Annotated in this window: 44 protein-coding genes and 1 tRNA gene (2 of these 45 running past the window's edge); 31 read left to right on the top strand and 14 right to left on the bottom strand. The window is 53.1% G+C overall.

What is annotated here, in order from left to right; translation table 11 throughout:
• The 4 genes from BOC67_RS17500 to BOC67_RS17485 form a co-directional block, all read right to left on the bottom strand.
• On the bottom strand, positions 1-396 hold the 5' portion of the coding sequence (locus BOC67_RS17500) for a cbb3-type cytochrome c oxidase subunit I (RefSeq protein WP_291911945.1). The gene continues 1,284 nt to the left of window position 1, outside the view; the window shows 396 of its 1,680 coding nt (coding positions 1-396); the start codon lies at positions 394-396; the stop codon falls past the left edge of the window.
• A 6-nt stretch (positions 397-402) separates the two neighbouring features.
• The gene (locus tag BOC67_RS17495) at positions 403-855 is read right to left on the bottom strand and encodes a hypothetical protein (RefSeq protein WP_291911944.1); all 453 of its coding nucleotides are present in this window, start codon (positions 853-855) and stop codon (positions 403-405) included.
• A gap of 13 nt (positions 856-868) precedes the next feature.
• Positions 869-994: a cytochrome c oxidase subunit 2A gene (locus BOC67_RS17490; protein WP_291911942.1), complete on the bottom strand. Its 126-nt coding sequence runs from the start codon at positions 992-994 to the stop codon at positions 869-871.
• 220 nt (positions 995-1,214) lie between these two features.
• Positions 1,215-1,739: a hypothetical protein gene (locus BOC67_RS17485; protein WP_291911941.1), complete on the bottom strand. Its 525-nt coding sequence runs from the start codon at positions 1,737-1,739 to the stop codon at positions 1,215-1,217.
• A 133-nt stretch (positions 1,740-1,872) separates the two neighbouring features.
• Between BOC67_RS17485 and BOC67_RS17480 the strand changes: the two genes are divergently transcribed.
• Together BOC67_RS17480 and BOC67_RS17475 are read left to right on the top strand one after the other, a co-directional pair.
• On the top strand, positions 1,873-4,308 hold the full coding sequence (locus BOC67_RS17480; RefSeq protein ID WP_291911940.1) for a DUF4965 domain-containing protein: 2,436 nt from the start codon (positions 1,873-1,875) through the stop codon (positions 4,306-4,308).
• Positions 4,309-4,373: 65 nt separating this feature from the next.
• Positions 4,374-4,446, top strand: a tRNA-Lys gene (locus BOC67_RS17475).
• 302 nt (positions 4,447-4,748) lie between these two features.
• On the opposite strand, the gene BOC67_RS17470 is transcribed toward BOC67_RS17475, so the two are convergent.
• The 4 genes from BOC67_RS17470 to BOC67_RS17455 all read right to left on the bottom strand — a co-directional run bounded on the left by BOC67_RS17470 (position 4,749) and on the right by BOC67_RS17455 (position 8,598).
• The gene (locus tag BOC67_RS17470; RefSeq protein WP_291911939.1) at positions 4,749-5,660 is read right to left on the bottom strand and encodes an AraC family transcriptional regulator; all 912 of its coding nucleotides are present in this window, start codon (positions 5,658-5,660) and stop codon (positions 4,749-4,751) included.
• A 1-nt stretch (position 5,661) separates the two neighbouring features.
• Positions 5,662-6,630 (bottom strand): NADP-dependent oxidoreductase, encoded by a 969-nt coding sequence (locus tag BOC67_RS17465; protein WP_291911938.1) that lies wholly within the window; start codon positions 6,628-6,630, stop codon positions 5,662-5,664.
• Positions 6,631-6,781: 151 nt separating this feature from the next.
• Positions 6,782-7,708, bottom strand: coding sequence for a helix-turn-helix transcriptional regulator (locus tag BOC67_RS17460; RefSeq protein ID WP_291911937.1), 927 nt, complete (start codon positions 7,706-7,708; stop codon positions 6,782-6,784).
• A 62-nt stretch (positions 7,709-7,770) separates the two neighbouring features.
• Positions 7,771-8,598, bottom strand: a complete 828-nt coding sequence (locus tag BOC67_RS17455; RefSeq protein ID WP_291911936.1) for an SDR family NAD(P)-dependent oxidoreductase — start codon at positions 8,596-8,598, stop codon at positions 7,771-7,773.
• Between the two features lie 159 nt (positions 8,599-8,757).
• Between BOC67_RS17455 and BOC67_RS17450 the strand changes: the two genes are divergently transcribed.
• The 4 genes from BOC67_RS17450 to BOC67_RS17435 all read left to right on the top strand — a co-directional run bounded on the left by BOC67_RS17450 (position 8,758) and on the right by BOC67_RS17435 (position 14,157).
• Positions 8,758-9,606: a helix-turn-helix transcriptional regulator gene (locus tag BOC67_RS17450; RefSeq protein WP_291911934.1), complete on the top strand. Its 849-nt coding sequence runs from the start codon at positions 8,758-8,760 to the stop codon at positions 9,604-9,606.
• 51 nt (positions 9,607-9,657) lie between these two features.
• Positions 9,658-10,170 (top strand): DinB family protein, encoded by a 513-nt coding sequence (locus tag BOC67_RS17445; protein WP_291911933.1) that lies wholly within the window; start codon positions 9,658-9,660, stop codon positions 10,168-10,170.
• 117 nt (positions 10,171-10,287) lie between these two features.
• Entirely contained in the window at positions 10,288-10,698 is a 411-nt protein-coding gene (locus BOC67_RS17440; protein ID WP_291911932.1) for a VOC family protein, read from the top strand.
• Positions 10,699-11,175: 477 nt separating this feature from the next.
• Positions 11,176-14,157, top strand: a complete 2,982-nt coding sequence (locus tag BOC67_RS17435; RefSeq protein ID WP_291911931.1) for an RICIN domain-containing protein — start codon at positions 11,176-11,178, stop codon at positions 14,155-14,157.
• A gap of 64 nt (positions 14,158-14,221) precedes the next feature.
• On the opposite strand, the gene BOC67_RS17430 is transcribed toward BOC67_RS17435, so the two are convergent.
• Together BOC67_RS17430 and BOC67_RS17425 are read right to left on the bottom strand one after the other, a co-directional pair.
• Positions 14,222-14,758 carry a hypothetical protein gene (locus tag BOC67_RS17430; RefSeq protein ID WP_291911930.1) on the bottom strand — a complete coding sequence of 179 codons (537 nt, stop codon included), beginning with the start codon at positions 14,756-14,758 and terminating at the stop codon, positions 14,222-14,224.
• Positions 14,759-14,926: 168 nt separating this feature from the next.
• Positions 14,927-15,316 carry a nuclear transport factor 2 family protein gene (locus BOC67_RS17425; RefSeq protein ID WP_291911929.1) on the bottom strand — a complete coding sequence of 130 codons (390 nt, stop codon included), beginning with the start codon at positions 15,314-15,316 and terminating at the stop codon, positions 14,927-14,929.
• 256 nt (positions 15,317-15,572) lie between these two features.
• On the opposite strand from BOC67_RS17425, the gene BOC67_RS17420 reads away from it, so the two are divergent.
• Both BOC67_RS17420 and BOC67_RS17415 read left to right on the top strand, forming a co-directional pair.
• Positions 15,573-17,246 carry a lectin gene (locus tag BOC67_RS17420; RefSeq protein ID WP_291911928.1) on the top strand — a complete coding sequence of 558 codons (1,674 nt, stop codon included), beginning with the start codon at positions 15,573-15,575 and terminating at the stop codon, positions 17,244-17,246.
• Positions 17,247-17,345: 99 nt separating this feature from the next.
• A complete protein-coding gene (locus BOC67_RS17415) occupies positions 17,346-18,539 on the top strand; it encodes a DUF1343 domain-containing protein (RefSeq protein ID WP_291911927.1) in 1,194 nt (397 codons plus the stop codon).
• A 254-nt stretch (positions 18,540-18,793) separates the two neighbouring features.
• Here the strand turns inward: BOC67_RS17415 and BOC67_RS17410 are convergent, their stop codons facing one another.
• Together BOC67_RS17410 and BOC67_RS17405 are read right to left on the bottom strand one after the other, a co-directional pair.
• Positions 18,794-19,276 (bottom strand): SRPBCC domain-containing protein, encoded by a 483-nt coding sequence (locus BOC67_RS17410; RefSeq protein WP_291911926.1) that lies wholly within the window; start codon positions 19,274-19,276, stop codon positions 18,794-18,796.
• A 3-nt stretch (positions 19,277-19,279) separates the two neighbouring features.
• On the bottom strand, positions 19,280-19,633 hold the full coding sequence (locus BOC67_RS17405; RefSeq protein ID WP_291911925.1) for a helix-turn-helix transcriptional regulator: 354 nt from the start codon (positions 19,631-19,633) through the stop codon (positions 19,280-19,282).
• Positions 19,634-19,898: 265 nt separating this feature from the next.
• On the opposite strand from BOC67_RS17405, the gene BOC67_RS17400 reads away from it, so the two are divergent.
• From BOC67_RS17400 to BOC67_RS17330, 15 genes are all read left to right on the top strand, one after another.
• On the top strand, positions 19,899-20,171 hold the full coding sequence (locus BOC67_RS17400) for a hypothetical protein (RefSeq protein WP_291911924.1): 273 nt from the start codon (positions 19,899-19,901) through the stop codon (positions 20,169-20,171).
• A 4-nt stretch (positions 20,172-20,175) separates the two neighbouring features.
• Entirely contained in the window at positions 20,176-20,682 is a 507-nt protein-coding gene (locus BOC67_RS17395) for a DinB family protein (protein ID WP_291911923.1), read from the top strand.
• Between the two features lie 184 nt (positions 20,683-20,866).
• Complete coding sequence (locus BOC67_RS17390; protein WP_291911922.1) at positions 20,867-23,962, top strand: TonB-dependent receptor; 3,096 nt, start codon at positions 20,867-20,869, stop codon at positions 23,960-23,962.
• Positions 23,963-23,974: 12 nt separating this feature from the next.
• The gene (locus tag BOC67_RS17385) at positions 23,975-25,480 is read left to right on the top strand and encodes a RagB/SusD family nutrient uptake outer membrane protein (protein WP_291911921.1); all 1,506 of its coding nucleotides are present in this window, start codon (positions 23,975-23,977) and stop codon (positions 25,478-25,480) included.
• A gap of 203 nt (positions 25,481-25,683) precedes the next feature.
• Positions 25,684-26,991, top strand: a complete 1,308-nt coding sequence (locus BOC67_RS17380; protein ID WP_291911920.1) for a glucoamylase family protein — start codon at positions 25,684-25,686, stop codon at positions 26,989-26,991.
• Positions 26,992-27,123: 132 nt separating this feature from the next.
• Positions 27,124-28,422 carry a hypothetical protein gene (locus BOC67_RS17375; RefSeq protein ID WP_291911919.1) on the top strand — a complete coding sequence of 433 codons (1,299 nt, stop codon included), beginning with the start codon at positions 27,124-27,126 and terminating at the stop codon, positions 28,420-28,422.
• A 72-nt stretch (positions 28,423-28,494) separates the two neighbouring features.
• The gene (locus tag BOC67_RS17370) at positions 28,495-29,175 is read left to right on the top strand and encodes a GntR family transcriptional regulator (RefSeq protein WP_291911918.1); all 681 of its coding nucleotides are present in this window, start codon (positions 28,495-28,497) and stop codon (positions 29,173-29,175) included.
• 112 nt (positions 29,176-29,287) lie between these two features.
• Positions 29,288-29,554, top strand: coding sequence for a hypothetical protein (locus BOC67_RS17365; RefSeq protein ID WP_291911917.1), 267 nt, complete (start codon positions 29,288-29,290; stop codon positions 29,552-29,554).
• Between the two features lie 163 nt (positions 29,555-29,717).
• The gene (locus tag BOC67_RS17360; RefSeq protein ID WP_291911916.1) at positions 29,718-33,068 is read left to right on the top strand and encodes a SusC/RagA family TonB-linked outer membrane protein; all 3,351 of its coding nucleotides are present in this window, start codon (positions 29,718-29,720) and stop codon (positions 33,066-33,068) included.
• 30 nt (positions 33,069-33,098) lie between these two features.
• Positions 33,099-34,559, top strand: coding sequence for a RagB/SusD family nutrient uptake outer membrane protein (locus BOC67_RS17355; RefSeq protein ID WP_291911915.1), 1,461 nt, complete (start codon positions 33,099-33,101; stop codon positions 34,557-34,559).
• A 99-nt stretch (positions 34,560-34,658) separates the two neighbouring features.
• Positions 34,659-35,831: an exo-alpha-sialidase gene (locus BOC67_RS17350; RefSeq protein ID WP_291911914.1), complete on the top strand. Its 1,173-nt coding sequence runs from the start codon at positions 34,659-34,661 to the stop codon at positions 35,829-35,831.
• On the top strand, positions 35,831-36,763 hold the full coding sequence (locus BOC67_RS17345; RefSeq protein ID WP_291911913.1) for a dihydrodipicolinate synthase family protein: 933 nt from the start codon (positions 35,831-35,833) through the stop codon (positions 36,761-36,763). The genes BOC67_RS17350 and BOC67_RS17345 overlap by 1 nt, the downstream gene beginning before the upstream one ends.
• 59 nt (positions 36,764-36,822) lie before the next feature.
• The gene (locus BOC67_RS17340) at positions 36,823-37,038 is read left to right on the top strand and encodes a hypothetical protein (RefSeq protein WP_291911912.1); all 216 of its coding nucleotides are present in this window, start codon (positions 36,823-36,825) and stop codon (positions 37,036-37,038) included.
• A gap of 57 nt (positions 37,039-37,095) precedes the next feature.
• Positions 37,096-37,866, top strand: a complete 771-nt coding sequence (locus BOC67_RS17335) for a galactose oxidase (RefSeq protein WP_291911911.1) — start codon at positions 37,096-37,098, stop codon at positions 37,864-37,866.
• 19 nt (positions 37,867-37,885) lie between these two features.
• Complete coding sequence (locus BOC67_RS17330; protein WP_291911910.1) at positions 37,886-39,133, top strand: MFS transporter; 1,248 nt, start codon at positions 37,886-37,888, stop codon at positions 39,131-39,133.
• A gap of 125 nt (positions 39,134-39,258) precedes the next feature.
• Here the strand turns inward: BOC67_RS17330 and BOC67_RS17325 are convergent, their stop codons facing one another.
• Positions 39,259-42,153, bottom strand: a complete 2,895-nt coding sequence (locus tag BOC67_RS17325) for a polysaccharide lyase family 8 super-sandwich domain-containing protein (RefSeq protein WP_291911909.1) — start codon at positions 42,151-42,153, stop codon at positions 39,259-39,261.
• Positions 42,154-42,230: 77 nt separating this feature from the next.
• Complete coding sequence (locus BOC67_RS17320) at positions 42,231-46,211, bottom strand: two-component regulator propeller domain-containing protein (protein WP_291911908.1); 3,981 nt, start codon at positions 46,209-46,211, stop codon at positions 42,231-42,233.
• A 178-nt stretch (positions 46,212-46,389) separates the two neighbouring features.
• On the opposite strand from BOC67_RS17320, the gene BOC67_RS17315 reads away from it, so the two are divergent.
• From BOC67_RS17315 to BOC67_RS17280, 8 genes are all read left to right on the top strand, one after another.
• Entirely contained in the window at positions 46,390-49,596 is a 3,207-nt protein-coding gene (locus BOC67_RS17315) for a TonB-dependent receptor (protein WP_291911907.1), read from the top strand.
• A gap of 10 nt (positions 49,597-49,606) precedes the next feature.
• Positions 49,607-51,640, top strand: a complete 2,034-nt coding sequence (locus BOC67_RS17310; RefSeq protein ID WP_291911906.1) for a RagB/SusD family nutrient uptake outer membrane protein — start codon at positions 49,607-49,609, stop codon at positions 51,638-51,640.
• A gap of 15 nt (positions 51,641-51,655) precedes the next feature.
• Positions 51,656-52,570 carry a DUF5017 domain-containing protein gene (locus BOC67_RS17305; RefSeq protein ID WP_291911905.1) on the top strand — a complete coding sequence of 305 codons (915 nt, stop codon included), beginning with the start codon at positions 51,656-51,658 and terminating at the stop codon, positions 52,568-52,570.
• Positions 52,571-52,574: 4 nt separating this feature from the next.
• Complete coding sequence (locus BOC67_RS17300) at positions 52,575-53,813, top strand: glycoside hydrolase family 88 protein (RefSeq protein ID WP_291911904.1); 1,239 nt, start codon at positions 52,575-52,577, stop codon at positions 53,811-53,813.
• Between the two features lie 170 nt (positions 53,814-53,983).
• Positions 53,984-55,375: an amidohydrolase family protein gene (locus BOC67_RS17295; protein WP_291911903.1), complete on the top strand. Its 1,392-nt coding sequence runs from the start codon at positions 53,984-53,986 to the stop codon at positions 55,373-55,375.
• A 99-nt stretch (positions 55,376-55,474) separates the two neighbouring features.
• Positions 55,475-56,326 (top strand): AraC family transcriptional regulator, encoded by an 852-nt coding sequence (locus BOC67_RS17290; RefSeq protein ID WP_291911901.1) that lies wholly within the window; start codon positions 55,475-55,477, stop codon positions 56,324-56,326.
• Between the two features lie 353 nt (positions 56,327-56,679).
• Positions 56,680-57,276 (top strand): DUF4255 domain-containing protein, encoded by a 597-nt coding sequence (locus BOC67_RS17285; RefSeq protein WP_291911900.1) that lies wholly within the window; start codon positions 56,680-56,682, stop codon positions 57,274-57,276.
• Positions 57,277-57,399: 123 nt separating this feature from the next.
• A protein-coding gene (locus BOC67_RS17280) for a phage tail sheath C-terminal domain-containing protein (protein ID WP_291911899.1) crosses the window boundary here: on the top strand, positions 57,400-57,671 show its start. It continues 1,783 nt past the right edge of the window; 272 of the gene's 2,055 nt are visible here — the first part of the coding sequence; the start codon lies at positions 57,400-57,402; its stop codon lies off the right edge, out of view.

Raw genomic sequence — 57,671 nt, 5'->3', positions numbered from 1 at the left:
GATGTAGAAGGCAGGGTGAGCTTTCAGCGGTGGGTAGAAGGTGTACAGGACGGATGCTTTCCCGGCCAGCATGGCGGCTGCGGCCAGCAGCGTGCCGATGACCATGAGCCACATGGACAGGGCCGTGGCTTTCTTATTCGGTTCCCGTTTGAGGTAAAAGGCGATGGTGGCATGGCCGAATGCCACGGCAAAAAAGGTGGTGAGAACAACGGCATTGATCACACCGTGCAGGGTGAGGCCCTGGTAGTAGTCGAGTTTGGCTACGGAGGCCTGGTGGATCACGCCGGCGCGGTAAATCACCTGCATGAGGCCATGGTAGATGCCTACCGTCAGTAATAAAATGGGGACGAACAGTTCAACGAGGATGGTATTGCGTAGAAACCTGCTTACCTGCATATGGTATTATTTTTTGGGATAGTTTACGATAATTTCCGCCTGCATGTTTTGGTGGCCGGCGCCGCAGTACTCGTGGCAAACCACTTTGTACACGCCGGGCTCGTCGAATTTGACGGTGGTTTTGGTGACGCCTCCCGGAACAGCCATGAGGTTCACGTTCTTGTTATAGATGTTAAAACCATGCACCACATCGTTGGAGGTAACGAAGAGGTCTACCTCGCTGCCAACGGGAATATAGGCTACGGAAGGCTCGAAGTTCCACATCCGCGCGACGTAGAATATCTGGTAGGTGGATTTATCCAACTGTTCCACGCGGGCCGTTTCGTAGGTTTTATCGTAGGGGAGGCATTCCGTCACATCGGCTTTGCGGGCGCCCATGGCGTAGAAGATGGCGAGGATGAACAGTCCCATTACGAGGATGGCTGTGACGATCACTCTTTTTTCAAAAACGTCGATCATAATACCCCCGTTTTTAAACCCTGTCGAGCATGAGGAAATAAATGCCAAACCAAATAATGAGGCCGAGGGCAATCAGAAATGCGAAGAAGGCGATGGCGCCCCGGGGAACGAAGTTTTCTGAATTATCGGGTTGCTTCATAAGCAGGAGTTTGGTGATTGGATAGTTTACAGCTATCTACAATCAGCCACGGCAATTTGTTTGCAAATAATTGTGAGAATTTGGGGTAAATGTGTATTTTTGCGCTCCCTTCGTATTGGAATTATTTAAAATATTGAAGATACACGCAGATCCACTATCGTACTGACAAGGCTTCTCAGGGCCTCCAAGGCGATACGTCGGGTCTGCGTCTTTTTTGTGCCTATTGCTTTTTGAGGACGGGGAATTCCGAGAGGCTGGTAATGCCGCCATAGTCCGCCGTAACGGCTTCCTTGCTGCCTGGCGGAAAATTTTTCCATTCGCCGACCGGGTTTCCGTTAAAGAGTACGCCCCTTGTGAATTCCTGACCATTTTCCAGCCAGACGGTGGTGATCCCGTAACCTGCGTTGTTATAGCGAATTCCTTCATAGGACTTGTTCCCGTTTGGAAAGTATTCCCGCCGGAACTCGAACTGACCGTCTTTGCTGAAGAAGACTTCTAACCGGAGCACATCGTGGTCAAATAGTTTCCTGGATAAGAGGCGACGTTCCCTGTAGAGCAGCTGCACGCGTTGATCGGGATAGTCTCCATTCGTATAGGCGGTACTGTCGGGCTCTGCACTTGCCTGCCGCAGGATTTCCCCTTTTGTATTATTGAACCATTGTTCGTGCGCCACCTTTGTTTGCGGCTGATTACAGCTGATAGCGGCCGCCAGGAAAAAGGCGGCGGTTGGAACAAGTAACTTCATTGTTGACCCAGCGTTTTCGTTCAATGTAAAACAAAATGGATGAATGGTTATTAATCATGATAATTTTTGAATAGTTTTCTAAAATCTTTAACAAACCCATTCCAGTTACGTTATGAGGCATATCCGCTTTATTATGAGTACCCTTTTGATGGGGGCCGGTGTTGTGACTGCACAGCAGAAGGCGCCCTCTTACCCGTTGGTAACCCACCATCCATATTTCAGCATCTGGTCGTCCTCGGATACGATCATGCAAAGCAGCACGCGTCATTGGACGGGTACGGCCCAACCTATCACCGGCACGGTAACCGTCGATGGAGTTCCCTATACCGTCTTAGGGCGTTTGCCGGACACTTATGCGACGGCAGTGCCCGCGGAAGGAACGTTGAAATACCGTACAGATGCGCCCTCGGGGGATTGGATCTCTCCCCAATATAATGACCTTCAATGGAAGAAAGGTAGTATGCCTTTCAGTGACCAGCCCGGCCCTGGCGAAACGCCATGGAAGAGTAAGGAACTTTATGTGAGAAGGACATTTGACTGGCTGCAGGAGGCTTCGGATACGCTGTATCTCAAGCTGCATCATGATGACAACATAAAAGTGTACCTGAACGGAAAGGAGATTTTTTCCCGGAATGGCTGGAATGGCCGTGACGAATATTTTCCGGTGGTGCTGGAGGCCGGCTTGCTTCAACAAAAAAATAATCTGCTGGCAATACATGTACAAAATACTGCCGGCGGGGCTTACCTCTCGGCCGCGCTGGCGAGGAAAGTGAAGCCTGTGGCTACAGGCGCGCGTATGGCCATCCAGGAGTCAGTAGAAGTACACGCCACGCAAACGGTATATCAGTTCAGGTGCGGGCCTGTACTGATGGAAATGGCTTTTATCTCTCCCTTGCTGATGGACGACCTGCAGCTGTTATCCCGCCCGGTGACGTACCTGGCTTGCCATGCACTGTCCGAAGACAATAAGGAGCATGATGTGCGTGTACAGGTGGGCGTTAGTACGGCGGTTTGCGTGAATACGGCGGGGCAGCCGGTGGAGGCCAGTCCATACAACAGCGGGGACCTTACTATCCTTAAAGCAGGGACCAGGGAGCAGCCTGTGCTGAAGAAGAAAGGCGATGATATCCGGATTGACTGGGGTTATGTGTATGTGGCTACCAGCAAGGGCCCCGGCGTAAAGCAATGGATAGCAGACAATGCGGATAAAACGAAAACGCTTATAACGGAAACGGCTATGGGAAAAGTAGGCAGCGAGGTGGCGGGTATGCCTTCCCGGGTGTTCCTGCTGGGGTATGACGACCTGTATGCCGTTGAATATTTTGGCCAGCCGCTGAAAGCCTGGTGGAAAAACGACGCTTCCGCCACGATGGAGCGGGAGCTGCAAAATGCCATACGGGATTATGCCAGGATACTGGGCCGTTGTATGCAGTTTGATGACGCGCTGCAAAAAGAAGCGGCAGCCGCCGGCGGCAAGGAGTATGCACGCCTGTGCGAACTGGCGTACCGGCAGGCGATCGCCGCGCATACGCTGGTACGTGGCCCGAAAGGGGAGTTGTTGTTCTTGTCGAAAGAGAATTTCAGCAATGGTTGTATTAATACGGTGGATGTTACCTATCCTTCTGCACCGCTGTTCTTGCTGTATAATCCCGACCTGCTGAAAGGTATGCTGACAGGCATTTTTGAATATTCTGAAAGCGGCCGGTTTAAAAAACCTTTCGCTGCGCATGATCTGGGAACATACCCGATCGCTAACGGGCAGGTATATGGGGAGGATATGCCGGTGGAGGAGTCCGGCAATATGCTGATCCTGACGGGCGCTATTGCCAAAGCGGAGGGCAATGCCAATTACGCGAAGGAGCATTGGAAAGTGTTGACCACCTGGGCGGAATACCTGCTGAAAGCGGGCTTTGATCCGGAGAACCAGCTTTGCACGGATGATTTTGCCGGGCACCTGGCGCATAACACAAATCTATCGCTCAAGGCCATTGCCGGCATCCGCAGTTACGCTATGCTGGCGGATATGCTGGGAGAAAAAGCGGCAGCGAAACGTTATGCGGACAGTGCCCGGGCGATGGCGGACAATTGGCTGAAACGCGCTGCGGATGCGGATCATTACCGGCTGGCATTTGACAGGCCGGGCAGCTGGAGCCAGAAGTACAACCTGGTATGGGACCGGGTGCTGGGTTTTAAACTGTTTCCTTCCAGTTTATACGAGCAGGAAGTGGCGTGGTACCTGAAGCAGCAGCAGCCGTATGGATTGCCGCTGGATAGCAGGAAGACCTATACGAAATCGGACTGGATCATCTGGACGGCGACGCTGGCTTCCACTCCGGAGGAGTTCCGGGAGCTTATAGACCCGCTGTATAAATATATAACTGAAACGCCTACACGCGTTCCGTTATCGGACTGGCATGAAACGACGAATGGCCGGCAGGTGGGTTTCCAGGCGAGGAGTGTAGTGGGAGGATATTTTATGAAGATGCTGGACGCGCGGTATAACGGCGGAAACGGCGCTGGTGGCGGATCTGTTATATATACATATAATCGTGCTTCGATAAATCATTAAAAATGAATGAAATAAATTTGGAGGGAATTGAATAATTCCTATCTTTGCACTCCCTTAACGGGAAAGATTCCGTAGCTCAGTTGGTAGAGCAATACACTTTTAATGTATGGGCCCTGGGTTCGAGTCCCAGCGGGATCACTGGAATACTTGCAAACCTCGCGCGTGGCGCGGGGTTTTGTTTTTTAGTCGAGTTTGTAGCGTTAGATTTTAAAATCGTTCCATTTTATTAAGAGAAGATTAAATGAGTATTTATGATACGGAAAAGGCCACTGAAAACCAGTGGCCTTTTGCCATAACGCTACAGTTCCTGGTTGATGTATAGCCCCCTGTAGGTCGAAACGGAACAGGACAGCACCCCAGACTGGCATAACGGCGTAAAAAGTTTAATGACCGGAAGAAATTATTCCTATAAACCCGGTTATCCGGCTTCCCATCTCCGCTTAGTTAAACGATTGCCGGAATTCCAAAGGCGATTGGTTAGTCTTACTTTTGAACAGCTTACTGAATGATTGCGAATGTTCAAAGCCCAATTCATACGCTATTTCGCTAACGGATAATGCGGTTGTAGATAATTTTTCTTTGGCTTTTTCAATCAGCTTATCATGAATATGTTGCTGTGTGCTTTGTCCTGTCAGCGTTTTAAGCAAACGGCTCAGATAACTTACAGATACATGTAATTGATCAGAAACATACTGTACTGTTGGCAACCCTTTATGGCTTATCTCTTCGCCGTTGAAATAGTCTATCAGTAATTTTTCAAATCGTTCAAGAATTTGATGATTTGCTTTCTTACGGGTCATGAATTGCCGGTGATAAAAGCGGTCGGCATAGTTCAGCAAGGTTTCGAGGTGGGCGATAAGGATATTCTGGCTAAAGTTATCAATAGTGGATTGATATTCCTGCTGGATGCTTTCTATGATCCCGATGATTGTTTTTTCTTCCTTTTCTGAAAGGAACAACGCCTCGTTTACTGAATAATCAAAATATTCGTATTGCCTTATCGTGGTCGCCAATGGTGTATTCCAGAGAAAATCAGGATGAATGAGCAATACATAACCTGATTGCTTTAGTTCTTCGTTTTTGTCAATAGTAATGCTGAAAACCTGGTTGGGCGACAAAAAAGACATAATGCCTTCATCAAAATCGTATTGCTGTTGCCCGTATTTGAGTTTCCCATTATGAAAAATCCTTTTGAGGGCAATCATGTAAAAATCAAGTATCAAATCCATGGGCTCATCCGTATGCAAGCGCTTTACGTTCTCAACGTTAATGACGCTGATCAAAGGGTGCTCCGGTTTGGGCAACCCCCGGAGCTGATGGAATTCGCTGATGGTTTTAATTCTTCTTGCCATATTAATTTTCTTTTCTCACCTCGAGTACCAATTTTCCCCGAACGTGCCAGGTAGCGCTTTCCAGGTGTGCTTCGGCAACCTGTTCCAGTGGATAAACTTTGCTGACAATGACTTTTACTTTTCCTTCGTCAATCAACTTTGCCATTTCATCCAGCCAAAGCCGGTGATTTATTTGTAAATAAATAAGCTCCCCTTTGGCATCCTTTTTTGCAAGTGCGTTTTTAACCTCCTCGCCAAATGGAAAATCAACATTTACGCTTACAAATATCCCACCTTTTTTTAAAATACTTATGCCCTTGAGTCGCTCCTGGTCATCACGAAGCGGTGTACAGTCAAACACAACATCCATGTCCTGCAATAAATCTTCAAAATGCTGTGTTTTGTAGTCAATCACTTCATCGGCGCCAATTTGTTTTAGGAATTCCAGGTTGCCGGCTGAGGCGCTGCCTATTACATACGCACCTTTTGCTTTTGCGAGTTGTACCGCAAGGCTGCCGACCCCACCCGATGCGGCATGAATAAACACCCGTTGCCCTGCCTGCAATTTTCCGAGTTCAAAAAGACCGTTACATGCAACGAGCCCGGTCAAAGGTACACCGGCAGCCTCAATAAAGGAAATGCTTTTGGGTTTCCGTGCGAATTGATCCGCCTTGGCGGCAACGTATTCGGCATAGCTGCCGTCGCCAGGGAAGTTAGGGATGCCATATACTGCATCGCCTTTTTTCAGGTCGGTTACTTTACTGCCTACCTCTTCTATAATGCCTGCAGCATCCCATCCTAATGTCATTGGCAACTTCAGGATAGACTTTAAAAAGTCATTGCCCCCCTGACGGACTACCCAGTCAACAGGATTTACGCCGCTGGCATAGACTTTTACTAAAATTTCATCTTCCGCAGGAACAGGGCGCTCAATGTCCTCTACTTTTAGTACTTCTGTTCCGCCAAATTCGTTAATTCTTACAGCTTTCATTGTAGACTTTATTGTAGACTTTTTTGTTGGTTCAAAAGTCCGAACAATGCGTAAGACCAGTGTAGCCGATTTTGACTTTGTTGTAGCCAAAACCTGACAATTAGTTTTGTGCCAGCAGGATCAATTTTTAACCCAGGTTGCAGGCGTACACCTAATTACCCGAAAAAGCCTTCCTGAACTCCAATGGCGAAACATTCGTCCTTGTCTTAAACAATTTGCTAAAAGACTGTGGATGTTCAAAGCCCAGGTCATAGGCAATTTCTGATACCGATAGATTAGTGGTCGACAGCTTTTCCTTGGCCTTTTCTATCAGCCGTTCATGAATGTGCTGCTGAGCGCTTTGGCCGGTTAAGGTACGTAGCATGTCACTGAGGTAGTTAGGGGAGAGGTTCAGTTGTTCTGCCAGGTACGCTACTGTAGGAATACCCTTGCTTAACGTTACTTCATTGTTAAAGCAGGCTTCCAGCAGCGCTTCCATTTTTTGAAGCACACCGGCGCTGGCAGCTTTGCGCGTAAGGAACTGCCGCTTGTGGAAACGGTTGGAATAGCTGAGCAGCAATTCAATCTGGGAGATCATTACCTCCTGGCTGAAGTCATCAATGCGACTGTTGAGTTCTGTTTCAATAAAGCTGAAGATAGCAAGGATGATATTTTTTTCTTCTTCAGAGAGATGTAATGTTTCGTTTGTGCTGTAGGAGAAGAAGCCGTACTGTTTAATTTTTTTGGCCAGCGGATAGCCGAGGAAAAAATCAGGATGAATGAGCAGGGTGTACTGCGAGCACACAGCGCCTTCGTGGTCGTTGCCGCCAATGATCTGGCCGGGCGCCGCAAATAATAGCCCGCCTTCATCAAAATCATAATAGCCCTGGCCATATTTTAATTTACCGCTAAGCTTTGGTTTATAGGAAATTTTGTAGTAGGCGAGAACATGGGGGCCTGGAAGAACATTTTCCGGATGCGGCATATGGGCACCGTTGATCAGGCTGATCAGCGGATGCCGCGGTTGCGGCAAGCCAAACAGCCGGTGGGCATCGCTGAGCGACTGGAGCTTCAGCAGATGATTTTCTTTCTTCTTCATAACTGCTAATTTAAGCATAACCGGCCATTGAATTACAGTGGCCGGTTATGGTGCATGTGATATCATTGCGCGGAGGAGGAGATGGCATCCCAGGCCTCCCAGGTAGCTATTCTTTCCGCATAGGTAGCTTTTAGCGCCGGCAGATTATGACTGCCCAGGTTAAAGCGCAGTGGCGGATTTTCTGCATCTACAACCTGGAATAAAGCGGGTGGAGTAGCGGCCGGGTTACCTTTTTCCATTCCCTTCATCCCCTCGAGAAATTGCATTTTGAAATCCTTATAGATGTCCATTCCGCTCATGAAATTACCTAGTTGCGAGCTGCCAAACTCTGTGGCGTAAGCGCCTGGCTCTATAATGGTTACTTTAATACCGAATGGGGCCAGTTCTGTCGCCGCGCTTTCGTGGATGGCTTCGAACGCCCATTTGGAGGAGCAGTAAAAGCCTAAAATAGGCAAGGAGATGTGGCCCAGGTTGCTGGAGGTGCCGAGAATATGACCGTGACCCTGGCTGCGGAGCAGCGGAATGGCAGCCTGGAGTACAGTGACAGGCCCCAGTACATTGGTTTCATACAATGCGCGGATGTCGTCCGTATTGGCTTCTTCCACGGTGCTGATCAGCGGATATCCTGCGTTATTCAGCACGATGTCCAGCCGGCCAAAATGCGCGTGTGCTTTGGTAACCGCGGCATGAACCTGGTCGCGATTGGTGACGTCCATTTCCAGCGTGAGCACCTGGTCCCCATACTGGCTTTCCAGTGATGCAATGCTGCTAAGGGTGCGGGCGGTTGCCGCTACTTTATCTCCGCGTTTCAATGCCGCTTCTGTCCATATCCTGCCCAGGCCGCGCGAAGCGCCGGTAATGAACCATACTTTATTCGTTTGCTGTGCCATAATAATTTATTTTCTATGGCAAAGTTGAAGAAATGTGATGGTGCGCTTTTAGTCTAATTACCGAATTTTGTAGTCTGATTACTGGTGGTGCTTGGATGATAAAATCACACTAACTGCAGGAAATTATTCCAGAGGAAAAACCGCACAGTCCTTTTAAATATGCACAGGCTTCATCTACAATATTATGTTTCGGAACGGCGGGCGCCCCGTACCAGGGTGTTTCTGCCGCAAAATTTTTTCTCCTTCCTGGAGCAAGGTGAAAAGAGGGTAATCTATGCTAACGATACCACTACCATTAAGGAGAACCAATTTGTCCTGCTGTCTGCCGGTCATTGTTTAATGACAGAAAAGTTGCCACTGGATAACCGCTATCGAAGTACAATGTTCTTTTTTGATCATGCAATGCTTACCACATTCCTGGTCAGGCATGCTGCGAATATTAACAGCGCTTCACCGCTGACGGGTAGCATGGGAAAACCTTTTTTGGTATTTGAAAAGGATGCGTTTATTGAAAATTATATCGCCTCACTTAAATTAACCGGGGCAGGGCAGGGGCCTTTATGGGAAAGGATGCTGGAGCTTAAACTGGAAGAGCTGCTATTATATCTTATTCAAAAGTATCCCGCCGAGCTGATGGCCTTTCAGGCAAACCACGAGGAGGCAGCGTCGGATTTTCAGATCCGCAAGGCGGTGGAACTGAATATTACAAATAATCTCACCCTTGAAGAGCTGGCCTTTCTCTGCCATACCAGTGTTAGTACCTTCAAACGAAGGTTTCTCAGGTTGTACAATGATACCCCCAGCCAATACTTCCTGAAACAGAAAATGGCGCTGGCCAGGTCGCTGTTACTGCAACATGAAAAACCGGGAGAGATTTTTTACAAGGTTGGCTATGAGAACCATTCCGGGTTTTCACAGGCGTTTAAACAGGTGTATGGGATGAGCCCAAAAGAATTTCTGCAACAGCACCTGACCGATCAGCGACAGCTTTTGGGCGATCAGGAATAATCCCGCGGGGAACTGCCGGGTAATTTTGCGTTCAATAAAAACACGCAAATTATGACGAGGAATTACTTAGCAGATTTAGCTGAATACCTTAACTGGTCGGACAGCCAGGCAATCGATTGGTTGGAGCAGATTACCGAAGAACAGTGGATACAACGCGCCGTCAGCAGTTTTGGGAGTATCCGGCAGACGGCGCTTCACATGGTCAGCGCAAAGAAAATATGGATAGACTTCTGGACAAAAGTCAATCAACCAGTTTTTCTTTCTACTGTTTTTAACGGCGCCAAAAGCGACCTGCTGGAATTGTGGAAATTGGCTTCGGCTGACCTGCAGGACGTCATAGATAACTATCCTGAAGAAGATTATTCTAAGCCGGTCTATTTTGTATATCCCAACGGCAGGCAAGGGCAGCTGTTGTTCTGGCAATCCGTACAGCATATGGTGAACCACGCTACGTATCACCGGGGGCAATTGGTAACCCAGTTACGGCAAGCCGGCTTTACTGACTTTAGCAATACGGACTTGGCAACCTTCTATATAAAGCAGGAGCTTTTGACCAGCCGTTAATACAGGTAACAGTTCTGCTGTTGGTGGCATAAGGGTTTGTGATTACAACTATTTTTTTAGCCTGCTGACATACTGTTGTCACTCGCCGGCATTTCCTTTGCCTAAAACAATAACAGTATGAATCTTGCTTCCATCCGGATTATAACCGCCGAGGTCAGGCCCCTGGTTGATTTTTATGAACAGGTAACGGGCTTGTCTTTTACATTTTACACCGAAGATTTTGCAGAAGTACGCACTCCCAACGGCAATTTGGCCATCGGAAGTACCCGTACACTGGAACTTTTCGGCGGGCAAAAGGTAGCTGCCGCGGCCAGTAACCATTCGGTTATAATTGAATTTTATGTGGAGGATGTCGATGAACGTTATCAAAGGGTAAAGGAACTCGCATCTACGGAAATTGTCCAACCACCGACCACCATGCCCTGGGGTAACCGGTCCTTACTCTTCCGTGATCCGGATGGTAACCTGGTCAATTTCTTTACGCCTGTAGCTGAGGAGGCCAGGTTACGATTCCGCCAGGCAAACTAACACAATGCTATAACCGGGGTATAACGGGCTATACCCCGGTTTAATTGCTTGCTGCTTTTGGAGCAAGGCGCTGTACAGTCATCTCTCCCTAAATCACCTCCCTTTAAACCAACCCCGCTGCCCCACAATTTCACCCCCTGTATCATTCCCCCCTCCAAACTGCAACATTCCGCCCCCCTGTATCAAAAATTACCCCTGTAGCTTTACCCCATCTTATGAGAGAAGGATTTCCCGTTATGCAGCACCGCTGGTACTCACCTTTACTATTTGCCTGTAATGCCATGCCGCCGGCTCATGGTCCATTTACTTAAATAGAGAGCGCTGATCGTTTTACTGCTTTATTCCACGTTTTCTGTACTTGGGTAAAACGATGTCACGGGCATATACGGAATCAATTTCTCCTTAATGTTCCAAAGTTCCAGGCTATTCCTGTATGAGTAGCCCTAATATTCCTATGTGTTCATTTAAACCGTAATTATGACATCCTCCAAAACTTTCACACAACAACAGGCGGAGAGGCGACTAAACAACGCGCTTTATCCGCTACCGCCAAATTCTGACAATGGGTTCAATCAATACCAGGTCCTTCGCGGGAAATCCTGCAAGGCTACCAACAAACAAATAGTAACGACGCTGATATTCCTATGCTGCTGGCTCCTCAGCCTGCTGCCGGCTGCAGTACAGGCGCAGTCTTACCAATGGAAAAACGTACAGATACGCGGAGGCGGATTCGTTACGGGGATTATTTACAGCCTTGCCCAGCAGAACCTGGTCTACGCCCGCACTGATATAGGCGGGGCCTATCGCTGGGACCCTGTAAACAAAGTCTGGATCCCGCTGTCCGACAGCTTTGCATCCGGTGATGATTTCGGCGTTGTCAGCATGGCGGCCGATCCTTCCGACGCTAACCGGGTGTATATGGCCACCGGCCTTTACACGCAATCCTGGGGCGCACAGGGAGCAATTTATTCCTCCACCAACAAAGGCGCCACCTGGACGCGCAATAGCCTGCCCATCAAGCTCGGAGGTAACGAAGATGGCCGCTCTGCCGGCGAACGCCTGCAGGTGGACCCCAACCTCGGCAGCATCCTTTTCCTGGGATCCAGTACGGACGGCCTCTGGAAAAGCACTAACTACGGGGCGTCCTGGTCCAAGGTAAACAGCTTCCCGGTAAGCAGCAGTCCCGTTGGCTCCGGAGGCATCGCTTTTGTGCTGTTCGATAAAACCAGCAGCTCCGCCGGCGCTGCCACGCAAACTATATACGTGGGCGTTATGCAAAAAGGGACCAACCTGTATAAGAGCACGGATGGCGGGGCCAGCTGGTCCGCCATTCCCGGGCAGCCGACTAACCTGATGCCTCATCAGGCTGCACGCGGGTCCAATGGGATAATATACTTGTCCTATTCGGATGCCAACGGCCCGAATAACGTTAGCACCGGCGCCGTGTGGAAGCTGAACCCTGCCAATAATACCTGGACGAATATCACTCCTTCATCCGCACAAGGCGGTTACGGCGGCATCTCCGTGGATGCGCAAAATCCCAACCATGTGATCGTAAGCACGCTGGATCGCTGGTATCCCCGCGATGAAGTCTATCGCACGACCGATGGCGGCGCCAATTGGACGGCTTTACTCGCCAACGCCACCTGGGACCATTCCCTGGCAGCCTATGCCGCCCAGTCAAATCCGCACTGGCTGGGAGATGTGGACATTGATCCATTCAATACCAGCAACGCATGGTTTGTAACCGGCTATGGCGTTTATAATTCCAATAACCTCGGGGCAAATCCTACCAACTGGATTTTCCAGGCGAATGGATTGGAGGAAACAGCCGCACTTGAGTTGATCAGTCCACCGTCCGGTGCGCCGTTAATCAGTGCCCTCGGGGATATCGATGGCTTTAAACACGACAACCTGGATGCCTCGCCGGCGGCAGGTCGTTTATCGCCCCTGTACGGCACCAATACCAGCATCGATTTCGCACAGAACGCGCCCACCTTCATGGCGCGTACACATTATAATGCCGGCGCCAATTACGGCGCTTATTCAACCGATGGGGGCAGCTCGTGGACGGCCTTTAGCAGCGCGCCTGCCGGTACTACCGGCGGCGGTAATATCGCCATTTCCGCAGATGGAAACCGCATCGTCTGGGCCCCGCAAGGCGCCTCGGCTATTTATTACTCAACGAATCGCGGCGCATCCTGGACCGCTTCCAGCGGTATTCCTGCTGGCCTGAAGCCGGTGGCCGACCGGGTGAATGCCCAGAAGTTCTATGCATACGATATGGTTAACGGCAGGGTATGGGTAAGTACAAATGGCGGCGCATCATTCTCTATCCAGGCTACCGGACTGCCGGCCGTCCCTGATTACCAGGCCTGGCTGGCGCGTATCCGCACCGTATTTGGCGTGGAAGGCGATATCTGGCTGGCCAATCCCGGCGGATTGTATCGTTCTACCAATTCAGGAACCAGTTTTACAAAATTGAATAATATCCAGAGCGCTACAGCGGTCGCATTCGGGAAAGCCGCACCGGGGCAGACATATCCCGCGGTGTTTGTCGTAGGAACGATCAATAATACCTATGGCTTCTACCGCTCTGATGATATCGGCGCCACCTGGACGCGCATCAACGATGCCCAGCACCAGTACGGCACTGTCACCATCATCACCGGCGATCCGCGCGTGTATGGCCGGTTGTATTTAGGCGGCACAGGTCGCGGTATAATTTACGGGGACATGCAGAGTACCTCCTCCGTAGTTTCGGGCGGTACTTACCGCGTCGTCGCCCGGCATAGCAACCAGGTGATGGATGTGGTAGGCGCAGCTACTTCCGATGGCGCACAGGTAAACCAATGGCCGGCCAGCGGCGGGGCAAACCAGCAATGGGTGATCACCAGCACCGGCAGCGGTTATTACACCCTGAAGGCGGTACACAGCGGGAAAAACCTGGACATAGATGGATTCTCCACCGCTGATGGCGCTAAGGTGCAGCAGTGGACTGCCGGCGCAGGTACCAATCAGCAGTTTCAGCTTGTGGATATGGGGGGCGGCTATTTCCAGATCAAAGCCCGCCACAGCGGCAAATGCCTCGATGTAGCCAATGCCTCTTCGGCTAACGGCGCACTCATTCAGCAATGGACCTGCGGCAGCGGTACCAACCAGCAATTCAGGTTCGACCTGTTAAGCACGCCGGGCGCGGCTAGCCTGATTGCAGAAACATCGTCGGAACAAGACAAGGAGGATGGTGTGGTCATCTATCCCAATCCAACCACCCAGGCCTTTCAAATCAGAACGCCATCTACGTTTAACTATGAGGTTTATGATCTCAATGGGAGGATGCTGGAACGCGGCAGGGGCAAGGATGGCAGCAGGGTAGGACGCAACCTGAAGCCGGGGATGTATATGCTTAAATTGTATATGGATAACAGGACCAAAGCATATAAGGTAATCAAACAATAATGATCAGGGCTTCAAATCGTAAGGTTTGAAGCCCTTTTCCTATCTACCAGGAAAAGATATTTTCTTACCTCCGCCTGCTCAACGCCAGCGCCCGCTGAAACCTCGGCCGGTTATATCTTTGCAGGAAAATAGGATATACATGCAATAATAAATTCAGCACCAGCAACGCCCATGCTTTAGCCATGCCATATTCCACCGCTACATAAATATTAAACCCCAGCACGATAAAGAAAATCACCAGGTGGCTCAGTTCGTTTTTCTTCGTCTGGTTGTAAAGATGCGACAATGCATCTGTATTCTTTGTCAGCGGATTGGATTTCCTGATCACTTTTTCCCAACCAATTATTACCAGCAATTTCCGGAAGGCATTGATGCCCAGCAGCTCATAGATCCTGCCGCCACGTTCCCATTTCTTAGGGTCATAATAAGCAGCAGTTAGCGGCGTAGTAAGGGTTTCCATGAAGTAAAGCGCAAAGATCATCAGCGAAAAGTTGAGCACCCACGCAAAAGCAAACGAATATATTTTCATGTAACGAACAACGACGTAAGTACAAACAATGGCGAGGAGGACGATAAAAATTTGCGTGAGTGTTTTTCTCATAAGGTAATCGGGTTGAGATGCTTTTTTAGTACAGTGCTCAAATATAACAATTACCGGCTATTAATCATAGCTAAATTAAATCTTACCCGGCGTTCCACACGGCCGGGGCGGGTGCGTGAGGAGGTACTATTCATCAGCGGAGGGCTTAATGATCTTACGGCCTGCCGGCTAATTTGCAGCCAGGTTAATCGCGTAAGTATGAATACCTTTCACCGGCGCGTTATTCGTGGAGGACTTAAAACGGAATACATCACAAAACGCGGCCTGTTTGCCATTCTTATATTCCAGCACGCCTTCGGCAACGCCATCGTAGCCGTGGGTGACAATAGTGCGTATAGTCAGCCCCGTTATACCGGCGCCGCGGAGCTGCCGGATACCTTTCAGCACGGCATCCCTGCCGGCGAGCTGCTTGCCGCCGATCAGCTGCCATTCCACATCGTCCGTGATGTTACGGCTAAGGAAGTCCTCATCATTGCTTACCATTGCCACAATAAAATCTTTAACGAATAGTTTCTTGGGCGCATTCCCGCAGTCTGCGGGCGCCTGAATTTTAACCATAGTTTGCTGCTTTTTGCGATACCGGACCCATGGCCCTGCCTGAAATTACCAATTTCCCCTGAACGGAGCAATACTCCTGCCGATGCAGTAAATCTTCCCCCTAAAATTTTTTGAAAATATTTTAAAAAATAAATCTTAATTTAAACTTATCAATTCCATGAAGAACCATCTGCAGCACATCCCACTTGTCTGTTTCTGAGTGTTAACCGTCACCTCCACGGTGTTTTTGTATTTATTCATTTTTTAATTCCACAACATGATACGCAAGCTTCAACTGCTATTCGTAACCCTTTTGTTTCTTCTTTCCGGCTGCAGCAAAAATGAGCGCGCTAACCTGCAAGGCCTTTCCGGTAACCCCAAAAGCGCAGTAGCGGCCTTTGGATCACCGGTGGGCGATGTGGTCGGCAAAATTACCGTCGGCTACCAGGGCTGGTTCGCCGCTACCGGCGACGGTTCCCCGATTAACGCCTGGTGGCACTGGACGCAAAACTGGAGCGCCTCGCCCTCCGCGAGTAATAACGGGATCAAGTCCTGGCCGGATGTGCGCGATTATACCACCACCTTTGCAACCGCCTGGCCCAACCTCAACAATGGTTCGCAGGCGCGCCTGTTCTCCTCTTTCACGGATCAAACGGTCAACACGCATTTCAGCTGGATGCAGCAGAACGGTATCGACTGCGCGGCCCTGCAGCGATTTAACCCCAACGGCATCGAAGGCCCCGTGCGGGACGCCATCACCGCCAAAGTGCGCACTGCTGCGGAAACGTATGGACGCAAGTTTTACATCATGTACGACGTAAGCGGGTGGACGAATATGCAAGGCGAAATCAAGGCGGACTGGACGAATAAGATGTCCGCCTACACGGCTTCTTCCGCATACGCCAAACAAAACGGCAAGCCGGTGGTGTGCATTTGGGGCTTCGGCTTCAATGACGACAACCATCCATGGTCCGCTGCCGTTTGCCTGGACGTGATCAACTGGTTCAAAAGTCAGGGCTGCTACGTGATTGGCGGCGTGCCCACGCACTGGCGCGAGCAGGTGAGCGACTCCCGCCCCGGATTCCTGGCCACTTACAGCGCGTTCAATATGTTGTCGCCCTGGATGATCGGGCGCATCGGCAATATCAGCGACGTGGATAATTTCTACGCCAACGTACAAACGCCGGACCAGGCGTATTGCAACAATAATGGTATCGACTATCAACCCTGCGTGCTGCCGGGGGACCTGCAGGAGCACCAGCGGGCTCATGGCGACTTCATGTGGCGACAGTTTTATAACATGGTGCGTTTAGGCGCGCAGGGAATTTATATTTCCATGTTTGACGAGTACAATGAAGGCAACCAGATTGCGAAGACGGCGGAAAATGCTTCCTTCATCCCTGCCGGTTCCGGCTTCGTTACGCTGGATGAAGACGGGGTGGCTTGCTCCGCCGATTACTACCTCCGCCTCACCGGCGATGGCGGCAGGATGCTGAAAGGGCAACTACCGTTAACGGCTACACGCCCTACGCAGCCCATCCCCGGTGGCGGTAACCCCGTGACGCCGCCTTATGGCAGCGTGATCACGCTGAAAAGCTCCAACAACCTTTATGTATGCAGCGAAAACGGGCAACAGGCCATGAATGCCAACCGCACGGCAGCGCAGGGCTGGGAGCAGTTTACCGTCATCAATCCAGGTACCGGCGCTAATAAGGTGGTGCTTCAAAACAGCGGCTACTACGTATGTTCCGAGAACGGCACGCAGGCGATGAACTGTAACCGCACAGCCATTGGACCCTGGGAGCAGTTTGACTGGATCGATAACGGGGACGGTACTATTTCCCTCCGCGGCAGCAACGGCGCTTATGTGAGCAGCGAAGGCGGCGTCCAGCCGATGACCTGCACCCGCACGACGAAAGGCACCACTGAAAAGTTCAAGGTTAACCAATAATACCTCCCCGGAGGTGACAAAACAGCGGGGCGGCTTCGTTCCGCTGTTTTTTTATGTACTGCGCCGGAATTGGTAAATTGTAAAAAAAAATATTCCCGCATGCAGCAGGTCCTTTGTGGTATTGATGTTTTATTGGCCCATCCTCCAGCATGGAAACAGGCCCGGATTGGCCTGGTGACTAACCATGCCGCCTGTACGAAAAATTTTGTGCCAGTGCGCCAGGCCTTACTCGATGCCGGCTTCCGGGTGGTGCGCCTGTTTTCGCCGGAGCATGGGCTGGATACCACCGGCGTGGATGGCACGGAGATGCTGGATACCGTGGACGTCCTGACGCGACTGCCAGTTACCAGCTTGTACGGGGCCAGGCTGGCGCCGGATGCGCAGAACCTTGCTGACATTGATGTGGTGTTGTTCGATATTCCGGACATCGGCTGCCGGTTCTACACCTACCTCTGGACGATGACGCACGTGATGGAAGCCTGCGCGCAGCAAGGCAAGCGCATGGTCATTGCCGACCGGCCAAATCCCTTATCCGGCAGGCTCGACCTGGCGGAGGGGCCGTTGTTGGATGAATTACATAACAGTAGTTTTATAGGGAGATGGGAGATGCCCGTGCGGCATAGTTGCACGTTAGGGGAACTGGCGCGTTACTTTAAATCCGGAAGCAGCAGTCCCATACTACGGGAACGGGCATACGATTTTACGATGGAGGTAATTGCCTGCGAAGGATGGGCGCGCCCGCTCTTCTACCCGGAATGGAATGTTTCCTTTGTGCCTACCTCGCCGGCTATTCCCTGTTTTGAAGCGGCGTTGCTGTATCCGGGGTTAGGGCTGCTGGAAGCTACCAATGTCAGCGAGGGAAGGGGGACAGCCACGCCTTTTCGTATAGCCGGCGCGCCCTGGATGGATCATATCCGTACAGCGCGGCAGCTGAATGAAATGCAGCAGCACGGGGTAGTGGCGCGGCCGGTTACGTTTAAACCTACAGAAGGAAAGTATGCCGGGCAGGACTGTAACGGCGTGATGTTCCATGTGATGGACCGCACGGCGTTCAGGCCCGTAAGCTATGGCTGGCAGCTGATCCGGTTGATACAGCGGTTACATCCAGGTAAATTTGAATGGGCGGCATATCCTACCTACGTTAACCGGCAGGGTACCAGGCACCTGGATTTACTGACGGGATTGAGCGGAGCGGAAGCGCTGATTGCAGGCAATGGGAGCGTGGAGGCGTGTACGGCGGCGGGCGATTGGCAGGCGCGGGTAGCGCCGTATTTGCTGTATGGCGAAGGGTGAGGGGCTTGAAGTTGCAGCATATGTTACGCCCTCCTCCAATAGCTCAGTCAACATATAATGCTTTAATAACTGTTTCAAAATACACGATGACAAATATACCATTTATTACCAGTAACCATACGCCCATTCCACCACATGATAAAAAAACCTTTGGATGTTATAAACCGCCCGTTCCGCTGCTGTAATACAATCCAACGCCAGCAAGCCAGGACGGTCAATAACATCCGCCGGTCAACAAACAAAATAAAACAACCTTATTCCACCATCGCCTTCATCTTACCCAACATCTGCAGCCAGCTTGGGTAAGCGCCGGTCTTCGTAGCAAGCGCCTGCGAAACCGTCTGGCGCAATTGTAATTTGGTACCGCCTTTCTCTTCTGCGAAAGTCACCGTAACAACGGTTTCGCCCGGCCAGTCAGCGTCCATGCCAATGTCCGCAGGATTCACCGGCTGCCCGTTTTCATCGGCATTGATCATTGTGAAAACGATTTTCCGGTTCGGCACAATTTCCAGGTATTCCCCGATGCACCAGCAATCCCCATGCGTAGGGTGCGTAATGCAGGAATGAAACTTGCCGCCGGTGTGGATGTCCAGCTGTTTAAACCGGATAGTGCAGCCTTCCGGCGCATACCATTTCATCAGTTGCTGCGGATCGGTCCATGCCCTGAAAACGCGGTCAATACTGGCCTTGAAGGTCTCTTCAATGAATACCTCATTGGTTTGAACTGAATTTTCCATATGTTACTTTTTAGATTTTTTAGATTTCTTTTTGGGCGACTTTCCCGCTTCTTCTTCAAGGAAATTCTTGAGGGCGCTGAGGCGGCTCGTCCATAAATGGTGGTACTGTTGCACCCATTCATGTACTTCATTGAGCTTTTCCAACCGCGCTTCACACAAGCGTTCGCGGCCTTGCTGCTGCACGTTCACCAGGCCGCATTCCGTCAGTATCTTCAGGTGCAACGAAATTGCCTGCCGGCTCACGTCAAATTGTTCCGCTATGGTATTGACGTTCACCGGTTGCTCCGCTATCATCCCAATTATTGCCCGCCTGGTCGGATCGGCTATCGCCTGGAATACATCTCTTCTTGCTTCCATAATATGCAATCATTTACTTGCAAATATATATGCAAGTATTTGCTTGCGCAAATTTATTTTTTGGGGGAGGGAGATTTATTTGCGCGGGGCTGTAAAGTCAACGTCCGGGGAGAGGAGGTACAACGCAACCTGCCATTGCAGGCAAGGCTGCTGGCTGGCAGTCATCCTTCGGGTAATGCTATGAAAAGCTGCGCAGGGCGCTGCCATGCCGCTATTGCTCCTTGCAGTAAAAGCTGCTGGTTGGTAGTTATGCTTTAGGCATGCTATGAAAACCTGCCGCCATGCCGCTATTGCTCTTTGCAGTAAAAGCTGCTGGCTGGTAGTTATCCTTCACGCACGCTATGAAAACCCCAACAGCAACGCCGCCGGCACGCATGCCTCCCGCAACGCAGCAAACGTCCGGAAGACGTACCGCCATACCACCACCCCCGCTGCCCCCGGCATACTCCTGCCGTTAGAACTATTCACAGACGGGACCTCCCGGCAGCGCGGCATTTTATTCTCCCCACAAAAACTTAACTTCGAAAGAAAAAATTGAAACCATGACCCTTTTACAAGCCTTGCTCATCGAGTTCGAACATGAAGTACACAATACCCGCAAACTCTTACAGGCCATACCCGCTAAGGACCTTTCCTACAAGCCAGCCCCCAATTCCTGGACCATGGGCCAGCTCGCCCAACACATCGCTACCATTTACCACTGGTACGCAGGCACACTCACCCAGGATGTGTACGACATGGCTACGGACAAGCTGGAACGCGGCAGCGCAGAGGATATCGCCGCTACGCTGGACCTCTTCGAAAAAAATGTAGCAAAAGCGAGGGCAGCCTTGCAGGCCTCCACGGAAGAAAGCCTGGACAGGGAATGGACCATGAAAGTGGGCGACCGCACCATACTCGGGCCCATGACCCGCGCCGTAGTAGCGCGCGGCTTCCTGTTTAACCACATCTACCACCACCGCGGCGAAATGATCGTGTACCTGCGCGCTACCGGCAATAAAGTACCAGGTATGTACGGCCCTGTATATGAAGATGGCGCTGGTAAATAACCTAACGCTAACGGATATACGCGCTTGTAGTTTTCGTACAACTAATTGTCTAAATCGTATCTAAGCAACCTTTGACGTAACAAATTCCGGCAAACGACTGTTTATTTATAACATGATGCGCAACCAAAATACCGGTCGGCAGACGCTGCCACATCATATTATCCATCGTAAATAAACAGTCGTTATGAGCATAACCGTTACAAAGATCCGCGGCGCATGGCTGGCGGGGATGATGCTGGTCATCTTCGCCGCCAACGCGCCGGCACAGCAAACAGATCCGGTGAAAGGCACAGTGAAGGACTCGGCAACAGGAGAAGCACTGATAGGCGTAACTGTTCGCATACAAGGTACCAGCGCCGGCACTACCACCGGGCCCGATGGCTCTTTTACCGTGCGCCTGCCCGGGGAATCGGGCACCATCGTCGTTTCCTACCTCGGGTACGTCAGCCAGTCGCGGGTGGTAAACGCCGGCCAATCGGGCGTAAACATCCAGCTCGCTAAAGACCAGAACCAGCTGGGCGGCGTGGTAGTCGTAGGTTACGGCACCCAGCGCAAAAGGGACGTAACCGGCGCCATCGCCTCCGTAAAAGGAGAGGACCTGGCCCGCCAACCCGTACTCACCGCCACCCAGGCCATGCAGGGTAAAGTAGCCGGGGTGCAAATCATCAACTCCGGGCAACCGAATACGCAGCCACAGGTGCGCGTCAGAGGTACCGGCTCCGTCATGGGCGGCGCCAATCCGCTGTATGTAGTGGACGGCGTGCTGACGGATGATATCCGCAATATCAACAACGCCGATATCGTCAGCATGGACGTGCTGAAAGACGCTTCTGCAGCCATTTACGGCGTGCGCGCTGCCAACGGCGTCGTGATCATCACCACCCGGAAAGGCAAGGCAGGCAAAATGGAAATCCGGTACGACGGCCAGGCCGGCTTCCGCGAAGCGGCCCACCTGGTGAAAATGGCGGACAGGAACCAGTATATCGATTACCTCAGGGATGCCGCCCCCTCCAAAGATCCGAACACCGACGCCGCGGCCTACGGCGGCTCCACCAACTGGTATGATGCCCTGCTGCGCAAGGCTTTCCAGATGAATCACAACGTATCCGTGTCAGGCGGCTCTGATAAATATACTTACTACTACAGCGCCGGTTATATCGAGGATAACGGTATCGTACGTACGAACGATTTCCGCCGCTTCACCTTCCGCGCTAACAACGACCTGAACATCTCCGAGAAATGGAAATTAACTTCGCAGTTATCCTATTCCCGGGGCAGCGGCCAAAACGTTTCCCTATTTGACATCTACGGCAACATCTACCGGGCCGCGCCGGTAGTGCCGGTGCAGGAAGGCGGCCGCTATGGCAATACCTCCGCCTGGGGCAACGTTGCCAACCCGATGCTGCAGGTGGATAAACGCAATTACCTCCAACAGGATTCCCGCCTGCAGGGCAACATCGCGCTGGAATATAACCCGGCAAAATGGCTGAAGCTGCGCTCCGCTTTCAACGCGGACCTGCGCTGGGGCTACGACCGCGTGTACAACTACCAGTTCCTTAACGATGATAAAACTTTCCTGGTGGCCGGCGGTAACCAGCGCCAGGATAACAGTAAACTGCAAATTAATGACAGCCGGCAGCAGGGATGGGTATGGGATAATACCGCCACCTTCGATCACTCATTCGGGAAGCATCACCTCACCGTACTGGCCGGCTCCGTGACGGAAGGCTTCTACAGCACCTTCCTGCTGGGCTCCCGCATCAATGTGCCGGCGCAGAAAGACCTCTGGTACCTCGACCTCGGCGATCCCAACGTGCAGTCCACCCTCTACAACCGCGGGGATAAATACGCCCGCCAATCCTTCGTGGGCCGCGCCAGCTACAGCTACGATGACCGCTATCTCCTGAGCGCTTCCATCCGTGCGGATGGCAGCTCCAAATTCAAAGAACGCTGGGGCTATTTTCCCACCGTGGGCATCGGCTGGGTGATGACGCAGGAAGAATTTATGAAGGATCAGCAGTTGTTCGACTTCCTGAAATTCCGCGCCAGCTGGGGACAACTCGGGAATGATAATATTCCTACCAACGCCTATATCAATACGGCAACCGTTAACCTGCCGTACTTCTTTGATAACAGCATCACGCAGGGGATTGCCCTGCAGGACACGAAGGACAATAACCTGAAATGGGAAACCACCACGCAGTTTGACGTTGGTTTTGAATTCAGCCTGCTGGACGAGCGGCTCAGCGGGGAGCTGGATTACTACAACAAGAAAACCTCCGATGCGCTGATCGTGGTGAACATCCCCAGTATTTTAGGCGACCCGGATAATACGTACATCACCAATGCTGCGTCGTTTAAGAATACCGGTTTTGAAGTGTCCCTCAACTGGAAGGATGATATCTCCAAAGACTTCAGCTACAACGTTGGCGGAAATATTTCCTTCAATAAAAATGAAGTCACCAACCTCGCCGGCGGCCAGGCCCTGCTGGGCGGTGGTGTAGGGCAGCAGAGCTATATCACGCGCACGGATAATGGTCAGCCTGTAGCCAGCTTTTACGTGCTGGAATCCCTGGGCGTTTACCAGAGCCAGGATGAAATTAACAGCGATCCGAATATCAAAAATGATCCCAACAAAGGCAACATTCGCCCTGGGGACCTGCGCTACAAGGATTTCAACGGGGATGGAATCATCAACGCCAGCGACCGGCAGTTTGTAGGTTCCTACCAGCCGAAATATTTTTATGGTTTCAACCTGGGATTGAAATATAAGAGTTTTGATTTTTCGGCGGATTTCTATGGCAGCGGCGGAAATAAAATCTATAACGGTAAAAAGGCTTACCGTTTTGAAAACACGGATAACATTGAAGCGGATTATGAGAACAATCGCTGGAAGCCGGACCGCCCGTCCGCTACCGATCCCCGCCTGATCACCTCTAACCTTCCCGCCTCTACGTACTTCGTGGAATCCGGTAACTTCCTGCGTTGTAACAACCTTACCATCGGTTACAATCTGCCGGAGCAAACGTTGAAACGGATGGGACTTACACGCTTCCGCGTGTACCTCACCGCGCAAAACCTCTTCACGCTGATGCGGTTTACAGGCTTTAGTCCGGAGCTGCCAGGCGGTACCATCGATTATGACAACAGTATTAATAACCGGGTGAATACGGCCACCAATTCCACCAACAACACCAGCGGCATACTGGATGCGGGGATTGAGCTAAACGCTTATCCTATTACCCGCACCTTCGGTTTCGGTGTTAATGTTTCATTCTAAAAAACGTAAGTCATGAAGAAGATATTTGCTATAACCGGCGCCGTTTTCATGTCCGCATTGTTTGCCTGTAATAACTACCTGGACGTGAAGCCCCAGGGCCAGATTGATGAAGACGCGGCTGCCAGCGACCCGGCCACCGCGCAGAACCTGGTGACCGGTATTTATAATAACATGTGGGTGGGCAAGCTGCATGGTTTTCCGTTTATCGGCGTGACGAACATCGCCTCTGACGATGCGGATAAGGGAAGCAGTCCGGACGATGCCGCGCCAACGCAGGGCCAGCTGGACAACCTCACGATGGATGCGAACAACAGTACGTTTAACGACCTCTGGTCCGGCTACTACCAGGCCATCGCCAGGGCCAACAAGGCGTTGGGATCGCTGGAGTCTTCCACTTCCCTGGATGCGGCCACCAAGAGCCGTTTGCAGGGTGAGGTGCATTTTCTGCGGGGATATTTTTACTTTAACCTGGTGCGCATCTTCGGCGGCGTGCCTAAGATCGATAAGGTGCTGACGCCGACGGAAGCCGCGCAGGACCAGTATCAAACCCGCGCCAGCGCGGATGATATTTACCAGCTGATTATATCGGACCTGGAATTTGCGTTGGCCAACCTCCCGGCGAAAGGGGCAAGCGGCAGCGCGGTTGGCAGGGCCACGAAAGGCGCTGCAGCCGGCATGCTGGCGAAAGTGATGTTGTACCGGCGCAACTGGCAGCGGGCATTCAGTTTATCCGACTCCGTTATAACCGGTAAGGTAGGGCCTTACAGCCTGGTAACGGACTATGCTACCATATGGCGGCAGGCAGGCGCGAATAATTCCGAATCGCTTTTTGAAATTCAAACCGGGACAAATGCCACCTGCGACGCAGCGGTGGAAGTTTACAGCAACAGCCAGGGCCCCCGCGCCGGCGGTAAGCGCGGCTGGGCGGACCTCGGCTGGGGCTTCGGCGGCCCTTCCCAAAGTTTGGTGAATGAATATGAACCCGGCGATAAGCGTTTAGCCGCCACCGTTATTACCGTAGGCCCAACGGGTACAATCCTTTGGGATAATTTTCGCATCCCCGGCAGGGATAGCGTAGAGAACGACCGGTATAATTACAAGGCGTATCATAGTCGCACCATGGAGCAGTTTTGCGGCAACCAGGACCGGCTGCCCAAGAACCTGCGCATCCTTCGCCTGGCGGAAGTATTGCTGATCCATGCAGAGGCGGCGCTGGCGCTGGGCAATGGCGGCGCGGCCGCGGCGGACGTATCTGCATTGCGCGTGCGGGCGGGGCTTGCGGGCAAACCCAGCGTCACCTTGCAGGACATCTGGCATGAAAGGCGCGTAGAGCTGGCCATGGAACATGACCGGTATTTTGAACTGGTGCGGGAGAATGGCCTGGCGCCGGGAACGGCCGTGGCGGCGTTCAGTAAGCACGGGAAAACGTTTGTGGTAGGGAAGCATGAGGTGTTTCCGATACCGTTTACACAGATACAGTTTAGCCAGGGGAAGCTGCAGCAGAATCCGAATTATTAGATATGGAGGTTACTGAGGCAAATCAGCCAGGCCTTGGAGTTTCCGAATGAATTTGATAAAACTGGTTCGGGGGCCTTGGAGTTTCCGAATGAATCTGGTAAAACTGGTTCGGGGGCCTTTAATCCTCCGAATGAATCTGGTTAAACTGGTTCGGGCAGCTGCAGCTCCCCGAACCAATTCATCCACCACCTAACCATCAATTAATGTTCACACGATCCATCATTACCATACTCTTACTCGCCGGCATGCTCTCCGCCCATGCCCAACGCAAAAAGCCCGCCGCCCGGCCACAGCTGGGCGATTCCGCCTTGCTCACCTTAGTCCAGCAACGCACTTTCAACTACTTCTGGAAATTCGCGCACCCCGTATCCGGACTGGCGCCTGAGCGTACGCCCACACCGGAAACCGTTACCATCGGCGGCTCCGGCTTTGGCGTAATGGCCATCATCGTAGGTATTGAACGCGGCTTCATCACCCGCGAACAAGGACTGGACCGCCTGCTGAAAATTGTGAACTTCCTCTGGAAGGCGGACAGCTACCACGGTATATGGCCCCACTGGATGAACGGCGCTACCGGCAAAACCATTCCCTTTGGCCGTAAGGACGATGGGGGCGACCTCGTAGAGAGCGCATTCATGTTCCAGGGCCTGCTCGCCGTTCGACAGTACTTCAACCGCGATACGCCCAAGGAAACAGAGCTGCGCAATAAAATCACCTGGATGTGGAACGACGCGGAATGGAGCTGGTACACCCAGGGCGGACAAAATGTACTTTACTGGCATTGGTCGCCCAACAACGGTTGGAGCATGAACCACCAGATTCATGGCTGGAACGAATGTTTGATCGCCTACATCCTGGCGGTGGCTTCGCCTAATTACCCGGTATCGCCCAAACTCTACCACCAGGGCTGGGCCATGAGTAATTATTTTTTCAACGGGAAAACTTATTACGGCATCAAACTGCCGCTGGGCTTCGATTACGGCGGACCTTTGTTCTTCGCGCACTATTCCTTCCTCGGGCTGGACCCGCGGGGACTTAAAGACCGCTATGCCGATTACTGGGAGCAGAATAAGCATCACACGCTCATCAACCGGCAGTACTGCATAGAGAACCCTAAGCATTACAAAGGCTACGGGCCCGACTGCTGGGGGCTTACCGCCAGCGATAACCAGGAATTCTACAACGCGCATTCGCCCACCAACGATTTGGGGGTGATTACGCCAACAGCCGCGCTCTCGTCCTTTCCTTACACGCCGGAATATTCCATGCAGGCCCTGAAATATTTTTACAATAAAGTAGGGGACAGGTTGTGGGGCGAGTACGGTTTTTACGATGCGTTTAATGAGTCCGCAGGCTGGTTTGATAACCAGTATTTAGCCATCGACCAGGGGCCGATAGTGGTGATGATTGAGAATTATAGAAGCGGCTTGCTTTGGCGGCTGTTTATGGCTAACCCGGAAATCCAGGAGGCATTGAGGAAGCTGGAGATCAGCAGCCCGTGGGTGAAGTAACCAGCGTGTACGCATCACCACCAAACCTCGCTCTACCCGGAAACAGGTAGATGCTAATCCCGCTTTCCCACGATTCCCGCTGCTTAAAAATTCCCATAGCTTTGTACCAGGTGATAATTTATCTGTAAAGCTATGCTGGTTCATTCAATACGCTTTTTCGCATGCCTGTTGGCCCTCGGCCTGTTCGCCAATAACAGCGCGGCCCAATCCCGTTTTGATCGTAAAATGTTGCATCCCGGGAAATATAACCTCACTTGCTTCGCTATTAAAGATGGAGAGGAAACGGAAATCGGTGCGTTTAAACTCAACGTGAAAACGGACAATAATCAGCTCCTCGTAGCGGCGAATATGACTATCTATGGGATGGACGAGCCCTGGGTAGATACCGCCGTGTCGGACCTGCAAACGTTCAAACCCTTGTACCGTGCGTCCCACAGCAGCATAAAGGATATGGCGCTGCATTTTGGCAAGGACGTTACAGGAACATACCACGATAAAAAAAGCGGTAAGAAAATCCAGGTGACAGATGCGGGTAATACCTTTTTCGTGGACAGCTACACTTATCCGTACCTCCTGGCCGCGCTGCCGCTTACTTCCGGCTATACGACGGAAATTCCAGTGTATGACTACAAACCGGACGATGAGCAACACGTGAAAGCCGCCGTGGTGGAGCAGGTAAAGAGCAATACCTTCACCAGCAAGTACACCGGCAGTCACAATGTTTGGGAAGTGACGGTGTTTGAACCCGCTACTAATGAGCGTTCCGTGTCATATATCGATAAGGATACACGCCGCCTCTGGCAGGTGGACGTCTACAGCAAAGGGCAGCAGCTGAAGCTGGTGGACCTGGAACTGGATTACAACCCCGTGAAAGCGCCTTTCGATAAAGTGGCCACCATGAAGATGATTAAGGAGGGCAACTCGCTCATCGCAGGCGAAGTGTTTGCCCGTGATTTTGATACGGAGGACCATTCCATCCTAGGGAAACTCAAGGTGAACGCTAATCCCAAACAGTTTGCGCCAAAGGGAACGCGCGTGGTGCTGATCCCTTACACGGCTTATTACCAGGAGTGGCTGAAGCTCAACCAGGCTGCCCGCAAGAAGGGAAACACTCCCGCGCCTTTGCTGGACGATGCGGCGGCTTGCATTAAAACCACTGATGTGTATGACGATAAAGGCCATTTCGAATTTGTAAACCTCATGCCGGGCGAGTATTTCCTCTACACGCAATTCGACTTCGATCATACTTTCACCCGCGCGGAAGTGATTGGCTACACGGACCATTACCTCAACGGCGCATTCCAGAACACGACTACCGATTACGTGAACCGCTCCTACGTTACAGGCGCGGGCGCTTCCGTACAAAAAATAGTGCGGATAGAAAAAGCCGGCGAAAGGGTGGAAGTCAAGCTGAAGAAAACGGGTAACTAATCACAGAGATTCTATTTTGAAAAGTCCTCCATTTATGTAAATTTGTTCTATTGTAGTACAAAACTTATTTACATGGTCAACGGGATTAAACCAATTGCTGCCAAATCCATGGCGGAGCGAGTAGAGGCCAGCCTGCGGGAATACTTTACGAAGGAGAATTTCAAGCCGGGAGATCCCCTGCCGACGGAGCTGGAACTGGCGGCAGCCCTGGGCGTAAGCCGGAACGTGGTGCGGGAAGCTTTGAGCCGGTTCAAGATGCTCGGCATCATTGAAACGAAGAAAAAAACAGGCATGGTCATTTCCAATCCCGACATCGTAGGCACGTTCGAGAAAGTGCTGAACCCTGAGATCATGGATGAATCCACCCTGAAGGACCTGTTCGAACTCAGGCTGGTACTGGAAATGGGCATCGCTGACCTGCTTTTCCTCCGCAAGACGGAAGCGGACCTGGACGAGCTCGAGGAAATCGCCGCCCGTGAAGTCAAGGATAAAAATTTCCGCATCAGCACGGAAATCGCCTTCCATGGCAAGTTGTATGAGATGACGGGCAATGATACCATGAAGCGCTTTCAAAACCTGCTGCTGCCTATTTTCGGCTATGTCATGAAGCTGGAAAATAAAAAGTTCGTTTCCGGAAAGGTTACCCACCAGGATTTGGTTAAAATACTACGCAAAGGCACGGTGAAGGAGTTTAAGGAAGGTATGTTGTCGCACCTGCAGCCGCATTTTGATAGGCTCAAGCAGTTAAAATAAATGGAAGAAGTCAGGGCCACGGTCCTGACTTTTTTTATGGAGTTGTTTTTTTATTTTTTGGGGGAAAGATGTAGGGTAGTGGCGGTACAAGGTCCCGTTTATACGGGCTTGCTTGCAATGGCGCTGCCATGGCAGCAACCGTAGTTGCAGGCAACCAGCCCTCGTTACCTGTGGCTGCCTGGCAATCATGCCGCCTTTCGTGGCCGCTGCGCGCCCATCCGCCCACTGCATCCGCCCATCCATTGCACCCGCCCACTACGCCCGCTCACTACGCCCGCCCATTACGCCCGCCCAATGCACCGCCCACAGCGCCCACCCGCCCGCCAAACACCTCGCCCTCCACCTCCCCAAAAGAAAAAAATCCCCCAAAACTTTTTGAAATAAAAAAACAATGCCTACATTTAATATGTAGAACATAACTACTAATACTATTTTTACGTTATGAAAATGTGATTCCACGCTCAGCATACACGCGCGGCCGCGCCAAACTGTTTTCGTGGTGAGGGGGAACCTATACTCATTACACACTTAAACTCACGCAAATGAGGTTATTTAAACTTTGTTGCTGCCTCTTTTTACTATTGGGAGTAAAAGAAAGCGCCGCTCAAACCGGCGGATTTACTGTATCCGGCACCGTAAAAGACTCCGCCACCAAAGAACCGCTCATCGGTGTCAGCATCGCCGTAGCCGGCAAACCAGGCGTTGGCGCCGCCACCGGCCCGGATGGCCGCTTTACGCTCAAACTGCCGTCCGGCAACGAAACGCTGCTGTTTCGTATGATGAACTATGCCGCCAAAACAATTCCGGTACACAATCGCGCCAACATTGACATTACGCTGGCATCTTCCTCCTCCCAACTGGGCGAAGTGCTAGTAGTAGGCTACACGGAACAATCCGTGAAAAAGAACACCGCCGCCATCTCCAAAATGGATATTGCGGAACTCAAAAACAATCCGAACCCAAACCCGGTGCAAGCCATGCAGGGTAAGATCGCCGGCGTGTCCATCCCCATCAACCAGGGGCAACCCGGCATCGGGGCTACCAACATTATCATCCGCGGGGGCACCAAGCCCAACGTCTACGGTAGTGGCCTCGGCAACAATAATGGTGCACAGGTGGGCAGCGTGGAAGGCACCAGCCCGCTCGTAGTAGTAGACGGCGTGTTCCGCTCCATTAACGACATCAATCCGGACGATATCGAATCCATGCAGGTGATGAAAGATGCGGCTTCCACCGCCATCTACGGCGCGCGCGGCGCAAACGGCGTGATCGTCATCCGTACCAAAAGGGGCAAGCTCAACACCCGCTCCTCCGTTACGCTCAACCACCGCACCACCTGGGAAACGCAGGCCCGCGATTACGACTACCTCTCCGCGGCGGAATACCTCCGCCTCGCACGCACCACCGTGGCCAACACCCACGACGCGCTGGATAAAAACAACCTGCTCTACAACGCAGGGTTCTCCGCAGGTACAAAAGTATTTACCCAGAAAGGCCAGTTTGGTAAAAGCACCTACCTCACCGCATTGTATGATAACATCGTGCAGGTGGAAGGCCAGGCCTATGTAGACAACCTCCTGGCGCACGGCTGGCAAACCATGGACGATCCCATCAATCCCGGTACCAAACTGCTCTTTGCCGACAACCACTACCAGGATATGCTCTGGAATACCGGCATCAGCAACCAGGATAACGTCACCCTCAGCGGTGGTACGGATAAAGCGGACTACAACTTCTCCATGGGATATACCAACCAGAAAGGCGTGCTGGTAGGCACCAAATACCAACGCTACAACGCCCTGGGCAATTTTGGCTACCGCGCCTCCGATAACCTGCGGCTGGATTTCATGATCAACTACCAGAACGTGATTCCCAACTACGTGGACGCCTACCAGAACGACCTGGTCCGCGCGATCCGCATCACGCCGCTGATCCGCACCTTCAAGGACAATGGGGACCCCGCCCTGGGCGAACTGTACACGGTGCGTAACCGCTTCCATACCTTGAAGTATGACGATATGCGCACGAATACGGAACGACTGGTGAGCCGCGCCGCCGCTGACCTCACCATCACCAAAGGACTGCACTGGCGCCCGTCCGTGTCCTATGTCATTGACGACTATACGGAGCTGTTCCGCCGCAAAGCCACGCCTCCGGATGAAATACAGCCTTCCATGCAACGCTGGAAAGATGATTATACCAACGCTTCCCGCCAGCTGATGCTGGACCAGGTGCTGCAATACGACTTCAACATCCAATCGGATCATCACTTCAGCACCCTCGCCGGTATGAACTATACCCGCAATACCAACCATATTAAAGATATGGGCTCTCAACGGGCTGCTAACGATTACGTATATACGATAGAGGAGGACCCTACCACCAGTATCAACGGGCAGGTAGTCAGCAACGTAGTGGATTTCCGTACGGAACTCGGGGAAACAAGATCGGCAAGCCTTTTCGGGCAGTTCAGCTACGACTATAAAATGCGTTACCTGCTGGGCGGCTCCCTGCGCTACGATGGCTTCTCCAACTTTGCGCCGGGTAATAAGTACGCGCTCTTCCCGTCCCTCTCCGCCGGTTGGAATATCGACCAGGAGGAGTTCTGGAAAAGCAATACCTTCAGCAGCCTGAAACTCCGCGCCAGCTGGGGAGCGGCAGGCCTGAGCGGACTCAGTATCGCCGATACCTACGGGGATTATGACAACGTCAGCTACGCGCTGAATGCGGGCATCATCCGCGCCGGCCTTTCCAATCCAAACCTCCGCTGGGAGTCCACCGTCACTACGGACATCGCCGTGGACGCAGGCTTTTTCAATAACCGCCTGAACCTCTCCCTCGATTTCTATAACAAACTGACGAAGGACCGTATCACCACCAAACCGCTGCCATCGGAAGCGCCGTTTGGCAATATCACGTACAACAACGGCGCCCTGCGCAACCGCGGGATTGAAGTGGCCATCGGCGGTACCATCATCAAATCAGGCTCCTTCAGCTGGAACGCCAACTTCACTTTCGCTTACAACCGCACCACCATCACGGAACTGCCGGCAAATGGCAGGGCTAAAAACCGCCAGGGCGGCGATATCATCTATGATAAATCCGCCGGTAAACTGGTGGAAGCAGGCGGCCTCGCGGAAGGGGAACGGCCGTACTGCATCTACGCGTACAACGTCCTGGGCGTTTTTGCCACCGATGAAGAGGCTGCCGAATGGAACAGCCGCATCAAGGATAACCTGGCATCTCCGCAGGGCATCAAAGTGGGTAAACGCGGGGGCGACTTCATCTTCGAAGATGTCAATAACGACGGGGTGATTGATACCAGGGACCAGGTATTTATCGGTTACCGCAACCCGGATAAAATGGGCGGCCTGCAAAACACCTTCACCTATAAAGGCATTTCCCTGCGTGTGAATGCCGATTACGCCCTCGGTCATATGATCAGCAACGGCGCGCTCGCCCGCTCCATGGGCCAGGGCCGCGCGTTCAACGAAGGCGCGCCCGCGCAGGCGCTGGGGCCGGATGTATGGAAACAGCAAGGGGATAAAAACATGAAATACGCCCGCTTCTCCTTTGCGGATTACGATTACGGCCAGCGCAACTACCTGCGCAATGCCACCCTCGGCAACAACAACAGCTACAACTCGGACGTATCCGTGATGTACGAAAAAGGCGATTTCCTGGCCCTGCGGGAAATCACCCTGTCCTACGATGTGCCCGCCGCTATCCTGAAGCGTGCAGGTATTTCCGGGCTCAATATCTCCGGCAGTATCTACAACGTGGGCTACCTCACGGCTTACAAAGGACTGAACCCGGAGATCTACAGCGGGTTTGACCCGGGCGGCTATCCGCGTCCGCGGCAATTTTCACTGGGCGCCAACCTCCGGTTTTAATGCGGTTTCATCACTCATAAACGATGCATCATGAAAAAGATTTGCTGTTATATATTACTGCTGTCGCTGTTTACAGCCTGCGATAAAATACTGGATGTAGAGCCACAGTCGCAGATCACGGACCAGGTGTTTTTTCATAACGAGGGCGACTTTGAACCCAACCTCGTGGGTATCTATTCCGTCATGCGGAGTATAGCCAACAACGTTACCTACGGCACGGAGAGGGGAGAAGAGCTGGTGTCCGCTACCAACTCGCGTTTCACGGTGGCCTGGTCCCAAACATTATCACCTGCCAACGGCGCGGTGAACTATGCGGAATGGTATAAGGGCATCGGCCACTGCAACCTCCTGCTGGATAAGATCAAGGCTTTTGACTTCGCTTCCTCGCCTGACCTGAAACGAAAGATCGTTGGGGAAACGCTGGCCCTGCGCGCGTATTTCTATTTCCACCTGCTGCGTGTATTCGGCAGCGTGCCCATTGTGCTGGAAGCCATTACGGACGAACACGTCACCCCGCATAAACGCAACAGCGGCGAAGAAGTCATGACGCAGATCCTGGCCGACCTGGACGAAGCCATCGCCCAGTTTACCGGCATGTCCAACTTCTCCAAAACAACCTATCCTTCCAAATACCGCTTTGCTTACGGCAGCGCGATGGCCATGAAAGCGGATGCCCTCCTCTGGAAAGCCCGCGTACAGGCCGGCGGCGAGAGCGCGCTGCAGGCCGCGGTGAGCGCCATCACGGAAGTGGAAGCCACCGGCCTTTCGCTGAATGCGGACTTCTCCAGGGTAACCGGCAACCGCGCTTCCGCCAATACGGAAGTGCTGCTGGCTGCCTACTTCAGCAAGGACGAAACGCCCGGCGGCAACTATGGCAAAAATGCCCTGCCCTTTAAAGATGTGCTGGAAGGCGCTACCAACAAGGAACAAATCCCGTACGTGAAAAATTCCACGAACGGCCAGGGCGCTTACCAGATCAGCCCCTTGTCAAAATCGCTGTTCAAATACAGTAACGACAAGCGTATTCCTTATACCTGGATCGCGGATATGTATCCCTCCGGCCCAAAGATCAGCTGGATCACCAAATACCCGGGCACGGTGTATGTGGATGACCGTTATGCTGATAACGATATTATCCTCTATCGCCTGGCGGACCTCTACCTGCTGAAAGCGGAAGCCTACGCGCTACTGGCCGATTACGCCAACAGTAAAAAATACCTGGACCTCGTGCGGCAGCGCGCCGGTATCGATGGCTACGCCGGCGAAATGAGTACCGCCGCCATGGAAAAGGAAATCCTGGACGAACGTGGCAGGGAACTCTTCTTTGAGAACAAACGCTGGTTTGACCTCGTGCGTTTTCATATTGGTGGTACCATCGACGTGTACAAATACGTGCCTAACCTGAAAGGGAAGACCACGCCGCTCTTCTGGCCGGTGAATACGACCGTGCTGGCAAATAATCCTAACATGACCCAAACGGATGGTTATTGATGGAGGGCATGATCAAGCATTGCCTGCCTTGCTAATTGATAGCATTGTACAAAGCAGGCCTGTTAAAATAATACCTGCCCTGCCGATTAATTTACTTATATGAGAATGATAAGGATACCTTACAAATCACTACTAATAGCGGCCGCCATGGGCTGGTCCGCCTGTAACGCTGCCCGCCACCCGGTCGGCGCCGCCGTGAGTGAAGCCCGCATTGTATTTGAGCCGGACGGCAAGTACGCCTCCATGCGTATTCCCGCGCTGGCGCTCACGCCCAAACAAACGCTGCTGGCCTTCTGCGAAGGCAGGATCGGCAATGCCAGCGATTGGGCTGATATGAACCTGATCCTGCGCAGGAGTACGGATGGCGGTAAAACATGGAGCGGCATTACCGTGCTGGATACCAGCCGGCAGTCGCCCGTGGGTAATCCCACGCCCATCGTGGACGACAGGGGAGTGGTCCACCTCCTGTACCAGAAAGATTATAAGGACGCTTTCTATATCCGTTCTGAAGACGATGGTATAACCTGGTCCGCCCCGGTGAACATCACTGCCGTTTACGACCAGTTTAAACCCGGATATAACTGGAAGGTACTGGCCCCCGGCCCCGGCCACGGCATACAGCTGCAATCGGGCCGGCTGCTCGCCGCCGTATGGCTGGCGGATTCCCGCAAGCTTGCGCCCCGCCGCAGCCACAGCCCTTCCTGCGTGGCCACCATTTATAGCGACGACTATGGCGCTACCTGGCATCGGGGCGCTATCGTGGCGGATTCCTCTGCATTGATCCCTAATCCGAACGAAAGCCAGCCCGTTGAGTTGTCGGACCGCCGCGTACTCCTCAGCATCCGCAACCCTTCGCCAGCCAGGCGCCGGGCTTTCGCTGAAAGTCCGGACGGCGCTACCACGTGGACGCCTATACGCTACGCGGAAGAGTTGTTCGACCCTACCTGCATGGCCAGCATCGTCAGCGTGCCGTCCTGGCGTCCGCAAGGCAAACCTGCCCTCGTATTCGTCAACCCGGACAGTCGCGCTATCGAAAAACATCCCCGCGCCAACCTCACGGCCAGCGTTTCGCTGGATGATGGCAAAACCTGGCAGCTACGCCGCGTGCTGGACAGCGGGCCTTCCGGCTATAGCGATATGGCCGCCGGCAAGGACGGTACCATTTACTGCCTGTACGAAACCAATACCGGCAACAACAAAGGATTCAATTATAGCCTGGTGCTGAAAACATTCAATACGCAATGGCTGAAAAAAATAACCCGAAATAACTAATGATGAAAATACAAGGATTGATCGCTGCTACGTTCAGCACATTTAATGAAGATGGCTCATTGAACCTCTCCCTGGTTCCTTCCCTCGTCGATAACCTGGTGCAACAGGGCGTGAAAGGCGTGTTTATATGCGGTACCAATGGGGAAGGGCCCAACTTAACTGCCGAGGAGCGTATGGCCACCGTGGAAGCATTTGTACAGGCAGCCAATAAACGTTGCCTGGTGCTGGTACACGTAGGGCATTCCTCCATTGCGGAAGCCCGCCGTTTGGCGGCACATGCGCAAAAAGCAGGCGCGGACGCGATTTCCGCGGTATCGGCTTTCTATTTCAAACCGGCATCCGCCCGCAATATGGTGGACTGTATGGCGCAGATTGCCGCCGCGGCGCCGGCACTGCCGTTCTACTACTACCACATTCCCGCCATCACCGGCGTGGCCGTCAACCCGCTGGAGTTCCTGGAACTGGCGGAAAACCGCATTCCCAATCTGGCCGGTATCAAATACACGGCGGCCACCTTGCATGAATACCAGGCCTGCCTGAATTATGGCAACGGTAAATACGACATCCTCTTCGGGTACGATGAGCTGCTGCTACCGGCGCTTTCCGTTGGCGCCAAAGGCGCTATCGGCAGCACCTACACGTTTGCGGCGCCCCTGTACCTCCGCATACTGGAATTGTTTGAACAGGGGGATCTCACCGGCGCAAGGGCCCTGCAATACGAGGCGGTGAAAATGATCCAATGCCTGGGATGGTATTCGCCCATCCCTGCGCAAAAGGCCATCATGAAGCTGCTCGGGACGGACCTCGGCCCCTGCCGCCTCCCGCTTACCACCCTGGATGCATCGCAACAGGAAAAGATCGCGCAGTACCTGCAGGAGATCCGGTTTGCGGAAGTGCTGCAATCAGTAAGCGCTGCAAAGGTCACCCTTTAATTGCCCGCGAGATGTGCAGGAAACTGAAACTATTCCTAATCGTTATACTAACCATGCTGATGAACGAGCATTGTAAAACCCACCCGGCGCTATCGCTGCGCTGGGACACGCTGCCTGCAATCCCCGATACCACGGGGTTTGCGGGCTCTTTTGCCGGCACGTCCAACGGGGCCTTGCTGGTAGCCGGCGGGAGCAACTTCCCCGGCGGCGGCACTCCCTGGAACGGGGGTACGAAAACCTGGTACGATCATATTTACGTGCTGGAAAGTCCGTAGGGCCCCTGGAAGCTGGCCGGCAAGCTGCCGCGCCCACTGGGCTACGGCGTTTCCATCGTGGACCAGGAGGGGCTGATATGCATCGGCGGCAGCAACGCAGGCGGTCACTATGCCGATGTGTTCCGCCTGCGCTGGCAGCACGGCGCCGTACAAACGGACACGCTGCCGCCACTACCCGTAACGCTGGCCAATTGCAGCGGAGCGCTGGCCGGAAATCGTATATACGTGGCCGGTGGTATCCATACGCCGGACGCGGATACGGCCGCCGCGGATGTGTACATGCTGGACCTGCAAGCCCTGCACAACGGCTGGAAAGCCCTGCCTCCATGCCCGGGCCCCGCCCGCATGCTGGCGGTAGCCGGCGCTGATGGGGATGATTTCTACCTCTTCAGTGGGGCGGCATTGCATCAGGGCAAACGCGCCTACCTGCAGGACGCCTGGCGTTACCGCCCGGAAGCCGGCTGGCAGCGTTGCGCGGACCTGCCGCAACCCGTAGTGGCCGCGCCTTCCCCAGCCTATGGAGCGGAGCGCTTGCTCAGCATCATCGGGGGCGACTCCGGCAGGGACGCCGCTGCTGCCGGTAGCTTAAAGGAACACCACCCCGGATTTTCCACTGAAATCATATCCTACGATCTTTCACATGATAGATGGTTACTGAGCGGGAAACTGCCCGTCAGCATTCATGCTGACGCGGCAGCAAACCCCAACGGCAGCTACTGGGCGCCCGTTACCACTACTTTGGCCCGCTGGAATAATATGGTTATTTTACCGGGAGGAGAGGTGAGGCCCGGCGTCAGAACGCCGCATGTATGGGCAGGCAAACGATAACCGTTAACACCAAAACGTTATGAAAAAAAGTAAATATTATCCCTGGGTGGTAGTAGGCCTGCTATGGTTTGTGGCACTGCTGAACTACCTGGACCGGCAGATGCTCTCCACCATGAAACCGGCCATTCAGCAAAGCATCGCCGAGCTGGAAAGCGCTACCAGCTTCGGCAGGCTTATGGCGGTATTCCTGTGGATTTACGGACTCATGTCGCCGGTGAGCGGCATGATTGCGGACCGGATCAACCGCAAATACCTCATCGTAGGCAGTTTGTTTGTATGGTCCGCCGTAACGCTGCTCATGGGCTACGCGACCACCTTTAACCAATTGTACTGGCTGCGCGCCGTCATGGGCGTGAGCGAAGCATTATATATCCCCGCGGGCCTTTCCCTGATCGCGGATTATCACCAGTCAAGCACCCGCTCCCTGGCCGTAGGCATACATATGACGGGTCTGTACATGGGCCAGGCCCTGGGCGGCTTTGGCGCCACGGTGGCCGCTACGTTTTCCTGGCAGTTGACCTTCCACTGGTTTGGGCTGGCAGGCATCGCGTATGCCGTTGTCCTCCTGCTGTTCCTCCGGGAATACAGGCCGGCGCATAAAGCTGACAATGCCGCGCCACGCCCATTTTTCAGCGGCCTCAGGTTCGTTGTGCTGCTGCTGCCTTTCTGGGTCATCTTCCTTTGCTTTTCCATTCCCAGCATTCCCGGCTGGGCGATTAAAAACTGGCTGCCTACCTTGTTTGCCGGTACGCTCCATGTACCTATGAGCAAGGCCGGGCCGCTGGCTACGATCACCACCGCCGTGTCGTCCTTGATTGGCGTGGCTATCGGCGGGCCGTTGTCGGACCGCTGGGTGCAGCGAAACCTCAGGGGAAGGATTTACACGAGCGCCATTGGCCTCAGCCTGACCATCCCGGCATTGCTGTTTCTCGGCATGGGTAATGGCGCGTTCTTCCTCGTTGCGGCCGCGTTCTGCTTTGGGGTGGGTTTCGGAATGTTCGATGCCAACAATATGCCTATCCTCTGCCAGTTCGTAGCGCCGGCGAACCGCGCTACGGCTTACGGGCTGATGAACCTGGGCGGCGTGTTTTCCGGGGCGCTGATTACGGACTTTCTTGGGAAGTCGACGGATGCCGGCCACCTCGGACGTGACTTCGCACTGATGGCGTTAGTGATACTTGCCGCCGTCGGCATGTTGCTGTGCTTTCTTCGCCCCCGGACGAAAGATTATCGCGATGCGGCGCCAGTTTTTCCCCTAAAAAAATAAAATTAAAAACTTTCCCAAACAGGAGAGGAGGCTTGCCTTCTCTCCGTAATCCCATAAAAAAGGCGTATCATAAATATGACACGCCGTTCACCTTTTAAAAATTACACTAAAACTTTAAAATCTTCCTATATCTTCACAATCTTCCGCACCAACTGCCTGCCCTTTCCCCGCAACACCAGTATATACATCCCCGGTTGTACATCTTCCAGGGGTATCTCAAATTGCGGATTATCCCTTTTAGCCACATTCACCACCTTCAGGAGTTTGCCGTTGGCATCCCTGATCTCCGCCTGCAACCAGGGTTTATCACTCGTTACCCGGATGAATTTCTCCGCCGGGTTGGGGTAAATGCTTGTACCGCTCATTTTACTGTCGCTGGCTGCAAACGTGCTCATGGCAGCGCTTTCCGTGCTGCAAACCAGCATGGGCCGCTGCGTGCTGTCCGCCCCTTCGCGGGAGGTAAACATTGCATCCGTTGTGGAACCGGCCAGGCCGGAAACCAGCTTCAGGGATAACACGCCATCGCCGGCCTGCTGTGCCAGCGCAATATCCGTCACATCCCACTCCGCAAAATTGCCGGCGGCACGGCCCATCACCGTATCCACCGCGCTGCTGGCGGCCGGCATATTGTTATAGGTGATGCCGCTCTCCGTCCAGCTGTCGTTACTCACGTATTGCAAGATCCACGGCACGGTAGTAATGGAAGTATTCGCATAGTTCACATACATCCGCAGCTTCACCCGGGTAGCGCCTGCCGGCAGGGCGTTTACATTGAATTTCAAAAACACTTCCCGGGTATAGCTGATGCTGGCATCCTGCTTCAATACCAGGCTGCCGGTACCGTAATTGACGCCGGCATAAGCGCTGCCGCCCCGTACATACGCATCGGCAACAGCCGCCACGGTAGACACGCTGTAAACCGGCGTACTGGCGTTCACGTTATACATCACCGTGCTGCCAGCATACGCGCCGGAAGGCATCGCCGCCGTAAGCTGGCGGGTTTGTGAAATGCCGGGGAGGTTAAAATAAATATTCACCGGCAGGGTGGATTGTGCGGGATCGGCTACCGCTACTTTTACATTGGAACTGCCTACGTTTTGCAGCATGAGCGCACAAGGCCTGTCCACCGTAACGGTGACGGAATCCTGGTGGAAAGTACCCGCCTGGTAAAATACCATCTGCCAGATATTCAAACCCGCATGGTACACCACCTGCATGGCCGAAGTATTTTGGTACACCCGCACCGCGGTCGTATCATAGGTATTCATATCCTGACCCGGTAATACATAATAAGCATAGCTTCCGTTGGAAGGCGCTGTGCCATGGTTGAACCACAGCGTAAACACATTCATATTCTGCACGGTAGTGCTGCCGCCGTTGTTAATGCTCCTCCACGTGCCGGACTGGGATTGCATGGTAAGCTGCAACTGGCCGCCATTGGGGAAGTAATAGCCCACGCCGTTATGCGTAATCCATTTCAGGTTATTATTATAGGTATAGCTGCCGTTGGCAATCGTGCTGACCGCCCCGTTCACTTTGGCGCTCACCGTACCGTTCAACAGGCACTGGTTAACAGTTGTATTAATGGGCTGTGTAGCCGTTGACGTTATACCCGCGCCCAGGCATACCACTTCCTTGTCAAAGAAGAACCATGCTTTGCGGGCCTGGGTATTGTAGTCGGAGAACTGCAGCGCGGAAACGCCGTACAGCGAGTCGGACACGCCGCCGGCAAATGCCGTTGTGCCAAAGTTCACGCCCCAGCTGGCGCGCAGCGGAATGGTAGTTATGTACGGTACCGTCGTTCCGGGAATACGGCTCCAGTCCCACACCGGGGGAATATTGTAATACTCGTTCCCGTTCATGGCAATATGGGTGGACCCGTCGGAGAGGTAGTACCCTTTCAGGTTTTCCCCGTTCCCGTTTTCCTGCTTGGCCGTACGGGTGGAGGTCAGGTGCAGGCCAAAGAGGTAGCCGCTGCGGTGATGCAGGGTATAGTCGGACCGCCAGAAGTGCGTATGCAGGTCAGGCAGCAGGTAGCCCGGGGGCTGCGTCCCGTTCAGGCGGGCGATGTTCTGGTTATATTCCGTCACATTCGCCGTATCCAGCACCTTCAGCTTTTCCAGGTGCGCCGTAACGCCCACGGCTAAGTTATTTTCCCGGCTGATGCTGCGGCCGTTGGTACCGTAGTCGATATACTTGCTGCGCATAGCCTTCAGGAAGCCGTTGCGCACGAAGTTGCTGAAAATAGCGAGGCGGCTGCCGGACAGTGCGTACGACGTGCCCCTCAGGTAGTATGCTATCTTTGTTTCCCCTTCCACGAACACGCTGCCGTAGCCGTAAATATACAGCTGCGGGCCATGCTGCTGGTAGGAGTAATCGTGCTGGATGCCTTCCGCCGTCGTGAGCATGAGGGGGTAAAAAACCTGGTCCACACTGTACTGCATCAGGGAGTCGTTGGCCGTGAGGCAGGCGCGGTACATAAAATGCGTGGCCACATCCAGCTTGTTGGCCCCTGTTTGCGCGCTGGGGTTGCCCCGGTTCATTTGCGTGAGCAAAGCGCTGCGCAGGGAGCCCAGGCTGGCCGGCGCCGTTTCCAGCAGGATCAGGATTTCCCCGATGCGCTGGGGATTGGAAATCTGGTTATGGTACCAGTTCCAGCTCTGCGGATCGGCAGTGTTCCAGTAAGTGAGGCTGCTCACGATGGCGTTAAACAGCGCGCTGCTCTGGTAATAGCTGCTGCCCGGCTTGGAATACGCCTGGGCAAAAGTCTTCACGCGGTTGATGTGTACATCCGCGGTGTAGGTAGTGGAGCTGTAGGCATAATTCACATCCGGCCAGGAGCCGTTGGACTGCAGGGTGGCCAGCGTGCTGGTCACGTTATTGTCCAGCGTGGTGGTGTTGCTTGCCTGCGACAAAAGCTCCGCCCGGATACGGTCCATGATGGTGACGTACTCCGTCTGGGCACGGGTTACCTGCGCCACCAGGCACCAGGCCATGATAAGTAGAATTTTGATTTTCATAACAGTGGGTTTGTAACAAATCTACTATAACCCGTTGGCGCACAGGGGTGGATATTCTAAATGAATGGGGTGAATTTTCATAATTCCGCCGTTCCGGCGTATTCGGATGGCGTTTTCCCGAACTGTTTCTTGAACTCCCGGCTGAAATATTTCGGGTCGTTATACCCCACCATATACGATACCTGGTACACGGTATGTTCCCGGGTGCGTATGAGCGCGGCGGCTTTTTTCAGCCGGAGGGATTTGATGAAATCGTTGACGGACATATTCGTCACGGCTTTCAGCTTCTTGTACAGCACGGGTTGGCTCATGGCCACTTTACGGGCCAGCATGTCCACCCCAAATTCCTGGTCCTCCATATGTTCCTCCACCAGGGCGATGACTTTTTCCAGGAAGGCATTGTCCACGCTGGTCGGCAGCGGCTCCGGCGGGGCGGGCGTGATAGTATGCAACTGCCGGCTGTACCGCTCCCGCATTTTTTCCCGGGAGGTGAGCAGGTTGCGTACATTCAGGGCCAGCACTTTGGTGCTGAATGGTTTGGTGAGGTAGAGGTCCGCCCCGGTTTCCAGCCCGCTCACGTGGTCCGCCTGGGAGCTCCTGGCCGTCAGCAGTATCACGGGGATATGACTCGTCCTTTCATCGGTTTTAATTGCCTTGCAAAACGCCAGGCCGTCCATTTCCGGCATCATCACATCACTGATAATCAGGTCGGGGATTTGGGTGGTGGCGGTGTTAAGGCCATCCGCCCCGTTTTCGTTTTCCAGCACGGTATATTGTCCGCGGAAGGTTTGGCTGATCAGCGCCCGCAGTTCCGGGTTGTCCTCCACGATGAGAATGGTGAACGGCTGCGGCGCCGCGACCTCCGCTTCCGGGCCTGCTTCCGTTACGGGAACCGCTTTGGTAGCGGGTTTGGGCATGGCCGGAGCAGTACCCACGGTATGGATGCTGCCTTCAAAATGCCGGCTGCCCAGCGGCAGGGTCACCGTAAATACCGTGCAGCCCTCTTTTTCCGCCGTGGAAGGCTCGCTCTGCACGGTCAGCGTACCCTTATGCTGCTCCACAATATTTTTGGACAGGGCCAGGCCTATCCCATAGCCGGTGTTTTGCAGGCCGTGGTCCTGCACCTGGAAGAAGTTGGTGAACAGCTTGTCCACATACTCCGGGGCGATGCCTCTTCCATTATCCGTTACCGTTATGATGCAGTTTTGCCGGGTAACAGCCGCATGCACCAGTATCCGGCCCCCGTCCGGCGTGAATTTAAAGGCGTTGGTGAGCAGGTTGAAAAATACTTTTTCCAGCTGCTCGGGGTCAAAGTACAGCCAAACCGCATCCTGCTCATGGCGCAGCTCCATGCGGATGTTACGCTCCATGGAGAGGTCCCGGAAGCCGGCGTAAATCTGTTCCAGGAAAGGGATGAGGTCCTGTTCGTATATGTGTAACCGTAAGTGATTGGTTTCCGCCTTGCGGAAGTCCATCAGCTCGTTGACGAGCTTCAGCAGCCGGTCCGCATTGTTGCGCAGCTGCCCCAGCGTGCCCTGCAGCGGATCGTCCTTGCGGAGGGTATCCATCATGCGCTCCACGGGCGCCAGCAGCAGCGTGAGGTGCGTGCGTATCTCGTGGGACACGTGGGTGAAGAAGTTAAGCTTCACCTGGTGCAATTCTTCTTCCTTCCGGAGCAAGGCCCACAGGAAAAAGAAGCGGGTAACGAAAAAGAATAACGCCACAATAGCGATTACATAAAGCGTATAAGCCCACCAGGTACGCCAGAAGGGCGGGAGGATGGTGATTTCCATCCGCGCCGGCGCGCTCCACACGCCGTCGTTATTGGCGCCTTTGACCCAGAAAACGTACTGCCCGGAAGATAAATTCGTATAGGTGACACCGGGAGTCGTGGTTTCAATCCAGTCCCTGTCGGCCCCTTCCAGCTTATACGCATAGCGGTTTTTATTACTCTTCACATAATTGAGCAGGGCAAATTCCAGGGTAAACACTTCCTGGTTATGCTTAAAAGCCAGGCTACGGGTATAACTGATGTCCTGCTGCAAAAGCTGATCCTCCGTACCGATACCCACGGGATTGTTGAACAGGCGCAGGCCTGTAAACCGCAGGGGGGAAGGCGTGGTGTTGGTCATCACCCGGTCCGGGAAGAAGCTGGTGATGCCGTTGTAACCGCCAAAGAGGAACTCGCCCCGGCTGTCCTTCAGGAAGGAATTGTAGTTAAACGCATTGCCTGCCAGCCCGTCGCTGGTGGTGAAAGTCTGGAACGTATTGCGGGCGGGGTCGAAGCGCACCAGCCCATTGTAGGTGCTGATCCAGAGGGCGTGCTGTTTGTCTTCCAGCAGCCCGATGACGTTGTCATTCGGCAGCCCGTCTTTTACCCGGTATTGCACCGATTGTTTGAGATCGGGCGAATATTTTACCAGTCCGCCGAAGTACATGCTCACCCAAATCTGGTGCAGGTGGTCCTCCTGGATGGAGTTCACGTAACCGCTTTGCAGCCGCCGGAGGCTGTCGCCTTCCAGGACATACAGGTAGCTGATGGTGCCGATGAGTATGCGGTGTTGGGAGTCTTCAAAAATATAGCGGATGGATTGTTTGGCCATTGGCCCCGGCAAAGTGGAATCTGCCTGCTTTACCAATTCGCTGCCATGGCGGTGGAAGACCTGCAGCTGGTTATTAGCGCCAATCCAGAAGCGGCCTTTGCTATCTTCCAACAGCGCCGTTACCTCGCGGGAGAAGGTCCCGGGGTCTTTGGCATTGTAGAAGAACCGTTTAAAACGCCCTTGCTGCAAGAGGTTCAGGCCTCCGCCATGCGTGGCTATCCATACCTGGTGATCTTTATCTTCATACACCACCTTTACCAGGTTGCTGCCGAGGCTACCGGGGTTGGCGGGATCGTTTTTATAGGTCGTGAACCTCCCCGTGGCGCGATTGAAATAATTCAGTCCTCCCCCTTCCGTGCCAATCCAGTAGTTGTGCGCCGCATCTTCCAGGATGCTGCTGATCACATTATTACTGATGCCGTTCAGCGGGGGATGGATTTGCCAGTTGGTAAACGATGAGCCGTAGGCATGCACCATATTGACGCCGCCAAAGTAAGTGCCCACCCACATAGCGCCGCTGTTGTCCTGGTAAATACTATGGACGGAGTTCTGGCTGAGGCCATACCCGCCGGGTTCCCGCATATCCTGCCGGTAGTGGCGGGCCCGCATGGTTACCGGGTCAATGATGGTGAGTCCTTCCTGGGTGCCTATCCACATGTTCCCCTGCGGGTCGGGCGTCACACGTCGTATTATATTGTTAATAATGGTGGGGGGAGATAATAAAGTGAACCGGCCATGCACCGGCTCGTAAATATTCACTCCGCCGGTCTGCGTGCCTAACCACAGACGGCCCTGCGAATCGGCAGTAATGGCGGTGATAAAATTCATGGAAAGCGTGTTGGCGGATCCGTCCACGCGTCGTATATGCTCAAAGCGGTTGCCGCTGATCTTCGTAAGCCCGGTATTGGTGCCCACCCAGATATTGCCTTGCTTGTCCTCATACAGCGCGCGCACCACATAACCCGCAATATCCGGCGGCGCAATGAACTTCGTCCGCTGCCCGTCGATAACATACAGCCCGTTGTTGGCGCCAAACCAGTAGCGGCCTTTGCTGTCTTCCAGGATGCAATTGATATTGGGGGTGTACGCCGTATCCAGCAGGATGCGTATAAAGCGGTCATGAATGGGATCGTATTGCGCCAGGCCGGCCGTGGTGCCAACCCATAGCTTGTTGTGCCGGTCCCGGTACATACTCATGATGGTATTGCCGGGTATGGAGGTCGTATCCGCCGCCTGCTGGTGATAGATTTTGAAGCGGTGTCCGTCATACCGGTTCAGCCCATAATGAGTGCCGAACCAGATGAAGCCCTGTTGGTCCTGCACGATGGATAATACCGCGTTATGCGATAGCCCGTCTTCTACCGTAAGATGATTAAATGTAATATCCTGCCCGTAACTTTTGGTGAACACAGTAGGGAATAGCAGGCATATCAGCAGGAGGCATCTCAGAATCATTCACTAAATATAAGGATTGTACACACCCAAATATATGTTTTTTATTCGTATGATTATCAGTGTTTTGCAGGGAGATTTATAAAATTCCCCCCATAAATTTAGAATAATCTCCCCCTGTTCCGGACTGCTTACTACATATTTGTGTATCAACCAGGATTTCCAACTAATTCCAGCGATTATGACTAACACTTTCCGAGCCACCTTTGCGGGACGCAGGCGCCGCTCCCCGGGGATTTATTTACTACTATTAGTCATGTGGATCATGCTTTCTCCACTTATCCTAATTGCACAGCAGAAAAAAAATTATGCAGGCGTAGTAAAAGACAAAGACGGGACGCCGCTGGTAGGCGTGACCGTCATGGTGAAAAACGAAAAGACCGGCGCCACTACCGATGCCAACGGGCGCTTCACCATCGCCGCCAATCCGGGCAGCACCCTCGTATTTACCTATGTCGGTTATTCCAGGCTGGAGCAGCCGCTGGACGGGCGTACGGAGTACAACATCCGCATGGCCGAACAGGCGGGCACGCTCAGCGATGTGGTGGTGGTAGGTTATGCCACCCAAAAACGTAAGGACCTGACCGGCGCGGTCGGTAGCGTAAACATGAAAGAATTTGAAAAAGCGCCGGTGAAATCATTTGACGAGGCGCTGGCAGGGCGCGTAGCCGGTGTGGCCGTAGCCAGTAACGACGGGCAGCCGGGCTCCATTGCCAACATCGTCATCCGCGGCGCGGGTTCTATCACGCAGGACAACTCTCCGCTCTATGTCATCGACGGCTTCCCGACGGAAAGCTCCAACGCCAACGCCATCAGCCCGGCGGATATCGAGTCCATCGACATCCTGAAAGACGCTTCCGCCACGGCCATTTACGGGGCCCGCGGCTCCAACGGGGTAATCCTCATCACGACCAAGAAGGGGAAAACCGGCGTACCGCAGGTGAGCTACAACGGCTACTATGGCTGGCAGCAGATACCCGCCAAAATTCCGCTCATGAGCGCTTACGACTTTGTGAAGTATGTAGGCGAAGTGAATCCCGGCATTTACGATTCCGTGTACCTGGCCGGCGGCGTAAAGCTGGAGGACTACCGTAACCGCGCGTCCGTCGACATGCAGGATTACATCTACCGCGTAGGGCAAAACACCAACCACGATATTGCCGTACGTGGCGGTAACGATAAAACGAAATACTCCCTCTCCGGCAACTTCAACAACCAGAAAGGGATTATCATCAACAGCGGCTTTAAACGCTACCAGGGCCGGTTTTCGCTGGATCAAACGGTGAGCAGCCGCTTTAAGGTAGGCCTCAATGCCAACTATGCCTACAGCGAAGCCTTTGGTATCCCGGTATCGGCTACCAACTTCTACGCCTCCGCCACCACGCTGTATTCCGTTTGGGGCTTCCGGCCCACGACCAGCATTAAGGGGCGGGACAGTGCCGCCAACCTGATCGATGATTTTTATGATCCGGGCAATGAGCTGGCCAACAACCAGGACTATCGCGTAAACCCGCTGCAGAATATCCAGAACCAATACACGATGACGAAGGTGGGCAACCTCATGGCCAACGCCTATGCACAATACGCCATCACGAAGGACCTGACCCTGCGCATCGTTGGCGGTATCAACAGCGTAAGTACGGAAACGGATATCTTCAATAACTCCCTCACCCAATCGGGCAGTAAATGGAACTCGAATGGCGTGAACGGCAGCATCGAGTTCAGGCCGGTATCCACCTGGCGTTCCGAAAACTCGCTGACCTATAACAAGACGTTTAATAAAAACCATCACCTGACGGTGCTGGCAGTAGTGGAAGCGCAGGGCAATAAGAACTCCCAGCGCAAGTTCTCCGCCAACCAGGTGCCGAATGAAGACCTCGGCCTGGATGCGCTGGACCTGGCTTCGCCGGCCAACACCTCCCTGGTTTCCATGAGCAGCCGCTGGACGATGGCTTCCGGCGCGGTGCGCGTTAACTACGACTACGCCTCCAAATACCTCTTCAGCGCTTCCATCCGTGCGGACGGCTCTTCCAAATTTGCCGCCGGCAACAAATGGGGCTACTTCCCATCCGCTTCCGCGGCATGGCGTTTCAGTGCGGAAGAGTTTATGAAACCGGTGAGCTTTATCTCCGATGGTAAAATCAGGCTGGGCTACGGCGCGTCCGGTAACAACAGGGTAGGGGATTTCAGCTATTTGCCGCAGCTCTCCCTCACCAATAACCAGTACTGGTACTCCGTTGGTAACGGACCGCTGGGTATCGGCGCGGTAATGACGTCTTCCGGAAATCCAAACCTACGCTGGGAAACCAACGAACAGGCAAACATCGGGTTGGATATGGCCTTCCTGAAAAACAGGCTGACCCTCACCGTGGACGCTTACATCCGCACCACGAAGGACCTGCTGCTGAATGCCGCCCTGCCATATGCGCACGGTATTGAAAGCGCCTCCGGTTTCAAGAACGTGGGCAAGCTGGAAAACAAAGGGTTGGAGTTCACCATAGGCGCTACCGTGGTAGATAACAAAGCGTTTACCTGGAACAGTAGTTTCAACATCAGCTTTAACCGCAACAAGATACTCTCCCTGGCAGAAGGCCAGCAGTCTATCCTGTACGGTTCCGGTACATTCTTCAATACTACCTATTCCGGCCTGTTCCCCTACATTTCTGTCGTGGGCCGGCCCCTGGGCGAAATGTACGGCCTCGTGTTCGACGGCGTGTACCAGTATGGTGATTTTGACCTCATGCCTAACGGCACTTATCTGCTCAAAGGCGATGTGCCTACGAATGGTTCCGCAAGGAACGCCATCCGCCCCGGTGATATCAAATACAAGGACCTGAACGGGGATAATGTGGTAAACAACCAGGACTATACCATCATCGGCAGCGGCCTGCCTAAGCACACCGGCGGTTTCAGCAACGATTTCCGTTACCGGAATTTTGACCTGAACATCCTGTTGCAATGGTCCTACGGCAACGATATCATCAACGCCAACCGCTACGTGTTTGAAGGCGGTATCGTCAACAACCCGAACCTGAACCAGTTTGCCACTTACGCCAACCGCTGGACGCCCACGAACCCCAGCAATACCATGTTCCGCGCAGGAGGTATGGGCAATGCGGCTTACTCTTCCCGGGTGATTGAAGATGGCTCCTACCTGAAACTAAGGACGGTGTCCCTGGGGTACAGCCTCCCCGCGGCCATGCTGAAACGCGCGAAGATAAAAAGCTTACGCATCTACGGCTCCGCGCAAAACATCTACACCTGGACGAAATATTCCGGTATGGATCCTGAAGTCAGCGCAAGACCCAGCAACCTTTCGCCGGGCTTTGACTATGCGGCCTATCCGCACTCGCTGTCCTATGTAACAGGTTTAAATGTCACCTTCTAAATCGATGCACATGAAACGTATTAGTATCCTCGCATGCTTAGCTATAGCAGGACTTACCTCCTGCAAAAAATTCCTGGACACCAAGCCCACGGATTTTTATTCCACTGACAATTATTATAATACAGAAGCCCAGTTGCAGCAGGCGCTCAATGGCGTCTATGGCGACCTGATGCGCCCCGAGCTGTATGCCCAGGTGATGGGCTTCAACTTCGTGTCCACTACGGACGAAGTTATGTCCAACCGGACCACGGATGGCGACGCCCGTGGCCTGCGCTACAACTACGACGCCTCGCTGGTGTATGTTTCCAGCATCTGGCGCTACGCCTATGTAGGCATCAACAACATCAACACCCTCCTGGATAATATCAATAAGCCGGCGATGGACGAAAACCGCCGCAATATTATCAAAGGCCAGGCCCTCTTCCTCCGCGGCTTCCTCTACTTCATCCTCACGAGCAACTATGGCGATGTGCCGGTGGTATTGAAAACGCCCGCCATCAGCGACGTGAACATTCCGCAGGCAAAACAGGCGGACGTGTACGCGCAGATAGAAAAGGATATGAAGGAAGCGGAAACCCTGCTGAAAGATTATACCGTTACGCAAGCCAAGTTCAACGACGTGGTGACGCTTACCGCGGTGCAGGCTATGCTGGCGCGCGTGTACCTCTACTGGGCCGGCTATCCGCAGAACAACACGGCCAAATACCAGGACGTTATTACTTATACCGACAAGGTAATCAACTCCGGCCTGCATGCATTGAACCCCGATTACCGGCAGATATTCATCAACCTGGCGCAGGACAGGTACGATGTGAAGGAGAACATCTGGGAGCTGGGCTCCCTCGGCGCGGCCGCCGGCGTGGTGAATAAATCCGGCAATGATATCGGCAACTTTGTAGGCATACAATCCGCTCTCACGGCTAATGATACCAGCTCGTACAACTCCGCTGCCTGGGTATGGGTGACGAAAAAGCTGTTTGATGCCTATGAGGTGGACCCGGCCAATACCGCTACGCCCAATAAATCCTCCCTGGATATACGGCGCGACTGGAACTGTGCCAACTACATCTACAGCGGCACCAGTCCACGCGTGAAAACCGCCCGCACCAATCCATGGCAGATGTGTGCCGGCAAGTTCAGAAGGGAATATGTACCGCAATCCATCCGGAATACAAATGGCACCGGCGGTACCTATAATATCAACTGGCCGATGATCCGCTATTCGGATGTCCTGCTGATGCGCGCCGAAGCGGAGAATTTTGTGAACGGCCCCGGTAACGCCTATACGTACATCAACCAGGTGCGCAGGCGCGCTTACGGCATCATGAACGGCAATGTGGTAAAATCCATCACCATTACCAATCCGGGCAGCGGTTACACCACCGCGCCAACGGTGACCATCACCGGCGGCGGAGGCAGCGGCGCTACCGCCAATGCGGTGATTACCAGCAATGCCGTGAGTGGTATCTATCTTAGTTCACCGGGCGCGCTGACGCCGGGCAGCTACTACAGCTCCGCGCCGGTAGTGGTGATCGGTACCTTCTGGGCGCCGGGTATTACCTACACCGCCGGCATGCAGATTACGAACGGCGGCAACCTCTACACCGTAACCACGGCAGGCACTTCTACGAATACGCCGCCTACCCATACTTCCGGCGCATCCTCCGCAGGCGTTACCGGCGCGGTATTTACCTATGCCGGCAAGGCCGCCACTGCAACCGCAGCCATTACGGTGGGCAACGAGTCGGACCTGACGCCCGGCCTGGATAAGGCAGGATTCTTACAGGCCATCAAGGATGAACGTATGCGGGAGCTTTGTTTTGAAGCCCTGCGCAAGGCGGACCTGATCCGCTGGGGCAATTTCGTGGCGGACATGCAGAACTTTGCCGTATGGGCCACTGCCAATGGCGCAGGCGTTACGGCCACCGGCAACCCGAACGGCTTGCAGGGCATACGCAATATTATGCAGCGCCATGTGCTGCTGCCCAAGCCCACCTACGAATTAAACCTGAACCGTTTACTCACGCAAAACGAAGGCTGGTAATCCTAAAAACTATTCATGATGAAAAGATCATTCCTTATATTTTTCGCCGTATGCGCGGCCGCCTGTTCCAAAAAAATGGAAGTGGACACGCCGGACTTCAGCGTGGCGCTCGACCCTGCTCACCTGGTAGCAGATACCTTTACCTACAGGCTGGGAGATACCACCCGCTTCCAGTTCAGCGGCAGCATCGGCAACATCGCGTTTTATTCCGGGGAAGCGGGCAAAAGCTACGCCGGCCGCAATGCCGGTTATAAGCTGGGTAAGCTCACCCTGAAGTTTTCCAGCAAAGCGGAGTTTGGCACGCAGACGAATACCCTGCAGGTATTGGCTACCAACAAGCTCCCCGGGCTGGATTCCGCCTCCGTGGTCAATGCCGCATGGACGAACATCAGCAACCGCGGCGCGCTCGCCACCAGCGCAACGGTGGTCCCCTTTGGCACGGCGGATATTACGGACCTGGTGGCCAATGCTAACGATTCGCTTTTTATCGCATTTAAATACAGCGGGGTAACGGGGTCGACCCAACGAACCTGGACTATTACCGACCTGGCAGTGAACAATGAATTACCTGATAAGACGGTGTCCCTTTCCACCATCGGTGGGGATGTAGCTTACTGGACCCGCTACGGCAACGTATGGAGCCCTGCAAATGCCCGCTGGACGCCTTCCGCGACGGACCTGAAAATTACCGGCGGCAACGCGGCGGCTCCTTCCAACACCAGCTGGATCATCACCAAGCCGCTTTACGTAGGGCGTGTACCCGGGGACGTTAGTGTGGGCGTCAAGAGTATCAACGAGCCCAACCTCCCCGGCTACGCTTACCTCTATACGGCGCCGGGCGTGTACACCGCCACCTTCGTGGCATTCAACCATACGCTCGACGAAGAGAAGCGTACCATTAAAGCATTTATCATTAAAGTGATACCATAGAAACATGAAACCATTGCTTCAACTCATTATTGTAGCCGCCGGCCTGACCGCGTTCTCGGTTGGCACAGAGAAGGATTTTATCAGCACCAACACCGGCTTTGCCCGGCAGCAGTTAAAACACATGCTGAAGGAAACCGCCACGCGCGACAGCCTGGCCTTCCCCCGCACCATCGATGCGGAAGGCCGCATGACCACCACTTCCATGTACGACTGGACGCCCGGCTTTTTCCCCGGATCCCTGTGGTATAGCTACGAGCAAACCAAAGATCCGGCTATCTATCAACAGGCCATCCGCTGGACGGAAAAGCTGGAACCGCTGAAGGACTTCACCCAGCACCATGACCTCGGCTTTATGATGTATTGCAGCTATGGTAACGCCTACCGCATCACCGGCAATAAAGCCTACCGGGATATCCTGATCCAGGGCGCCCGCTCGCTGAGCACGCGCTTCAACCCGGTGACCGGCAGTATCAAAAGCTGGAATGCATTTAAATCCTGGCATGGGGAACAGAAGTATTATTACCCCGTGATCATCGATAACCTGATGAACCTGGAACTGCTGTTCTTTGCGGCTAAGGAAACGGGCGATACCAGCTTCCGGCACATTGCCGTGAGCCACGCCCTGAACGCCATGAAAAACCAGATCCGGCCGGACTACAGTTCCTACCACGTGGTATGCTATGATACCCTCACCGGTAAAGTGCTGGCCAGGGAAACGGCGCAGGGCTATGCGGATAACTCCACCTGGGCCCGCGGGCAGGCATGGGGCATCTATGGCTTTACCATGATATACCGGGAAACCAGGGATCCGCGCTTCCTCAAAACCGCTACCGGCATGGCGGACTGGTTCCTTAACAACAAGAACCTGCCGGCAGATAAAGTACCTTACTGGGACTTTAACGCCCTGCAAAAAGGCTATACGCCGGGCGTGCGCTCTTATGCCAACAACGTAAAAATCAAATACCGGGATGTATCCGCAGCGGCCATTGTGGCTTCCGCGCTGTTTGAGCTGAGCGATTACGCAGCGCCGGCAAAGGCGGCACAGTACCGCAAATCGGCCATCGCCATGCTGCATACCCTGGGCAGCCCTGCCTACCGGGCGCCCGAAGGAGCTAACGGCAATTTTATACTGATGCACAGCGTAGGCAGTATTCCGCATCATACTGAAATAGACGTGCCATTGGTATATGCCGATTATTACTTCATGGAAGCGTTACAGCGTTACCAGGCAACCTTGAAGTAAAGCTGTTTTTTGAGCAATAACAGCAAAAGGAGAGAGGCGCCGGGTGATGGCGCCTCTTTGCATTTATACAAGCGCCGGTAAGCAGATATACCGGTGAAAAGCCGGATATATTGGCCGCCTTGGGCAGGCATGAATTATAAATCCTACAAACCCTGTTATAAATCGTACCCATGCAAGCCCGGCAGCAAATGTACCTTTGGGACAAAAGAACGATCGCCATGGGCACATCCAATATATCCAGAAAAGATTTCCTGAAAAACTCCGTATTCACCACTTTAGGCCTCGGCATTGCGCCATCCTTACTGGCGGAAGGTAACCGCCCGGCCACCGATGCATCGCAGCCTTTGCTGAAAGGGCAGGCCAACAGCGTAAAATTGAAGAACGTGCGTTTGGAAACCGGTTTTGAATACGATGGGGCCGATGTGATAGCTACTAAAACAGACCTCTTCACCGTGGAAATCAGCAACGGTAAATTCTCTTCCATACAACCCAACAATCCCAAAGCCAAAGCTATTGACGCGAAAGGCCTGCTGATGCTGCCTTCCTTTAAGGACATGCACATCCACCTGGATAAAACCAACTACGGCGGCCCGTGGAAAGCCGTAGGCAAACGGCAGGGCGGCGTAAAAGGCATGATAGCGCTGGAACAGCAGATATTGCCGGAGATGCTCAAAACTTCCACTGCCCATGCGGAGAAACTGATTGAACTCCTGCAATCATGCGGCTCCGCATTTGCCAGAAGCCATGTGAACATTGAGCCTACTTCCAAACTGGATTCCTTAAAGCATTTACAGGTAGCGCTGGAAAATAAGAAAGCCACTTTCGGCGCAGAGCTGGTAGCGTTTCCGCAGCATGGCCTCTTCTACACCAACTCCATGCCTTACATGGAAGAAGCGGCGAAGATGAACATCGATTTCATTGGCGGGGTAGACCCGTATTCAGTGGACGGCGATATCGCCAAACCCATGGACGCCATCGTGAAGCTGGCCCTGGACCACAACAAGGGTATCGATATCCATTTACATGAAACCGGGGATTCCGGTCTGAAGACCGTGGAGTACCTCATTGACCGGGTAAACGAAAATCCGGTGCTGAAAGGTAAAACCTACCTCAGTCACTGTTTTGTGCTGGCGCGGCTGGACAAAGCGAAGCAGGAGGCGGTGGCTGAAAGGCTGGCGCAGGCGCAAATCGGCATCATGTCTACCATTCCGTTCGGCGGCCTCATTATGCCTATCCCAACGTTATATAAATACGGTGTGAAAGTAGCCACCGGTAACGATAGTATTATTGACCACTGGAACACCTGGGGCTCCGGCAGCGTGCTGCAGAAAGCCAATATCATGGCGCAGCTCTATGGCTGGGGGTCTGAATTCAATCTCTCCCGTAGTCTGAAACTGGCTACCCGCGATGTGTTGCCCCTGGATGATAAGGGTAATCAGCAATGGCCTAAAGCAGGCGATGAAGGCAGCGTAGTGCTGATAGATGCCAGCTGCTCCGCCGAGGCGGTATCCCGTGTGTCGCCGGTAAGATCGCTGATTTACCAGGGCAATATCGTATTTTGATGCCAGGCCGGAGCTGGATAATTTTCCTTACATTAGCTCCATCAGGCTGATAAGCGTGTGATGCATGCTGCTTATGCAGCCAGGCTAAAAAAGCTGCCGATGGCATATCAGAAAGACCATTTTCCTGTATTAAGTATCCAGGAGTTCAGCGAAGGCAAGACCTCCGGGCAGCCGATGCTCTACCACGAGATTCGCGGCGAGCGGTTTATTGAAGAACCGCATAAACACGATTTTTTTATTGCCATCCTCTTTGAAAAAGGCAGGGGCACACATACCATCGACTTTACGGAATATAAAGTGGGGAGGCATCAGCTGCACCTGGTGTTTCCCCAGCAGGTGCATGCCTGGCGGCTGAAGAAGGATACCGTAGGCTATCAGCTGATGATCGGCAGGGAGCAGTATGAAGCCTTTTTACCCTCCCTCCGGTTTACGTCTGCATTTTATGAAAGGCATCCTGTGCTGAACCTCGATGTGGCTTCCTACACGAACCTGCTCTACGAGTTTAAAACTTTGCGTCAGGAGCTGGGGGAGAAGGAAATCTTCCGCGAGTTGATCACTGCACGTACTACGGTCGTAGGTTTGCTCATCAGTAAAGCGGCGGAAAGTATTTTCCAGGATGTGAACAGTTATAGTGCAAACCCTTTGCTGGCAAGGTTCCTGAGGCTTATTGATGTGCACTTTAAGGAAGAGCGGTCGGTTGCTTTTTATGCAAAGGAATTAAATATCTCCCCCAATTACCTCAATATAATTTGTAATAAAGCCCTGCATGCTTCCGCCTCTTCGCTGATACAAAACCGGGTGCTGATAGAGGCCAAACGCTTGCTGAAGGCCTCTGAGATGTCTGTCAAAGAGATCGTGTTCGACCTCGGTTTTTATGATCACGCCAACTTCTCCAAGTTCTTCAAAGCGCATACCGGCATGAGTCCATCCGCATTTAAAGAGTTGCAATAACAGGCGATGCGTAGTATCCCGTGAAAAATACTGCTTGCGTTCATATTGAATAAATAATTGTAAATGAGTAAATTATGCATGCTCCTGCTGTTTGTGCGGCGATTATTATTTACAGGTGGTAAATGAAGCAGGGTATCCGTCAGCAACATCATAAGTAGAAATACTCATTTTTCGAAAATCGGAAGGAGTACTATTTGCAGTAAAAAAAATTCATCATAATTTCACATCCATAATTCTGAAACAGGATTATGTGATGTCCCAAAAAAGAATGTGTTAACTAAAAAATAAATAACCCCAAAACAGTCAGGTGTCTGTACGCAGCTGTTTGTAGGAACCCCAAATCCGATGTATTCATGATAACAGATACACTCCTTTTTGTAAAAGGCAGGATGAATGCTGCATCTTCCCCGGCGAGCTCAAAAGTGGAGCTGGGCAACATTTCCCGGATCAGCGATGGAGACGACTTTAATCCGGACCTGCAGAATAAGATTCTCTTGTCTGTCATTAACGTGGAGGAAGATACTGTGGCAAGAACGCAGGATTATTTCCGCAAAACTTCCAATCCACAGTTGATTGAGTTTGTTACGCCGCCGGTGTTTCTGAACCTCACGCTGATGTTTGCCGTAACGCATACCGATTACGAATCGGCGCTGATAGCGCTGGAACAGGTAGTGCGCTTCTTCCAGCAAAACCGGTTCTTTTCGCCGGAGAACTCCCCGGAGTTGCAGGCGTATAATGAGCTGCATAATATCAAAATAGAAACCATCAGTTTTGAAATTGTGAACCTCACGCTGGACCAGGTGCATCAGCTCTGGGGCGGACTGGGAGGGCATTATATGCCTTCGGTCATTTACAAAATGAGAATGGTGCAGATAGATAGTAATAATGTCAACGGAGCAGGCGTACCTGTGCTGGATGTTAACGTAAATACAGTATTAAAAAGTTCGTAGCGTAATATAACCCCACATATCACGGTCCGGTTTTCACTGGCGGCAGTTGGCGCGCAACTGTCTGCCCTGGCCGATCCGTGGCTGTTACAGTCAAAGTTTTCAATTTTTAAAACCTCAAAAAAAATGGCAATTTACAAGACCCCAGGGGTGTATGTAGAGGAAATATCTCTGCTCCCACCCAGCGTAGCGCAGGTTGAAACCGCGATCCCTGCATTCATTGGTTACACTGCCCTCTCAGAAAAAGACGGACAGGATTTGAAGAATGTTCCTACCCGCATTACCTCCATGCTGGAATATGTGCAGTACTTCGGCGGCGCTTATTCCTTCGGTGCGGATGATTTCAGCATCTCGCTGGATGAAACCAACGGTTATAAAGTACTGAGCGACACCTTTAC

The organism is Chitinophaga sp. CB10 (genome assembly GCA_001870995.2).
Taxonomy (GTDB): domain Bacteria; phylum Bacteroidota; class Bacteroidia; order Chitinophagales; family Chitinophagaceae; genus Chitinophaga.
This window is presented reverse-complemented; position numbering and strand designations above follow the sequence as displayed.

Coding starts and splice junctions, on each gene's coding strand:
- BOC67_RS17495 (WP_291911944.1), bottom strand. CDS start 855: ATGATCGACGTTTTTGAAAAAAGAGTGATCGTCACAGCCATCCTCGTA.
- BOC67_RS17490 (WP_291911942.1), bottom strand. CDS start 994: ATGAAGCAACCCGATAATTCAGAAAACTTCGTTCCCCGGGGCGCCATC.
- BOC67_RS17485 (WP_291911941.1), bottom strand. CDS start 1,739: ATGAAGTTACTTGTTCCAACCGCCGCCTTTTTCCTGGCGGCCGCTATC.
- BOC67_RS17480 (WP_291911940.1), top strand. CDS start 1,873: ATGAGTACCCTTTTGATGGGGGCCGGTGTTGTGACTGCACAGCAGAAG.
- BOC67_RS17470 (WP_291911939.1), bottom strand. CDS start 5,660: ATGGCAAGAAGAATTAAAACCATCAGCGAATTCCATCAGCTCCGGGGG.
- BOC67_RS17465 (WP_291911938.1), bottom strand. CDS start 6,630: ATGAAAGCTGTAAGAATTAACGAATTTGGCGGAACAGAAGTACTAAAA.
- BOC67_RS17460 (WP_291911937.1), bottom strand. CDS start 7,708: ATGAAGAAGAAAGAAAATCATCTGCTGAAGCTCCAGTCGCTCAGCGAT.
- BOC67_RS17455 (WP_291911936.1), bottom strand. CDS start 8,598: ATGGCACAGCAAACGAATAAAGTATGGTTCATTACCGGCGCTTCGCGC.
- BOC67_RS17450 (WP_291911934.1), top strand. CDS start 8,758: ATGCACAGGCTTCATCTACAATATTATGTTTCGGAACGGCGGGCGCCC.
- BOC67_RS17445 (WP_291911933.1), top strand. CDS start 9,658: ATGACGAGGAATTACTTAGCAGATTTAGCTGAATACCTTAACTGGTCG.
- BOC67_RS17440 (WP_291911932.1), top strand. CDS start 10,288: ATGAATCTTGCTTCCATCCGGATTATAACCGCCGAGGTCAGGCCCCTG.
- BOC67_RS17435 (WP_291911931.1), top strand. CDS start 11,176: ATGACATCCTCCAAAACTTTCACACAACAACAGGCGGAGAGGCGACTA.
- BOC67_RS17430 (WP_291911930.1), bottom strand. CDS start 14,758: ATGAGAAAAACACTCACGCAAATTTTTATCGTCCTCCTCGCCATTGTT.
- BOC67_RS17425 (WP_291911929.1), bottom strand. CDS start 15,316: ATGGTTAAAATTCAGGCGCCCGCAGACTGCGGGAATGCGCCCAAGAAA.
- BOC67_RS17420 (WP_291911928.1), top strand. CDS start 15,573: ATGATACGCAAGCTTCAACTGCTATTCGTAACCCTTTTGTTTCTTCTT.
- BOC67_RS17415 (WP_291911927.1), top strand. CDS start 17,346: ATGCAGCAGGTCCTTTGTGGTATTGATGTTTTATTGGCCCATCCTCCA.
- BOC67_RS17410 (WP_291911926.1), bottom strand. CDS start 19,276: ATGGAAAATTCAGTTCAAACCAATGAGGTATTCATTGAAGAGACCTTC.
- BOC67_RS17405 (WP_291911925.1), bottom strand. CDS start 19,633: ATGGAAGCAAGAAGAGATGTATTCCAGGCGATAGCCGATCCGACCAGG.
- BOC67_RS17400 (WP_291911924.1), top strand. CDS start 19,899: ATGAAAACCTGCCGCCATGCCGCTATTGCTCTTTGCAGTAAAAGCTGC.
- BOC67_RS17395 (WP_291911923.1), top strand. CDS start 20,176: ATGACCCTTTTACAAGCCTTGCTCATCGAGTTCGAACATGAAGTACAC.
- BOC67_RS17390 (WP_291911922.1), top strand. CDS start 20,867: ATGAGCATAACCGTTACAAAGATCCGCGGCGCATGGCTGGCGGGGATG.
- BOC67_RS17385 (WP_291911921.1), top strand. CDS start 23,975: ATGAAGAAGATATTTGCTATAACCGGCGCCGTTTTCATGTCCGCATTG.
- BOC67_RS17380 (WP_291911920.1), top strand. CDS start 25,684: ATGTTCACACGATCCATCATTACCATACTCTTACTCGCCGGCATGCTC.
- BOC67_RS17375 (WP_291911919.1), top strand. CDS start 27,124: ATGCTGGTTCATTCAATACGCTTTTTCGCATGCCTGTTGGCCCTCGGC.
- BOC67_RS17370 (WP_291911918.1), top strand. CDS start 28,495: ATGGTCAACGGGATTAAACCAATTGCTGCCAAATCCATGGCGGAGCGA.
- BOC67_RS17360 (WP_291911916.1), top strand. CDS start 29,718: ATGAGGTTATTTAAACTTTGTTGCTGCCTCTTTTTACTATTGGGAGTA.
- BOC67_RS17355 (WP_291911915.1), top strand. CDS start 33,099: ATGAAAAAGATTTGCTGTTATATATTACTGCTGTCGCTGTTTACAGCC.
- BOC67_RS17350 (WP_291911914.1), top strand. CDS start 34,659: ATGAGAATGATAAGGATACCTTACAAATCACTACTAATAGCGGCCGCC.
- BOC67_RS17345 (WP_291911913.1), top strand. CDS start 35,831: ATGATGAAAATACAAGGATTGATCGCTGCTACGTTCAGCACATTTAAT.
- BOC67_RS17340 (WP_291911912.1), top strand. CDS start 36,823: ATGAACGAGCATTGTAAAACCCACCCGGCGCTATCGCTGCGCTGGGAC.
- BOC67_RS17330 (WP_291911910.1), top strand. CDS start 37,886: ATGAAAAAAAGTAAATATTATCCCTGGGTGGTAGTAGGCCTGCTATGG.
- BOC67_RS17325 (WP_291911909.1), bottom strand. CDS start 42,153: ATGAAAATCAAAATTCTACTTATCATGGCCTGGTGCCTGGTGGCGCAG.
- BOC67_RS17320 (WP_291911908.1), bottom strand. CDS start 46,211: ATGATTCTGAGATGCCTCCTGCTGATATGCCTGCTATTCCCTACTGTG.
- BOC67_RS17315 (WP_291911907.1), top strand. CDS start 46,390: ATGACTAACACTTTCCGAGCCACCTTTGCGGGACGCAGGCGCCGCTCC.
- BOC67_RS17310 (WP_291911906.1), top strand. CDS start 49,607: ATGAAACGTATTAGTATCCTCGCATGCTTAGCTATAGCAGGACTTACC.
- BOC67_RS17305 (WP_291911905.1), top strand. CDS start 51,656: ATGATGAAAAGATCATTCCTTATATTTTTCGCCGTATGCGCGGCCGCC.
- BOC67_RS17300 (WP_291911904.1), top strand. CDS start 52,575: ATGAAACCATTGCTTCAACTCATTATTGTAGCCGCCGGCCTGACCGCG.
- BOC67_RS17295 (WP_291911903.1), top strand. CDS start 53,984: ATGCAAGCCCGGCAGCAAATGTACCTTTGGGACAAAAGAACGATCGCC.
- BOC67_RS17290 (WP_291911901.1), top strand. CDS start 55,475: ATGGCATATCAGAAAGACCATTTTCCTGTATTAAGTATCCAGGAGTTC.
- BOC67_RS17285 (WP_291911900.1), top strand. CDS start 56,680: ATGATAACAGATACACTCCTTTTTGTAAAAGGCAGGATGAATGCTGCA.